56 protein-coding genes and 1 riboswitch (2 of these 57 only partly in view) are annotated in these 56,481 nt (G+C 60.2%); of the genes, 28 read left to right on the plus strand and 28 right to left on the minus strand.

Annotated features, from left to right (window positions below; all coding sequences use genetic code 11):
* From QRN60_RS08875 to QRN60_RS08895, 5 genes are all read left to right on the plus strand, one after another.
* Window positions 1-176: the 3' end of an alpha/beta hydrolase gene (locus QRN60_RS08875; RefSeq protein WP_003507920.1), read on the plus strand. Its footprint begins 388 nt before the window's first position; only the last 176 of its 564 coding nucleotides appear in the window; its start codon lies beyond the left edge, outside the window; it ends in the stop codon at window positions 174-176.
* 203 nt (window positions 177-379) lie between these two features.
* The gene (purC, locus tag QRN60_RS08880) at window positions 380-1,144 is read left to right on the plus strand and encodes a phosphoribosylaminoimidazolesuccinocarboxamide synthase (protein WP_003507919.1); all 765 of its coding nucleotides are present in this window, start codon (window positions 380-382) and stop codon (window positions 1,142-1,144) included.
* Between the two features lie 36 nt (window positions 1,145-1,180).
* A complete protein-coding gene (purS, locus tag QRN60_RS08885; protein WP_003507918.1) occupies window positions 1,181-1,423 on the plus strand; it encodes a phosphoribosylformylglycinamidine synthase subunit PurS in 243 nt (80 codons plus the stop codon).
* 20 nt (window positions 1,424-1,443) lie between these two features.
* Window positions 1,444-2,115 (plus strand): phosphoribosylformylglycinamidine synthase subunit PurQ, encoded by a 672-nt coding sequence (purQ, locus tag QRN60_RS08890; RefSeq protein ID WP_003507917.1) that lies wholly within the window; start codon window positions 1,444-1,446, stop codon window positions 2,113-2,115.
* A 33-nt stretch (window positions 2,116-2,148) separates the two neighbouring features.
* Complete coding sequence (locus tag QRN60_RS08895) at window positions 2,149-2,598, plus strand: hypothetical protein (RefSeq protein ID WP_376903711.1); 450 nt, start codon at window positions 2,149-2,151, stop codon at window positions 2,596-2,598.
* Window positions 2,599-2,956: 358 nt separating this feature from the next.
* Here QRN60_RS08895 and QRN60_RS08900 read toward each other — a convergent pair whose 3' ends face one another.
* The gene (locus QRN60_RS08900) at window positions 2,957-3,262 is read right to left on the minus strand and encodes a DUF1127 domain-containing protein (RefSeq protein WP_020012848.1); all 306 of its coding nucleotides are present in this window, start codon (window positions 3,260-3,262) and stop codon (window positions 2,957-2,959) included.
* 93 nt (window positions 3,263-3,355) lie between these two features.
* Between QRN60_RS08900 and QRN60_RS08905 the strand changes: the two genes are divergently transcribed.
* From QRN60_RS08905 to QRN60_RS08915, 3 genes are all read left to right on the plus strand, one after another.
* Window positions 3,356-4,774 (plus strand): aminotransferase-like domain-containing protein, encoded by a 1,419-nt coding sequence (locus QRN60_RS08905; RefSeq protein WP_003507913.1) that lies wholly within the window; start codon window positions 3,356-3,358, stop codon window positions 4,772-4,774.
* Between the two features lie 154 nt (window positions 4,775-4,928).
* Window positions 4,929-7,163, plus strand: coding sequence for a phosphoribosylformylglycinamidine synthase subunit PurL (gene purL / locus QRN60_RS08910; protein ID WP_129564999.1), 2,235 nt, complete (start codon window positions 4,929-4,931; stop codon window positions 7,161-7,163).
* Between the two features lie 16 nt (window positions 7,164-7,179).
* Entirely contained in the window at window positions 7,180-7,413 is a 234-nt protein-coding gene (locus tag QRN60_RS08915) for a BolA/IbaG family iron-sulfur metabolism protein (RefSeq protein WP_003507909.1), read from the plus strand.
* A 138-nt stretch (window positions 7,414-7,551) separates the two neighbouring features.
* Here QRN60_RS08915 and QRN60_RS08920 read toward each other — a convergent pair whose 3' ends face one another.
* Complete coding sequence (locus QRN60_RS08920) at window positions 7,552-8,700, minus strand: hypothetical protein (RefSeq protein WP_129565000.1); 1,149 nt, start codon at window positions 8,698-8,700, stop codon at window positions 7,552-7,554.
* 110 nt (window positions 8,701-8,810) lie between these two features.
* Here QRN60_RS08920 and QRN60_RS08925 point away from each other — a divergent pair, with 110 nt between their 5' ends.
* The 4 genes from QRN60_RS08925 to QRN60_RS08940 all read left to right on the plus strand — a co-directional run bounded on the left by QRN60_RS08925 (window position 8,811) and on the right by QRN60_RS08940 (window position 11,323).
* Window positions 8,811-9,059, plus strand: a complete 249-nt coding sequence (locus QRN60_RS08925; RefSeq protein WP_129565001.1) for a hypothetical protein — start codon at window positions 8,811-8,813, stop codon at window positions 9,057-9,059.
* Complete coding sequence (locus tag QRN60_RS08930) at window positions 9,056-9,487, plus strand: hypothetical protein (RefSeq protein WP_003507905.1); 432 nt, start codon at window positions 9,056-9,058, stop codon at window positions 9,485-9,487. Before QRN60_RS08925 ends, QRN60_RS08930 begins: the two co-directional genes overlap by 4 nt.
* A gap of 154 nt (window positions 9,488-9,641) precedes the next feature.
* Window positions 9,642-9,977 (plus strand): Grx4 family monothiol glutaredoxin, encoded by a 336-nt coding sequence (gene grxD / locus QRN60_RS08935; RefSeq protein WP_060723270.1) that lies wholly within the window; start codon window positions 9,642-9,644, stop codon window positions 9,975-9,977.
* 137 nt (window positions 9,978-10,114) lie between these two features.
* Window positions 10,115-11,323, plus strand: coding sequence for a multidrug effflux MFS transporter (locus QRN60_RS08940; protein WP_031234083.1), 1,209 nt, complete (start codon window positions 10,115-10,117; stop codon window positions 11,321-11,323).
* A gap of 234 nt (window positions 11,324-11,557) precedes the next feature.
* On the opposite strand, the gene QRN60_RS08945 is transcribed toward QRN60_RS08940, so the two are convergent.
* From QRN60_RS08945 to rpsD, 5 genes are all read right to left on the minus strand, one after another.
* Window positions 11,558-12,382: an inositol monophosphatase family protein gene (locus QRN60_RS08945; RefSeq protein ID WP_129565002.1), complete on the minus strand. Its 825-nt coding sequence runs from the start codon at window positions 12,380-12,382 to the stop codon at window positions 11,558-11,560.
* Between the two features lie 30 nt (window positions 12,383-12,412).
* On the minus strand, window positions 12,413-13,240 hold the full coding sequence (locus QRN60_RS08950; RefSeq protein ID WP_099085251.1) for an inositol monophosphatase family protein: 828 nt from the start codon (window positions 13,238-13,240) through the stop codon (window positions 12,413-12,415).
* A gap of 16 nt (window positions 13,241-13,256) precedes the next feature.
* Window positions 13,257-14,183, minus strand: a complete 927-nt coding sequence (ttcA, locus tag QRN60_RS08955) for a tRNA 2-thiocytidine(32) synthetase TtcA (RefSeq protein ID WP_003507898.1) — start codon at window positions 14,181-14,183, stop codon at window positions 13,257-13,259.
* A 61-nt stretch (window positions 14,184-14,244) separates the two neighbouring features.
* On the minus strand, window positions 14,245-15,174 hold the full coding sequence (locus QRN60_RS08960; protein WP_003507897.1) for a glutaminase: 930 nt from the start codon (window positions 15,172-15,174) through the stop codon (window positions 14,245-14,247).
* Window positions 15,175-15,244: 70 nt separating this feature from the next.
* Entirely contained in the window at window positions 15,245-15,862 is a 618-nt protein-coding gene (rpsD, locus tag QRN60_RS08965) for a 30S ribosomal protein S4 (protein WP_003516040.1), read from the minus strand.
* A gap of 452 nt (window positions 15,863-16,314) precedes the next feature.
* On the opposite strand from rpsD, the gene QRN60_RS08970 reads away from it, so the two are divergent.
* Window positions 16,315-17,298 (plus strand): TerC family protein, encoded by a 984-nt coding sequence (locus QRN60_RS08970; RefSeq protein ID WP_129565003.1) that lies wholly within the window; start codon window positions 16,315-16,317, stop codon window positions 17,296-17,298.
* A gap of 231 nt (window positions 17,299-17,529) precedes the next feature.
* On the opposite strand, the gene QRN60_RS08975 is transcribed toward QRN60_RS08970, so the two are convergent.
* The 7 genes from QRN60_RS08975 to QRN60_RS09005 form a co-directional block, all read right to left on the minus strand.
* Window positions 17,530-19,047: a helicase HerA domain-containing protein gene (locus QRN60_RS08975; protein ID WP_165000598.1), complete on the minus strand. Its 1,518-nt coding sequence runs from the start codon at window positions 19,045-19,047 to the stop codon at window positions 17,530-17,532.
* Window positions 19,048-19,173: 126 nt separating this feature from the next.
* A complete protein-coding gene (locus QRN60_RS08980; protein ID WP_080816717.1) occupies window positions 19,174-20,061 on the minus strand; it encodes an EamA family transporter in 888 nt (295 codons plus the stop codon).
* A 37-nt stretch (window positions 20,062-20,098) separates the two neighbouring features.
* The gene (locus QRN60_RS08985; RefSeq protein ID WP_003507888.1) at window positions 20,099-20,737 is read right to left on the minus strand and encodes a LysE family translocator; all 639 of its coding nucleotides are present in this window, start codon (window positions 20,735-20,737) and stop codon (window positions 20,099-20,101) included.
* 186 nt (window positions 20,738-20,923) lie between these two features.
* Window positions 20,924-21,163, minus strand: coding sequence for a hypothetical protein (locus QRN60_RS08990; protein WP_003507887.1), 240 nt, complete (start codon window positions 21,161-21,163; stop codon window positions 20,924-20,926).
* Between the two features lie 392 nt (window positions 21,164-21,555).
* The gene (gene murI / locus QRN60_RS08995) at window positions 21,556-22,377 is read right to left on the minus strand and encodes a glutamate racemase (RefSeq protein ID WP_129565005.1); all 822 of its coding nucleotides are present in this window, start codon (window positions 22,375-22,377) and stop codon (window positions 21,556-21,558) included.
* Window positions 22,361-23,203, minus strand: coding sequence for an RNA methyltransferase (locus QRN60_RS09000; protein ID WP_003507883.1), 843 nt, complete (start codon window positions 23,201-23,203; stop codon window positions 22,361-22,363). The genes murI and QRN60_RS09000 overlap by 17 nt, the downstream gene beginning before the upstream one ends.
* Before the next feature lie 116 nt (window positions 23,204-23,319).
* The gene (locus QRN60_RS09005) at window positions 23,320-23,850 is read right to left on the minus strand and encodes a hypothetical protein (protein WP_020012867.1); all 531 of its coding nucleotides are present in this window, start codon (window positions 23,848-23,850) and stop codon (window positions 23,320-23,322) included.
* 215 nt (window positions 23,851-24,065) lie between these two features.
* On the opposite strand from QRN60_RS09005, the gene QRN60_RS09010 reads away from it, so the two are divergent.
* Window positions 24,066-25,280: an NADP-dependent isocitrate dehydrogenase gene (locus QRN60_RS09010; protein WP_129565006.1), complete on the plus strand. Its 1,215-nt coding sequence runs from the start codon at window positions 24,066-24,068 to the stop codon at window positions 25,278-25,280.
* 350 nt (window positions 25,281-25,630) lie between these two features.
* The gene (locus QRN60_RS09015) at window positions 25,631-26,257 is read left to right on the plus strand and encodes a glutathione S-transferase family protein (protein ID WP_003507880.1); all 627 of its coding nucleotides are present in this window, start codon (window positions 25,631-25,633) and stop codon (window positions 26,255-26,257) included.
* Between the two features lie 88 nt (window positions 26,258-26,345).
* Here the strand turns inward: QRN60_RS09015 and alaS are convergent, their stop codons facing one another.
* Both alaS and recA read right to left on the minus strand, forming a co-directional pair.
* A complete protein-coding gene (alaS, locus tag QRN60_RS09020; RefSeq protein ID WP_129565007.1) occupies window positions 26,346-29,009 on the minus strand; it encodes an alanine--tRNA ligase in 2,664 nt (887 codons plus the stop codon).
* 233 nt (window positions 29,010-29,242) lie between these two features.
* Complete coding sequence (recA, locus tag QRN60_RS09025; RefSeq protein ID WP_020012874.1) at window positions 29,243-30,334, minus strand: recombinase RecA; 1,092 nt, start codon at window positions 30,332-30,334, stop codon at window positions 29,243-29,245.
* Window positions 30,335-30,580: 246 nt separating this feature from the next.
* Here recA and QRN60_RS09030 point away from each other — a divergent pair, with 246 nt between their 5' ends.
* Both QRN60_RS09030 and QRN60_RS09035 read left to right on the plus strand, forming a co-directional pair.
* Complete coding sequence (locus QRN60_RS09030) at window positions 30,581-31,522, plus strand: carbohydrate kinase family protein (RefSeq protein ID WP_003507876.1); 942 nt, start codon at window positions 30,581-30,583, stop codon at window positions 31,520-31,522.
* 29 nt (window positions 31,523-31,551) lie between these two features.
* A complete protein-coding gene (locus tag QRN60_RS09035; protein WP_060723296.1) occupies window positions 31,552-32,475 on the plus strand; it encodes a pseudouridine-5'-phosphate glycosidase in 924 nt (307 codons plus the stop codon).
* 184 nt (window positions 32,476-32,659) lie between these two features.
* Here the strand turns inward: QRN60_RS09035 and QRN60_RS09040 are convergent, their stop codons facing one another.
* A complete protein-coding gene (locus tag QRN60_RS09040) occupies window positions 32,660-34,939 on the minus strand; it encodes an OmpA family protein (RefSeq protein ID WP_129565008.1) in 2,280 nt (759 codons plus the stop codon).
* Between the two features lie 341 nt (window positions 34,940-35,280).
* Here QRN60_RS09040 and QRN60_RS09045 point away from each other — a divergent pair, with 341 nt between their 5' ends.
* The 5 genes from QRN60_RS09045 (at window position 35,281) to QRN60_RS09065 (ending at window position 39,142) form a co-directional block, all read left to right on the plus strand.
* Window positions 35,281-36,054: an ABC transporter substrate-binding protein gene (locus tag QRN60_RS09045; RefSeq protein ID WP_003507867.1), complete on the plus strand. Its 774-nt coding sequence runs from the start codon at window positions 35,281-35,283 to the stop codon at window positions 36,052-36,054.
* A gap of 112 nt (window positions 36,055-36,166) precedes the next feature.
* Window positions 36,167-36,970: an ABC transporter permease gene (locus tag QRN60_RS09050; RefSeq protein WP_003507866.1), complete on the plus strand. Its 804-nt coding sequence runs from the start codon at window positions 36,167-36,169 to the stop codon at window positions 36,968-36,970.
* Window positions 36,967-37,797 carry an ABC transporter permease gene (locus QRN60_RS09055; RefSeq protein ID WP_003507864.1) on the plus strand — a complete coding sequence of 277 codons (831 nt, stop codon included), beginning with the start codon at window positions 36,967-36,969 and terminating at the stop codon, window positions 37,795-37,797. The genes QRN60_RS09050 and QRN60_RS09055 overlap by 4 nt, the downstream gene beginning before the upstream one ends.
* A gap of 169 nt (window positions 37,798-37,966) precedes the next feature.
* Window positions 37,967-38,233 carry an usg protein gene (locus QRN60_RS09060; protein ID WP_060723297.1) on the plus strand — a complete coding sequence of 89 codons (267 nt, stop codon included), beginning with the start codon at window positions 37,967-37,969 and terminating at the stop codon, window positions 38,231-38,233.
* An 84-nt stretch (window positions 38,234-38,317) separates the two neighbouring features.
* Window positions 38,318-39,142, plus strand: coding sequence for a class I SAM-dependent methyltransferase (locus QRN60_RS09065; protein ID WP_060723280.1), 825 nt, complete (start codon window positions 38,318-38,320; stop codon window positions 39,140-39,142).
* Between the two features lie 172 nt (window positions 39,143-39,314).
* Here the strand turns inward: QRN60_RS09065 and QRN60_RS09070 are convergent, their stop codons facing one another.
* From QRN60_RS09070 to QRN60_RS09085, 4 genes are all read right to left on the minus strand, one after another.
* The gene (locus QRN60_RS09070) at window positions 39,315-40,280 is read right to left on the minus strand and encodes an aliphatic sulfonate ABC transporter substrate-binding protein (RefSeq protein WP_111781116.1); all 966 of its coding nucleotides are present in this window, start codon (window positions 40,278-40,280) and stop codon (window positions 39,315-39,317) included.
* 277 nt (window positions 40,281-40,557) lie between these two features.
* The gene (locus QRN60_RS09075) at window positions 40,558-41,046 is read right to left on the minus strand and encodes an Lrp/AsnC family transcriptional regulator (protein WP_003507846.1); all 489 of its coding nucleotides are present in this window, start codon (window positions 41,044-41,046) and stop codon (window positions 40,558-40,560) included.
* A 70-nt stretch (window positions 41,047-41,116) separates the two neighbouring features.
* Window positions 41,117-41,761, minus strand: coding sequence for a uracil-DNA glycosylase family protein (locus QRN60_RS09080; protein WP_165000595.1), 645 nt, complete (start codon window positions 41,759-41,761; stop codon window positions 41,117-41,119).
* The gene (locus tag QRN60_RS09085) at window positions 41,754-42,347 is read right to left on the minus strand and encodes a thermonuclease family protein (RefSeq protein ID WP_003507843.1); all 594 of its coding nucleotides are present in this window, start codon (window positions 42,345-42,347) and stop codon (window positions 41,754-41,756) included. The genes QRN60_RS09080 and QRN60_RS09085 overlap by 8 nt, the downstream gene beginning before the upstream one ends.
* A gap of 107 nt (window positions 42,348-42,454) precedes the next feature.
* On the opposite strand from QRN60_RS09085, the gene pdhS2 reads away from it, so the two are divergent.
* Window positions 42,455-43,990 carry a two-component system sensor histidine kinase PdhS2 gene (gene pdhS2 / locus QRN60_RS09090; RefSeq protein ID WP_080866256.1) on the plus strand — a complete coding sequence of 512 codons (1,536 nt, stop codon included), beginning with the start codon at window positions 42,455-42,457 and terminating at the stop codon, window positions 43,988-43,990.
* Between the two features lie 39 nt (window positions 43,991-44,029).
* Here pdhS2 and QRN60_RS09095 read toward each other — a convergent pair whose 3' ends face one another.
* Both QRN60_RS09095 and cobT read right to left on the minus strand, forming a co-directional pair.
* A complete protein-coding gene (locus QRN60_RS09095) occupies window positions 44,030-44,434 on the minus strand; it encodes a diacylglycerol kinase (protein WP_003507839.1) in 405 nt (134 codons plus the stop codon).
* An 8-nt stretch (window positions 44,435-44,442) separates the two neighbouring features.
* Entirely contained in the window at window positions 44,443-45,477 is a 1,035-nt protein-coding gene (cobT, locus tag QRN60_RS09100; RefSeq protein WP_129565009.1) for a nicotinate-nucleotide--dimethylbenzimidazole phosphoribosyltransferase, read from the minus strand.
* Window positions 45,478-45,629: 152 nt separating this feature from the next.
* Between cobT and QRN60_RS09105 the strand changes: the two genes are divergently transcribed.
* The 5 genes from QRN60_RS09105 (at window position 45,630) to QRN60_RS09125 (ending at window position 50,056) form a co-directional block, all read left to right on the plus strand.
* Window positions 45,630-46,415 carry an adenosylcobinamide-GDP ribazoletransferase gene (locus tag QRN60_RS09105; protein WP_129565010.1) on the plus strand — a complete coding sequence of 262 codons (786 nt, stop codon included), beginning with the start codon at window positions 45,630-45,632 and terminating at the stop codon, window positions 46,413-46,415.
* A 19-nt stretch (window positions 46,416-46,434) separates the two neighbouring features.
* Window positions 46,435-46,626, plus strand: a complete 192-nt coding sequence (locus QRN60_RS09110) for a DUF1289 domain-containing protein (RefSeq protein WP_003507833.1) — start codon at window positions 46,435-46,437, stop codon at window positions 46,624-46,626.
* Window positions 46,623-47,330 carry a TIGR02281 family clan AA aspartic protease gene (locus QRN60_RS09115; protein ID WP_060726348.1) on the plus strand — a complete coding sequence of 236 codons (708 nt, stop codon included), beginning with the start codon at window positions 46,623-46,625 and terminating at the stop codon, window positions 47,328-47,330. The genes QRN60_RS09110 and QRN60_RS09115 overlap by 4 nt, the downstream gene beginning before the upstream one ends.
* A 159-nt stretch (window positions 47,331-47,489) precedes the next feature.
* Window positions 47,490-47,640, plus strand: a riboswitch (FMN riboswitch).
* A gap of 120 nt (window positions 47,641-47,760) precedes the next feature.
* Entirely contained in the window at window positions 47,761-48,402 is a 642-nt protein-coding gene (gene ribB, locus QRN60_RS09120) for a 3,4-dihydroxy-2-butanone-4-phosphate synthase (RefSeq protein ID WP_060726349.1), read from the plus strand.
* A 292-nt stretch (window positions 48,403-48,694) separates the two neighbouring features.
* Window positions 48,695-50,056 (plus strand): IS110 family RNA-guided transposase, encoded by a 1,362-nt coding sequence (locus QRN60_RS09125; RefSeq protein WP_034498021.1) that lies wholly within the window; start codon window positions 48,695-48,697, stop codon window positions 50,054-50,056.
* Window positions 50,057-50,070: 14 nt separating this feature from the next.
* Here the strand turns inward: QRN60_RS09125 and QRN60_RS09130 are convergent, their stop codons facing one another.
* The 5 genes from QRN60_RS09130 to QRN60_RS09150 all read right to left on the minus strand — a co-directional run.
* Window positions 50,071-50,832, minus strand: coding sequence for an ABC transporter permease (locus QRN60_RS09130; protein WP_003507827.1), 762 nt, complete (start codon window positions 50,830-50,832; stop codon window positions 50,071-50,073).
* Window positions 50,829-51,755 (minus strand): ABC transporter ATP-binding protein, encoded by a 927-nt coding sequence (locus QRN60_RS09135; protein WP_060726423.1) that lies wholly within the window; start codon window positions 51,753-51,755, stop codon window positions 50,829-50,831. The genes QRN60_RS09130 and QRN60_RS09135 overlap by 4 nt, the downstream gene beginning before the upstream one ends.
* A gap of 105 nt (window positions 51,756-51,860) precedes the next feature.
* A complete protein-coding gene (locus QRN60_RS09140; RefSeq protein ID WP_060726350.1) occupies window positions 51,861-52,682 on the minus strand; it encodes a sulfite exporter TauE/SafE family protein in 822 nt (273 codons plus the stop codon).
* A gap of 479 nt (window positions 52,683-53,161) precedes the next feature.
* Window positions 53,162-54,445 carry an extensin-like domain-containing protein gene (locus QRN60_RS09145; RefSeq protein ID WP_060723299.1) on the minus strand — a complete coding sequence of 428 codons (1,284 nt, stop codon included), beginning with the start codon at window positions 54,443-54,445 and terminating at the stop codon, window positions 53,162-53,164.
* A 339-nt stretch (window positions 54,446-54,784) separates the two neighbouring features.
* Window positions 54,785-56,481, minus strand: the 3' portion of a protein-coding gene (locus QRN60_RS09150) for a methyl-accepting chemotaxis protein (protein ID WP_111785085.1). It continues 118 nt past the right edge of the window; 1,697 of the gene's 1,815 nt are visible here — the last part of the coding sequence; its start codon lies off the right edge, out of view — the gene reads right to left on this strand; it ends in the stop codon at window positions 54,785-54,787.

A 56,481-nucleotide genomic window follows, 5' to 3' on the forward strand; every position in this document is an offset into this window, starting at 1 on the left:
ACGATCCTTTCGGCTCCTATGAACACGCCGATGACATTGCCGCCGCCTGGGGTTCGCTGCTGATCGACGCCGGCATGTCCGGCCATATCAACAGCGAGTCCGGCCATGGTCCGTGGCCGGAAGGCGGCATGGTGTTCGCCCAGTTCCTGAGCAGGCTGAAGGCTGTCGAGCCCTGACGGCGGCGGCCGTGCGGGCCGCCTCCCCTTCGATCTACCCCGGAAGCCTATTTTCCGGGTGCCGCGGTTTCTCCGGCCTGTCACAAGAATTGAAGGGAAATATGCGAGCCGCATTGTAGAATGCACTCTTTTCCTTTATGGGACCGCTTCAAAGACCAAACGCAACGCCACCAGAATCGGCGTCAACCAAGAGACCTGCAATTATGAACCGTCGCCGCCGTATTTACGAAGGCAAGGCCAAGATCCTCTACGAAGGTCCGGAGCCAGGCACGCTTATCCAGTTCTTCAAGGACGATGCGACCGCCTTCAACAAGAAGAAGCATGAAGTCATCGACGGCAAGGGTGTGCTGAACAACCGTATCTGCGAATATGTCTTCACGCATCTGAACAAGATCGGCATTCCCACCCACTTCATCCGCCGCCTCAACATGCGCGAGCAGCTGATCAAGGAAGTGGAGATGATCCCGCTTGAGATCGTCGTGCGCAATGTCGCCGCCGGCTCGCTCTCCAAGCGCCTCGGCATCGAGGAAGGCGTGGTGCTGCCGCGCTCGATCATCGAGTTCTATTACAAGTCGGATGAGCTGGAAGACCCGATGGTCTCCGAAGAGCACATCACGGCCTTCGGCTGGGCCAACCCCGCCGAGCTTGATGACATCATGGCGCTCGCCATCCGCGTCAACGACTTCCTCTCCGGCCTGTTCCTCGGCGTCGGCATCCAGCTCGTCGACTTCAAGATCGAATGCGGCCGCCTGTTCGAAGGCGACATGATGCGCATCATCCTCGCCGACGAGATTTCGCCAGACAGCTGCCGCCTGTGGGACATCGAGACCCAGAAAAAGATGGACAAGGACCTGTTCCGCCGCGACATGGGCGGACTTGTGGAAGCCTATTCCGAAGTGGCACGCCGTCTCGGCATCATCAATGAAAACGAACCGATCCGCGGCACTGGTCCGGTCCTCGTAAAGTAATATTGGCCTCGTAGGGTAAAATCAGGAGAAGATCAGGTGATCAAGGCACGGGTGACTGTTACGCTGAAGAACGGCGTTCTCGATCCGCAGGGCAAGGCAATCGAAGGCGCGCTCGGCAGCCTCGGTTTCGGTGGCGTCGGCCATGTCCGTCAGGGCAAGGTCTTCGACCTGGAGCTGGAAGGCGCCGACAAGGCCAAGGCCGAGACCGACCTGAAGGCGATGTGCGAAAAGCTCCTGGCCAACACGGTCATCGAAAACTACGCTATCGCCATCCTCTGAAGCCGCAGGAGCCGCCGTCCATGAAATCCGCTGTCGTCCAACTTCCCGGCCTCAACCGCGACCGCGACATGATCGCGGCGCTGACGAAAATTTCCGGAAGCGCGCCCGTCACCATCTGGCAGACGGAAACGGATATTCCCGATGTCGATCTCATCGTCATTCCGGGCGGCTTCTCCTATGGTGACTACCTGCGTTGCGGCGCCATCGCCGCGCGCATGCCGGTCATGCAGGCCATCCGCGAAAAGGCCGAAAAAGGCGTCAAGGTTCTCGGCGTCTGCAACGGCTTCCAGATTCTGGTCGAAGCAGGCATGCTGCCCGGTGCGCTGATGCGCAACGCCTCGCTGAAATTCGTCTGCCGTGAAGTGAAGCTCGAAGTCGCCAACAACGACACCGATTTCACACGCGCTTACGACAAGGGCCAGATCCTGCGCTGCCCAGTCGCCCATCATGACGGCAACTATTTCGTCGAAGCCGAAGAGCTGAAGGCGCTGGAAGGCAACGGCCAGGTGGTGTTCCGTTATGCCGAGGACACCAACCCCAACGGCTCGCTGAACGACATTGCCGGCGTCATCAACGCCAAGGGCAATGTTCTCGGCATGATGCCGCATCCGGAAAACCTCATCGAAGCCGCCCATGGCGGCAATGACGGCCGCGGCCTCTTCGCTTCGGCGCTCGGCGTCATCGCAGCCTGATAGACCGGGCGGGCTTCAGGCCCGCCTTTTTTGATGCCGGCTTTCGGCGCCGTTTCGGCCTTTCTTCTGGATGACCTGATGCCCCGTCTTCTTCGACACAATGCCCATAAAGCCGCCGGATTGATCCTCGCTGCCGCCGCACTTGCCGCCTGCCAGCCGAAACCGCAGCCGGCTGCCTCCGTCTCCCGCGCGGCCCTGCCGACCATGGAACGGATCGCGCTTGGCGCGAATGCCTGCTGGTTCAAGTCGGGCGATGCGGCCTTCAAGGCCTATCGTCTGGCCCCTGAACTCAACTCCTTCTCCGGCCGCCCGCGCATCCTGCTCGTGCCGCGCAACAGCCCGGAATCGCGCCCCATGCTGGTGGTTCAGGCCGAAGGCAATCCGGCAAAGCTCGACGCTTTCGGACCCGTGATGAACGAAGCCATTTCCGGCCGCATCGCAACCGACGTCAAGCGCTGGGCGAACGGCGGCAAGGGCTGCTGATCGACAAGCGCGGAAACGGTCCGCGGCGGGCGCATCGGTTAGTTCTTAGCTTGGGATGCATCGTTTCTATCCTCATCCCTGTGCTTGTCACAGGGATCCAGCCAGCCCAAGTCCCTGGGCTGAGGGGAGTCCTTCCGCCGCGCAGACGCGCATCGGCTGGATTCCTGTGACAAGCACAGGAATGAGGGACACGGATGTGCCCGGCGCAAGAAATCCCTGTAACGTACTTGTCGATTTGGCAAAGAGGCTCTCGGCAATCCAATAAAAAAACCCGCCAGCGCCGGTTGGGAGTGGCGTGGCGGGCTGCCGAATGGCTTGATGGCGCCGGGGAAAGAAGGCACCGCTCTCCGACAAAAAATCAAAGCGACCGGGAGGGCCAGGAGAGAAGCCGCGATTTTGCGGCCTCGTTGAGTGCTTCATCCCGCGTAACGCCGATATCCTCCAGAAGATCGTCGGACAATTCCCGCAAAGCGAGCCGTCCCTGCCGTTTCCGGTGCCAATTGAACATGCCCGCAATCAGGCGACCAATAAGCGTGTGGGCGATCTTGGCCGGAAAGGGCGCCGGTGCGACCATGTCGCCGGCATCGCGGAACACGCGTTCCCGTTCGTAGCCATCAGGATAGAGTGTATCCGCTGTCGAAAGGTATTGATCCATCTTGCGCATATTGCACCTATTGTCTCCGTTCGTTGATCCTCAATTAATGCAGACAATAAATACAATTGACTTCCCGATAGATACAATGCATAAATTGTCACCATGACAAATTGGCTTCCCGACATCACCGAGGGCGACGGCCCGATTTATCTTCGCCTCGCCGACAGTATTGAAGGCGCGATTTCCGACGGCACCCTGCAGGCAGGCTCGAAACTGCCGCCCCAGCGCAATCTTGCTTACGATCTCGGTGTGACAATCGGTACAATCAGCCGGGCCTATGCGCTCATCCACGAACGTGGCCTCGTCAGCGGTGAGGTCGGACGCGGCACCTATGTCAATGAGCGCAAGACCCCTGCCCCCTCATTGCCCCTGGAACCGGCAGCGGCGGCCTTCGGCAGCACACGCCACGCCATCGACAGCAGCGCCGAATTCAGGCTGAACACGACGGCTGCACCGGATGTCGGCCAGAGCGGGCTGATCGCCCGGCACATCGAGGCCGTCACCCGTGAGCATGCCTACGACATCACCAATTACGCCCGCTCCTTCCCCGACAGCTGGTGCATGGCGGGCGTTCGCTGGCTTTCCCAGAACGGCTGGTCGCCGAAACCGGAAAACATCGTCTCGACGCTTGGCGCCCATGCGGCGGTGATGAGTGTGGTGACGGCGATGACCGCGCCGGGCGACCGTATCGTCTTCGAACCCGTCACCTATTCCCACATCAGCCGCAGCGCCGCCCTTGCCGGTCGGCGGGTGACGCTCGTGGAAGCGGATGAGAACGGCATTGTCCCTGATGATTTCGAGCGCGTCTGCGCCCAGCAGCATCCGAAGATGATCTTCCTGATGTCGGCCGGCCAGAACCCGACCTGCGCCACCCTGCCGGAAGAGCGCCGCCGCGCGATTGCCGATATCGCCCGCCGTTACGGCGTGTGGATCATCGAGGACAATCTCTACGGCGCGATGACCCGCGAGGCGATCCCGCTGATCGCCGAATTTGCGCCCGATATCACCTTCGTGGTCGGCGGCCTGTCGAAATCCGTCGCCGCCGGCGTGCGCGGCGGCTGGGTCGCCTGCCCGGCGCAATATTCCTCTCGTATCCGCATTTCCCACTCGATGCTGACGGGCGGCCTACCCTTCATGCTGGCCGAATTGAACGCGCGCCTCGTCAATAGCGGTGACGCCGATGATATTCGCAAGGACTGCATCGCCGAAATCAATCAACGCGAAGCGATTGCCCGCCGCGCCTTTGCCGGACTGGATTTCAATTCGCTGCCGGATATCGCCTTCCTGTGGCTGAGACTGCCCGAACCCTGGCTTTCCGGCACCTTCCGCAATGCGGCGATGAAGGAAGGCGTGCTGATAGACGACGAGGACGAGTTCAAGGCCGGACGGACGGACAAGGTTTTCCACCGCGTCCGCATCAGCTTTTCAGGCCCCTCCACCCGCGAGGAACTGACGCATGCCTTCGGCGTCCTCCGCCACCTGCTCGATAATGGCTCCGCCGGATATGAGAGCGTGGCATGACCCGATGTGCGTTGGCGCGCAGACCATGCGCCGCCAGCGAATAACGGCATAAACCGCCAATTAACCGGCAAAACAGCGCATTTTCCTGTCGCGCCATTGAGCCTCTTGCGCTAAAGAACCGGAAACTTTCCTCGGCTCGAACCGCGTGAGACCTATGTCGATTCCAAACTCCATCAAGATCACCCCGGAACTCGTTGCATCCCACGGGCTGAAGCCCGACGAATACCAGCGTATCCTCGACCTGATCGGACGGGAGCCCAGCTTTACCGAGCTTGGCATCTTCTCGGCCATGTGGAACGAGCACTGCTCCTACAAGTCTTCCAAGAAGTGGCTGAAGACCCTGCCGACAACAGGTCCGCGCGTCATTCAGGGCCCCGGCGAAAACGCCGGCGTGGTTGACATCGACGATGGCGACTGCGTCGTCTTCAAGATGGAGAGCCACAACCACCCGTCCTATATCGAGCCCTATCAGGGTGCGGCGACCGGCGTCGGCGGCATCCTGCGTGACGTCTTCACCATGGGCGCACGCCCGATCGCCGCCATGAATGCGCTGCGTTTCGGCGCGCCTGACCATCCGAAGACCCGCCACCTCGTGGCTGGCGTCGTCGCCGGTGTCGGCGGTTACGGCAATTCCTTCGGCGTGCCGACGGTTGGCGGCGAAGTGGAATTCGATCCGCGCTACAACGGCAACATCCTCGTCAACGCCTTTGCTGCTGGCCTTGCCAAGTCCGACGCGATCTTCCTTTCGGAAGCCAAGGGCGTCGGCCTGCCGGTGGTATATCTCGGTGCAAAGACCGGCCGTGACGGTGTCGGCGGCGCGACCATGGCGTCTGCCGAATTCGACGAGTCGATCGAAGAAAAGCGCCCGACCGTTCAGGTCGGCGACCCCTTCACCGAAAAGTGCCTGCTGGAAGCCTGCCTCGAACTGATGAAGACCGGCGCGGTCATCGCCATTCAGGACATGGGTGCCGCCGGCCTCACCTGCTCGGCCGTCGAAATGGGCGCCAAGGGCGACCTCGGCATCGAACTCGATCTCAACGCCGTGCCAGTGCGCGAAGAGCGCATGACGGCTTACGAAATGATGCTGTCGGAAAGCCAGGAGCGCATGCTCATGGTTCTCGAGCCCTCCAAGGAAGAGGTCGCCAAGGCGATCTTCGTTAAATGGGGTCTGGACTTCGCCATCGTCGGCAAGACCACCGACGACCTGCGCTTCCGCGTGCTGCACAATGGCGAGGAAGTCGCCAACCTGCCGATCAAGGATCTCGGCGATCAGGCTCCGGAATATGACCGCCCGTGGACGCCCGCCAAGGTTCAGGCGCCGCTTTCGGAAAACGACATTCCTTCGGCCGATATTGCCGATGCGCTGGTTTCGCTGGTCGGTTCGGCCAACAACTCCTCGCGCCGCTGGGTGTACGAACAGTACGATACGCTGATCCAGGGCAACTCCCTGCAGCTTCCGGGCGGCGATGCCGGCGTCGTCCGCGTCGAAGGCCATGACAAGAAGGCGCTCGCTTTCTCCTCCGACGTGACGCCGCGTTATGTCGAGGCAGATGCCTTCGAAGGCGGCAAGCAGGCCGTGGCCGAATGCTGGCGCAACATCACCGCAACCGGCGCCCTGCCGCTGGCGGCTACCGACAACCTCAATTTCGGCAATCCGGAAAAGCCTGAGATCATGAGCCAGCTCGTGCATGCCATCAAGGGCATCGGCGAAGCCTGCCGCGTGCTGGAATTCCCGATCGTTTCCGGCAATGTCTCGCTCTACAACGAGACCAACGGTCAGGCGATCCTGCCCACCCCCACCATCGGCGGCGTCGGCCTCCTGAAGGATTGGGGCCGCATGGCGCGCATCCGCTTTGCCGCCGCTGACGAAGTGGTGCTCTTGGTCGGCGCGCCTGCCGGTCTCGGCACGCACATCGCCCAGTCGGTTTATATGCGCGACATCCATAACCGCATTGATGGCCCGGCACCGCATGTCGATCTGCCTGCCGAGAAGAAAAACGGCGATTTCGTCCGCACGCTCATCACCGATGGTCTTACGACAGCCGTTCACGATTGCTCTTCGGGCGGTCTGGCACTTGCGGTTGCCGAAATGGCGATTTCGTCGGGCATCGGCGCGACGATCGATGCGGTCGAAGGCCACAATCCGGTCCTCACCTTCTATGGCGAAGACCAGGGCCGTTACGTCCTGACAGTCAAGAAGGGTGATCTCGACAAGGTGCAGGCGGCTGCCAAGGCGGCAGGCGTTTCTTGCCCGGCAATCGGCGTTACCGGCGGTGCAAGCGTAAAGCTGGGCACGGCGCGGGCTGTCGAGATTAAAGAATTGCACTTGGCCTATGAATCGTGGTTCCCTCAATTCATGGACGGCGAAACTTTGCTCGCCGCAGAATGAATTAAGGAGAAACACCATGCCCATGAAACCCGGCGACATTGAAGACATGATTAAGGCGGGAATTCCCGGGGCAAAGGTCACGATCCGCGATCTGGCCGGTGACGGCGATCACTACGCGGCGGAAGTCGTTGCGGAAGCATTCAAGGGCAAGACCCGCGTGCAACAGCACCAGATGGTCTATGATGCGCTGAAGGGCAATATGGGCGGCGTTCTGCATGCCCTTGCCCTGCAGACTTCGGCTCCCGAATGATTGCGCCCGTGAAAGCGGTGTCGGCAACAGCACGTCTCTGTCCGATCTGCGGCAGAGCGTGAAGACTGCGGATTAAATCAAAGGCCCGCGTGCTCTCACGCGGGCCTTTTCATATTGGGCAGAATGCACGAACGCCGCTTACAAAGCGGGCGGGCTCTGCGAATCCAGATCGGCGAAGGATGCGGCCGGCAAAGGCCCCGCCGTCAGCAGGGTAAAATCGTAACCGGATTTGCGATCCGGCCCCAGAACATATTGCCGGTGCATGCGCAGGAAGTTGCGCTTGTTCTTTTTATAGCGTTCCGATGACAGCGAATGCTTGAAACGGATCGGTACGATTTTCGGCTGCGGCGCATCCTTATGGCCGGTCAGCGCAACCGTGTTGCAGCGGTAGAGGTGGATCGGATCGGTCAGGCACTGGATATCGAACCATGTCACCTCAGGGTGACGTGCAATCACGCCGACGCTCTCACGCAGCCTGTCCGCACTCGACAGGAACGCACATTGCAGCGCTGCGCCGCCCAGCGTTGCAAAGGACAGCTTCCGGCCATCCAGCGCATCCGGCCTGAGTTCCAGCACGCGGCCGATCACGGCGAGCGCAAGACTGGCGCCCATGCTGTGCGAAATGACCAGAACCTCGTCCGAGGGCTGCTCAAGCGCCGTCAGAACAAGTGCGGCCCTCTCTTCGATCCAGTCACGGGCAATCGCTTCATCGCGGCCGACAGCGAGCGCGAAGCGCCAGTCCGCATAAAGATGCAGGGTGTGAAACCGCTCCGCAAAAGGCAGAAACGCCTTCACGAAAAACAGGGCGGCGGCGGGAAGGCTGATTGCGAAGAGCCAGAGAGGCAAACCGAGCAGCGAAGGCGAGAGCGCAATAGCCGCAGCAACAGCACCGCCGACCAGCATCAGCAGGAACGGGAAGATGAAGAACAGACCAAAACGCCAGGCATGGCGGAAGTAGCGCGCCGCACCGCCCTCGGCGATAATGCCTGCACCGGCTTTGAAACCAAGCCAGATCTGCTGCCGGACCGGCGCATCCCGTAACTGCGATATCACCGCATTATGATCGTAAACGAAAATGTCGGAGCGCGTCCGCCAGTCGCCCGCCGAAGCCTCCACCGTGAATGTTTCACCCGCCGGCGTGTTCGTGAGCGGTCCCACCGCATAGTCGACATCCCAAGTCTTGCCGGCCAGCGCCGCCGCCCGCTGGTAACGCAGATGATGGGCCGACGCATCGAGCGGATCGAAACCGGGGAAATAAAGAACAAGTCGTGACTTGACGCTCGGCATGCATAAACCTTCGGGCTGGAGACACCCGAAAGGATCGCTTGATACAGTGGGCGATGCACGTATAGTAAAAATCGCGACGGAAATATGATTTATTTATTGGCGAGGGAAAATTGTCTGGCATCGTCGATCAGCTGCTCAACGGCGTCGTCAAGAGCGCTCTGGCCGAAGTGCTGACCAAGACCGGTATCCGCAAGACCCGAAGAGCCCGCCGGACGAAAAGCGCCGGTTCCCTTGCCGGCGGCATCGTCGGCTCGGTCCTGGAAGCCGCGATCAACGCAGCCGTCAAACCCAAGCCAGCCAAGAAGCAGGTGAGCAAAAGACGCACGGCCGCTGCGCGCAGCCGACAGAGATATCGATGATCCGCAACGAGCGGCTTTGCCTGTTTTTTGCCTGCGCCCTCCTGTTTCTTTCCGCAACACGCATGGGCTTCACCGACGACAGAAGTAACAAAGAGATCAAAATCGGCTTCGCCGTGCTGCTTCATGATGCTGATCCGATAGCCGGCACCGCGCTTTGCAAAATTGGTCAAACCTGCCGTCTGCTTAAACAGGAAGAGCCTAAATTAATTGTCGATCTCAAAATCGACCACCAAAACGACCGACTGGTGAGTGAAATGCAGGTGGATTGCGAACGAGATTGTTCGCTAGCGACCGGCCGCTCAGTGATGACACTCCAGAACCAGAAAGAACTCGATCTTTTCGCTGACGAGACAGGCATATTAGTCCCGCTCGTCTCCAGACCGCGAAAGACGATCGGCAAAATACTTCTGGTCTATCCCGACACCTGACCCGCTGCGACGTGGACGCGAAATTTCGATCCCTCTCCAATGATGCCACACCCGCAGTTTTTTACGCTTCCCGGGTGGAAATCGCGCCGCGACATGTTATCTAGGAACAAACGGAAAGCAGCGGCCTTGAACCGCATGTGAAAGGAATAGGCCTATGAGCGGCATTAACGACATGATCGACAGCGAAGTGAAGAGCAACGACATCGTTCTTTTCATGAAGGGCACCCCGCAATTTCCGCAGTGCGGTTTTTCCGGACAGGTGGTACAGATCCTCGATTATCTCGGCGTCGACTACAAGGGCGTCAATGTGCTTGCCGATGCCGACATCCGTCAGGGCATCAAGGACTATTCCAACTGGCCGACAATCCCGCAGCTCTACGTCAAGGGCGAATTCGTCGGCGGCTGTGACATCGTAAGAGAGATGTTCCAGTCCGGCGAACTGCAAAGCCACTTCCAAGAACAGGGTATCAGCGTCCGCGGCGCGGCCTGATTTCGGCCGGTTCATCCGGCCCACCCTGATTGTCAGAAAACTATGCCAGGCGTTGCTTCATGCAACGCCTTTGCCGTTCTTTTTGGGGCAATCCTGTGACAGAACTTTCACAATCCACCGCTTCGCGCGCAGGCTCGATGGGGCGCACGGAATTCATCGCGCTTGCCGCGATGCTGATGGCGCTGAACGCGCTTGCCATCGACATCATGCTGCCGGGTCTTCAGGAAATCGGCGCATCGCTTGGCGTCGTCAATGAAAACCACCGCCAATATGTCATTTCCACCTATCTTCTGGGCTTCGGCGTCGCGCAGCTTCTGTACGGTCCGATCTCGGACCGTTTCGGACGCCGCAAGCCGATGCTCGTCGGACTTGCGATCTATATCGTTTCAGCCCTCGCCGTAGTCTTCGTACCGTCATTCTCCGGCCTGCTGATCCTGCGCTTCATTCAGGGCATCGGCTCGGCGGCGACACGCGTCATTACCATCTCGATCGTGCGTGACATCTATGGCGGCCGCCAGATGGCGGAAGTCATGTCGCTGATCATGATGGTGTTCATGGTCGTTCCGGTCATCGCACCCGGCACCGGTCAGATCGTGCTGTTTTTCGGTAACTGGCATCTGATCTTCGCCTTCATGGCGGGAATTGCCGCCGTCGTGACGGCCTGGATGTATTTCCGCCTGCCGGAAACCCTGCATCCGGACGATGTCCGCCCCTTCACCGCCCGTTCTATCCTTGGCGGCTTCAAGATCGTGCTCACCAACCGCATTGCGCTTTGTTACACGCTCTCCAGCACCTTTATCTTCGGTGCGCTGTTCGGCTTCATCAATTCGGCCGAACAGGTCTACAAGGGCATTTATGGGCTGGGTGCATGGTTCGCAGCGGCCTTTGCGGGCGTGGCGCTGTTCATGGCCTTCTCGTCCTTCATCAATGCAAGGCTTGTCGGCCGGTTCGGCATGCGCAAGCTGTCGCACGGATCCCTGCTGGGCTTCATCGCCATCACCTTCATCTGGCTGGTGGTGCAGGTGCTTGGCCCGGAACCGATGCCCTTTGCGATCTTCATCGTGTTCTTCGCGCTCGCCATGTTCCAGTTCGGCTGGATCGGCTCAAACTTCAACTCGCTCGCCATGGAACCGCTCGGCCACGTCGCCGGCACGGCCTCGTCCGTTATCGGTTTCATGGGAACGGTCGGCGGCTCGCTGATTGGTGCCGCCATCGGCCAGGCTTTCGACGGCACCGCACTGCCCATGGTGGCCGGCTTCTTCGTCGTCTCCATCATCGGTCTGATCTTCGTGCTGATCGGGGAAAAGGGCGTGTTGTTTCAGGCCCACAACAAGCCGACACGGTAAGGGCCGTTAGAAAAATGAAAGGGCGCGGAATTCTGTTCCGCGCCCTTTTTGTTGATTACGAGTTCACGTCATCCGCAGCCCGTCACCCCGGACTAGATCCGGGGTCTAGCCAGCCCAAGTCTTTGGGCTGAGAAGACTCTTTCCACCGCGCAGACGCACGGCTACTGGATGCCGGATCAAGTCCGGCATGACGGGAGAAAGCCTTCCTGCCCAGCCCCACATTAATTCGCCGCCTCAAACCGTAAAAATCTTCTCGCGCAGCAATTCCCACGTCTCCTGATTGGGTGCCAGCAACAGCCCGCCATCCACATGCCGCGGCAGATAGGGCGAGCCGTTGAGACGCGCCGCATAGGCGCCCGCTTCCTGCGAAAGCAGCGTGCCGGCCAGATGGTCCCAGGGCATCAGCTTGTTATACATCAGGAAATGCATGTGGCCGCCGCAGAACAGGCGGTATTCATGCGCCGCGCAGCGATAGCTGGTGAACAGCCGCACATCGGCGAGGTTCGTCAGAATCTTGCGCCGTGTCTCAACGTCGAAATAGCCGGTATTGGCGATGCCCACCATCTGCGACAGTTCAGGCGCCGGCACGACCGACATCTCGGTCTGCGAACCATCAGCACTGCAAAGCCAGGCGCCGGAACCCTTTTCGGCAATCGCCCAGTCATTGCCCATCGGATCAAAGATCAGGCCGGCAACGGTCTCGCCCTTCGAGATAACGCTCATCATCACGCCGAAGAGCGGCAGGCCGGAGGCGAAATTATAGGTGCCGTCGATCGGATCGACCACCACGGCAAGATCGGCATCGGCAAGCTTGCCGAGCAGCGAGGCGTCCGCCGCCACCGCTTCTTCGCCGATGAACAGCGCATCAGGCATGATTTCCTGTACACGGGCGCGGATAAGCCGCTCCGCAGCCTCGTCGGCCTCGGTCACAAGGTCGATCGCCTCGCTCTTTATCCGAACATCGCCCTCGCCCAGATTGCGGAACCGCGGCAGGATTTCCACTGCCGCCGCCTCCTGAAGCGCGTTGGCAAGAGAGGCGATGTCGAGTTCGAGAGCCATGGGCGATATCCTTCTTTCTGAGCGTAACGACTATAAAGCGACGATTTCCCGTCGCAGCATCTTCCAGCTTTCCTTGTCGGGAGCGGACAGGATGCCACCCTCCGTTTGTCCCGGCCGATAGGGCGTATTGTCGAAACGGGCCGTATAACCACCCGCCTCCTGATGAACAAGCACGCCGGCGAGATGATCCCACGGCATCAGCTTCTCATGGCCGATGAAATGCAGCTTGCCGGCCGAGGCGAGCCAGTATTCATGTGCCGAGCAATTGATTGAAAGCGCCATCTTTATCTTCGCCATATTGGCGGCGATCACCGGACGGCGATCCTGATGGCTGTGGCCCCAGGAGAAAATGCCGACCATTTCGGACAATGGCACGGGATCGGCGACCTTGAGCTTCGCCTGCGAACCGTTCCTGCGGTTGAGAAACGCGCCCTCGCCTTTCAGGGCGACGATGGTGTCACCCATGACAGGATCATGAATGAAACCCGCCACCGTCTCGCCCTTGACGGTGACCGCAAGCAGCGTGCCGAAAGCGGGAAAACCGGAAGCATAATTGAAAGTGCCGTCGATGGGATCGATCACGAAAGCAAGCGGCGCATCGGCAAGCGCCGGAATGACGGATTGGTCCGCCTCATACGTCTCTTCGCCGACTATATGGGCCTTCGGGAACCGCTGGAGCAGAGCGGCTGTTATTGCTTTTTCAGCGAGAACATCCGCCTCGGTAACGAGATCAACGGCGGAGGTCTTTTCCGAGATAGCGCCGGCGCTCAGGTTTCGGAAGCGGGGAAGAATTTCGTTCACGCCGGCAGCGGCAACGGTGGAAATGAGAAAGTCGATATCTTTATCGGAAAGGGTCATCGGGCGGGGCACTTCTTCATAAGGGGGAGTTGGCCTCCCTACGCTCTTCAGGTGACGCCCCGGTGACAGAAAGCGCCGAGAAATCAAAAAGCTTCGGATCGAGCAGGTGCGACGGATTGACGTGGGCAAGCGCCCGCAGCATCACGTCCTTGCGGCCGGGCATACGCCTTTCGATGTCTGCCAGCATCTCCTTCATGGCATTGCGCTGAAGCCCGTCCTGAGAACCGCAGAGGTCGCAGGGAATGATCGGGAATTCCATCGCCGCCGCGAATTTCGCCATATCATCTTCGGCGCAATAGGCGAGCGGGCGCAGCACCATCAGGTCACCCTCGTCATTCATCAGCTTTGCCGGCATGCCTGCAAGGCGACCACCATGGAAGAAGTTCATGAAGAAGGTTTCGAGAATATCCTCGCGGTGATGGCCGAGCAGCAATGCGTCGCAACCCTCTTCCCGCGCGATGCGGTAAAGATTGCCGCGCCGGAGCCGCGAACAGAGGGAGCAATAAGTCCCGCCCGAGGGCACCTTCTCCTTCACCACCGAATAGGTGTCGCGATATTCGATGCGATGGGCAACGCCGATTTTCGCCAGATATTCCGGCAGCACATGCTTCGGGAAATTCGGCTGGCCCTGATCGAGATTGCAGGCGATCAGCTCTACCGGCAGCAGACCGCGCCATTTGAGATCAAGCAGCAGCGCCAGAAGACCATAGCTGTCCTTGCCGCCGGAAAGGCCGACAAGCCAACGCTTCTGGCCCTTCAGCATGCCGAAATCTTCAAAGGCCTGACGGACATTGCGCAGAAGCCGCTTGCGCAGCTTGTTGAACGAGACTGAGCGCGGTGCATTGTCGAACAGGGGATGCGAGCTGCCGTTTTCTTCGGACGGGTCCTGATCTGCCCCGACCCTGTCAGCGATGTCATCGATCTTGGTGAGAATGTTCATCATCAGCTCGCTCCGGCACGACTGCCGTTCTTAGTGCAGGCAATGCCCCCATCCGCCGGCAATATCAAGCCCCGAATACGGACCAGCCGGTTTTCGTCGCCAGCATTTCCAGCGCCTGTGACCCGAGTGCTGAATTGCCCACCTTGTTGAGACCCGGCGACCAGACCGCAATCGACGCCTTGCCAGGTGCCACCGCCATGATGCCGCCGCCGACGCCGCTCTTGCCCGGCAGGCCGACATGATAGGCGAAATCGCCCGATCCGTCATAATGGCCGCAGGTCAGCATCAGCGCATTGATACGCCGCGCCCGCCGGTCCGAAACGACCGTGTGGCCGGTGAGCGGATTGCGGCCGCGATTGGCAAGGAACAGCCCGGCGCGAGAGAGCTGCGCGCAGGTCATGGACAGCGCACATTGGTGAAAATAAACGCCCAGCGTATATTCGACGGGGTGATGCAGATTGCCGAAGGAGCGCATGAAATTGGCGAGTGCGAAATTACGGAAACCCGTCGCCTGCTCGGATTTCGCCACCGTGTCGTCAATGCTGATCGTGTCATCGTCAGCGAGATAACGCACGAAGCGCAAGAGTTCGCCGATCGCCTCACGCGGCTGGTGGCCGGAAAGAACGATATCCGTCACCACGATAGCGCCGGCATTCACGAAGGGATTGCGCGGAATGCCGTGCTCATGCTCCAACTGGACGATGGAGTTGAAGGAAGACCCTGAAGGCTCTCGCCCCACCCGGTTCCACACGGTCTCTCCCGCCTTGCCGAGCGCCAGCGTCAGCATGAAGACCTTGGAGATGCTCTGGATCGAAAACGGCGTGAGCGCATTGCCGGCCGTATAGGTGGTTCCATCGACGGTAGTGATGGCGATGCCGAACTGGTTCGGATCGACCTTGGCGAGCTCGGGAATATAGTCCGCAACTTTGCCCTCGCCCAGGCGCGGCACCATGCTGTCGTAAATGGAATCGACGATCGCCTGAATATCCTGCATGCAAAGCCTTCCCCAGCAAACAAAAAAAGCCGCCCCGAGGGGCGGCTTTCTCAATACTGAAACGCGTCGATTAACGCGAGTAGAATTCGACGACCAGATGCGGTTCCATGACGACCGGGTACGGAACGTCAGACAGAGCCGGGATGCGAGCATAGGTCGCAACCATCTTGTTGTGATCGACTTCGATGTAATCAGGAACGTCGCGTTCTGCGAGCTGAACGGCTTCGAGAACGGTCACCAGCTGCTTGGACTTCTGACGAACTTCGATAACGTCGCCCGGCTTGCAACGGTAAGAACCGATGTTGACGCGAACGCCGTTAACCGTGACGTGGCCATGGTTGATGAACTGACGCGATGCGAAAACGGTCGGAACGAACTTGGCGCGGTAGACGATGGCGTCCAGACGCGACTCGAGCAGGCCGATCAGGTTCTCGGAGGTATCGCCCTTGCGACGGTTTGCTTCGTCGTAGGTGGCGCGGAACTGCTTTTCGCGCAGTTCGCCGTAGTAGCCCTTGAGCTTCTGCTTGGCGCGCAGCTGCGTGCCGAAGTCGCTCATCTTGCCCTTGCGGCGCTGGCCGTGCTGGCCCGGGCCGTATTCGCGGCGGTTTACCGGGGACTTCGGACGGCCCCAGATGTTTTCGCCCATGCGGCGGTCAATTTTGTACTTAGCCGATTCGCGCTTGCTCATCGTATTTCCTTCTCAAAAGGTTATGCCGGCCTGTTGCCAAACCGGTTTAAGGAAACACGCCCTCCTCTGAAGCCCGTTTCAGGGCCTCTGACAGGCTTCTCACATGCAAATGGAGAAACCACGGGACATGTCGGTGATATTGACCGCCGAACGTCAGTTATTAAACTGCAGGGCAGTCAACAAAACACACCGGACATCACTGCCCGGCGTTGGGGCGGCTTCTAAACATGTTTTACAAATTTGTCAAACAACACCCGCCGCTTTTTTTCTCAATCCTGCCCTTGAAAAGCCCGAGCGCCCACCCATCTCTCCGTCGTGATCAGAACTCGGGCCCCTCTGGCGTGTTACCGGACAACACGTGATGTCGAGTTTCTTTAGGTTGGGGCCCAAGCATATTCTTCACGCACGTTCCCCATCCGCAAAGCCAACCTCGTCCGGCTAAAGGTTGACTGATGGAGTTCCTCCTCAACGATTTTCTCGGTACCCCCACATGGATGTGGGCGGTCTTCATTTCTCTCGTCCTTGGCCTCCTGGCGCTCGATCTTGGCGTATTGCACAAGAACTCCAAGGAAATCGGCATCCGTGAAAGCCTGCTGATGTCAGGCTTCTATATCGCCATCGGCTTGGCCTTCGGCGGATGGATCTGGTACCAGTCCGGTGAACAGTCAGCGATGGAATATGTCACCGGCTTCGTGGTCGAAAAAAGCCTCGCGATGGACAATATCTTCATCATCGCGATGATCTTCTCCTATTTCGCCATTCCCCGCCAATATCAGCACCGCGTGCTGCTATGGGGCATCCTCGGCGTGATCGTTCTGCGCGGCATCATGATTGCCGGCGGCGCCGCCATTGTCGAAAACTTCCACTGGGTGCTTTATCTCTTTGCGGCCTTCCTCGTCTTCACGGGCCTCAAGATGCTGTTCTCGTCAGACCATGACGAATCGGACATCGGCAACAACCGCATCCTGAAATTCCTGCGCAGCCGCCTTCCGGTGACGGAGAAGCTGCATGGCGAGAAGTTCTTCGTCAAGGAAACGGATGCGACCACCGGCAAGCTGAAGACCTTCGTGACGCCGCTCTTCCTGGCGCTCATCATGGTCGAAATCGCCGACCTTATCTTCGCGGTCGATTCGATCCCGGCAATCTTCGCGATCACCACCGATCCGTTTATCGTCTATACCTCGAACATCTTCGCGATCCTCGGCCTGCGCGCCCTTTACTTCGCGCTTGCCGCCCTGATCCACCGATTTGCCTATCTGAAATATGCGCTGGCTGCGGTTCTGGTTTTCGTTGGTTCGAAGATTTTCGTGGCCGACATGCTCGGCATCGCCAAGATCCCGCCGGCAGTCTCGCTCGGCGTCACCGTCGCCATCCTCGCAACCGGCATCATCGGTTCGCTGATCGCGACACGCAAGGAAGCAAAGGCCGTAGAATAAGAATATGCAACGAGGAGGCGGAAACGCCTCCTCAAAGGAACTTCCGCAGACAGATGCGCGTGGTTTCGGAGCATCATACACACGCCGTCACCCCGGACCCGATCCGGGGTCCAGCGTGATCAAGTCCTTGATCACAATAGACTCTTCTCACGGCGCAGACGCGCCGTGGCTGGATGCCGGATCAAGTCCGGCAGGACGGAGAGGTATGCCTACACAAGCAGCCCGCCAACCTCACTCCGCCGCCAGTCTCGCATCATCCTCAGCCGCATCCGCGTCGCCGGGTGCGGTTTTTGCATCGAGGTCGGGAAACGCCACGATGCGCTTGCCGGAGAAATCGGCATGCACCACCACAAGCTCCTTCTCCTCGAAATAACCGAGCAGCCTCCGGGCGCGGCGGGCGGAATGGGTGCCATAGGCGCGGGCAATACGGGCATCCGACGGGCAAGGTTCCTCGCCAAGTGCAGCCTTGACCAGAAGCAGGAAAACGCCCTGCAGGTCATCGGAAACAGACATCGACAGTTCCAGCGCCTTTTCCCAGCCTTCGCTTGCCGCCATCGCCGCATCCACGCCTGAACGGGCAATCGCCACCTGCCGGCGGAATTCCGCCAGCGTCATCGGCGTGCCGGGAATGCGGCGCATGCGGGCGCGCACCAGAAAATCCTGATAAAGCACGGCGTCGGTGCGATAGGCCGATTGCGGATCGTCGAGAATTTCGACCAGCACAGCGGCGATCTTCTCCTCTCGCTCCTCCGGCGTCAGCTCCGGCTGACCTGCACGCGGCGATGGCTCCGGCGAAGGACCGACGGCGGCGGGCGTTGAACGGGAGAGCTCGGCGAGAATATCGGTCGTCGGACGTGGTGCTGGCGGCGTACGGCGCACGACAGCGCGCGTGAACTCTTCCGGATCAGGCGTGAAGATCAGGTCTTCCACATCCTGGGGCGCATCCGGCAGCGGCATCAGCTTCGGCGAGGACGAGCGCGCCGAGGTTTCCACGGCACCGATAACGATCGGCAGCGGGCGGCGCGATAGCGCAGGCCCAAGCGCCACGAAATTGCCGCGCTGCAGATCGCGGAACATTTCCGCCTGTCGCCGGTCCATGCCGAGCAGGTCGGCGGCGCGCGCCATGTCGATATCGAGGAAGGTGCGGCCCATCAGGAAGTTCGAGGCTTCCGCCGCCACGTTCTTGGCGAGCTTGGCAAGCCGCTGCGTGGCGATGACGCCGGCAAGCCCGCGTTTACGGCCGCGGCACATCAGATTGGTCATCGCGCCGAGCGACGCCTTGCGCGCATCCTCGGTCACCTCACCGCCGACGGAGGGTGCAAACATCTGCGCCTCATCCACCACGACCAGCACCGGATACCAATATTCGCGATCCGCATCGAACATGCCGTTGAGGAAAGCGGCTGCGGCACGCATCTGCTGCTCGATATCAAGGCCTTCGAGCGTCAGCACGCAGGAGACGCGGTGCTGGCGAATGCGGTTGGCGATGCCGGCCAGCTCCGCTTCGGTGCGCTCGCCATCCACCACCACGTGTCCGAACTTATCGGAAAGAGTGACGAAATCGCCCTCGGGATCGATGATGACCTGCTGCACCCATTGCGCCGATTGCTCCAGCAGCCGGCGCAGGAGATGCGACTTGCCGGAACCGGAATTGCCCTGCACCAGCAAACGTGTCGCAAGCAATTCTTCAATATCGAGCTTGGCCTGTTGCCCGCCCGATAGGGTTCCCATGTCGATGCCGACCTGCAATGTTCCATTCCTCGTGCTGCATGTCATCCGGCCGATTCCCTTGGCGGCGGCCGAACATGCTCTTTACCAAAAAATCGCCTGTTGCGTCTGCCCCATGCCGATAATGCACAGGCAATTACGCCGCATCTATGCGGTCCCGGACGAGACCCGCAAAAATGAAAGCCGCCTGCCGAACACATTCAGCATCAGGCCGATGATGACCAATGCGGCGCCGACCACTTCGAAGACGGTGATATGCTCCGCAAAAGCGAGATAGGCGCTGATGAAACCGACAATCGGCACCAGCAGCGAAAACGGCGCTACCGTTCCGGCCGGATAACGCAGAAGCAGGTAACTCCAGATGCCCGCGCCGACAATGGTCGCTCCATAGGCCATGTAGATCACCACGAAAGCCATCGTCGGCGTCGCATTGAGCAGGCCTTCCGCGATCGCATCGGGTCCTTCCACCACCAGCGAAAGCAGGATCAACGGCAGAACGGGTACAAGGCTCGTCCATGCAACGAAGGAAACCGCGTTCACCTGGCCGATACGGCGATTAACGATGTTGCCGCAGGCCCAGGCAATTGCCGAGCCGACCCCCATCAGGAGCGGTATCAGCGCTGCGGCCGTCATGCGCTCCACGCCGATGACCGCCAGCCCGCCAAAAGCGATGATCGCGCCGAGGATCTGTGAAGGCAACGGCCGCTCGCCGAGAAACACCACGGCAAGCGCCAGCGTGAAGAAGGCCTGCGACTGCATGACCAGCGAAGCAAGCCCCGCCGGCAGGCCGAGCTTGATGGCCGGATAAAGCAGGCCGAACTGCACGAAACCCATCGCCATGCCGTAAACGATCATATGCCGCCACGGCACATTGGGTTTTGGCAGGAAAAACACCAAAGGCACGGCCGCAAAGAGATAACGCACCCCCGTCAGAAACAAAGGCGGCATATCGGCGACGCCCACCTTGATGACGACGAAGTTGAAGCCCCACAAAAACACGGTGATCAGGGCGAGAAGAATATGCGGCAATGCCATTTTGTTATGTCCGAATTTCAGGTGATCGAGACGTGCTTTACGCCGAAACCGCCCGCTTCCAGCCAAAGGTGATAAGACCGGCGCCGATCAGGAGACCGCCACCCGTTCGGTTGACGATGCGCTGGACCTTCGGCTTGCGGATCGTATTGCGGGCGGCACTTGCCAGCAGTCCATAAAGCGCCGCATTGCAGGTGGCAAGCACCAGGAATGTCGCTTCGAAAATCAGCACCTGCGGCCAGAAGGGCAGCGTCGGCACCAGAAACTGCGGCAGGAAGGCCACGAAAAACACGATGCTCTTGGGGTTCAGCGCCGTGACGATATAGGCATGCAGGAAGATTTTGAGCGGCCTTTCACGGCCCGTCACGCCTGTCCCCTCGGCACCTTCTCCGCCAACCGGCGAACGCCACAGCTTGATGCCGAGATAGATGAGGTAAGCCGCACCGATCCATTTCAGACCAGTGAAAAGCGCCGCCGATGTTGCAAGCAGCGCCCCGAGCCCCAGCATCGAGGCCGTCATGGCGGTGAAATCCCCAAGCGCCACGCCCGTTACCGTCGCGGTGCTCGCCTTGCGGCCGTGGCCGAGTGCGTAAGAAATTACCAGCAGGATCGTCGGTCCCGGAATGGCAAGCATGATGGCGGATGCGGCCACGAAGGCCAGCCAATTCTCCAGTGGCATAATGAGTCTCCTTTATCCCGAGTCTTGAGCAAGCCACGGAAAATGTTTCGCTTCAAGCCGGATTTTACAAACCGTGCAGCTCTCTCGTAACAACCCGAAAAACGTCTGTGCAGGATTTTCTCCGCCATCGGCGGTCAAAGTTCGATACGGCCCCTCCCGCATGTCTGCGCGGGAGAGGCCATCACATCAAAACCGGGGCGCCCAGTGAGGAACCTCCCAATCCCGCCGCCGCTTTACGCGCGAGGGGTCAAGGCCGATGTCGACCAAAAGGCGCTCAGGCAGATCGGCAGGATCAGTCGGCGGCGCACGCGGCACCAGCGCGGCTGTGAGAACCGCTTTGAGAGTTTTCCAGACGCCGAATGTGACGAACAAGCGATCGACCGCATCCGGCAGCGCATATGCTACCAATGGTTGATTTTTCTGCATGGGAAATCCATCCCGGCGCGGCAAAGCGGCCAGGTCCTTTATCGATGGAAAACGACATGCCGAAACGGCGGGCGCAGCAGTCATGCCACGCGGACGCGCAAGTCACATGTCGGACGAAGTGAAAATGCCTAACGGCAGGGAAATCAGGCTTTAAGCCTTATCGGAGGGAGATGCCTCGCATCACATAACCACCGAAGACCATGCCGGAAAAGCCAGACATGCCGTTAAGGCGCATATTCATGTCATTGGTCATTCCACGCCTCCATTCATAGCGGTTACAGACGAGAAACATCTTACATAAGAAATCCGGCGCGACAAGAGGCCGCAATCTCGAATTGCAAAAGACGGGCAAAACAGATGCAAAAATACAACAGGCGGCTGGGCAGCGAAACTCAGGTCAACGAAACGGTGAGACCAAATCCCTGCATCAGCCGCCGGGTGGCAAAATCCGGCTTGCCTGACGTGAAGACGGCGAAGTCGAAACCATCGGGATGCTCCGCATCCTGCGGCAGCGGCACCAGATGGCGGGCGCGCCTTGCGATCGCCTCGGCCGGGTCCAGCCAGTCCACCGGCCAGGGCGCCAACCGGCGAAACACATTGGCCATGAAGGGATAATGGGTACAGGCAAGCACGATGATGTCTGTGCGCTTGCCGTCGCTATCAATGAAGCAGGGTTCTATTTCGGCCAGAACCGCCTCGTCCGGAACCGGCTCGCCCCTGATCCAGCTTTCCGCCATGCGTGCCAGATTTTCCGAGCCAACGAGACGGACATGGCATTGGGTGGCGAAGGACTGGATGAGATCGCGCGTATAAGCGCGCTTGACGGTGCCCGGTGTCGCCAGCACGGAAACCAGGCCCGAACGGGTGCGCTCCGCCGCCGGTTTGATGGCGGGCACGGTGCCGACAAAAGTCATCTGCGGAAAGCGGGCGCGAAGATCGGCACCCGCGAGCGTGAAGGCCGTGTTGCAGGCGATGATGCAGACTTCCGGGCTGTAATCCTGCAGCAGCGTTTCGAAGAGCGAGAGAATGCGCGCCTTCAGCGCCTCCTCCTCCCAGCCGCCATAGGGAAAACCCGCATCGTCGGCCACATAGATGAAACCGCGCTCAGGCATCAGCACGCGCGCCTCGCGCAGAACCGTCAGCCCGCCAATGCCGGAATCGAACACCAGCACCGGTTTCAGTACATCGGCGGCCGCCTCACTCGTCTTCAGCATGCTCCCCGGTTCCCTTCGCCAATATTCCCTCTGCCGTTCCCGCCCGGCCTGCCTGCTTGGGCCATTGCCGGGGAAAACGGTCGAGCGAATTGATCACGCCACGGAAAACACTGATTTCCTGCTCGGAAAAACCACGTCTCGACAGCACGGCGCGCAGATTGTCGACCATTTTCGGCTTTTTTTCGGGCGGATGGAAATAACCACGCGCGTCCAGCGCTTCCTCGATATGTTCGAACAGGCCGAAAACCTGTTCCTTGGTGGAGGGCCGCTGCTCGACGGACTGGAAAAGCGTTTCGCCCAGATCGTCCATGCCTGACTTCATCCACTCATAGGACATCAAAAGCACGGCCTGCGCGATGTTGAGCGAGGCAAAGGCGGGATTGACCGGGAAGGTCACAATCTCGTCGGCCAGCGCCACCTCTTCGTTGGTAAGGCCCCAGCGCTCGCGCCCGAACAGGATGCCGGTCCTTTCGCCCGTCTTGAATTTTGCACGCAATGTCTCGGCGGCGGTGACGGGCGCACGCACCGGCTTGAAACCGTAACGCTCGCGCGCGGTCGTGGCATAAACGAAGTTCAGGTCCTTGATCGCCTCTTCCAGCGTCTCGAACACCTTCGTTGCATCGATGACATGGTCGGCCTTGGAAGCGGCAGCGCGCGCTTTCTCGCTCGGCCAGCCGTCACGCGGATTGACCAGGCGCAATTCGGCGAGGCCGAAATTGGCCATCGCCCGCGCCACCATACCAATATTTTCGCCGAGCTGCGGTTCGACCAGAATGATCGCCGGGCCTTCCGCCACAAGTTCAAGCTCGCTGTTTGTGCCTGCCATCGTCTTTTGTCCGTTTTCTGAAGCGGCGCGTCGATTTTCGAACCGATACGCTAAAGCGCGCCTCACTGGCACAGATCGGCGCTAAAATCAAAGGCGGAGGGGTGTGAGCGTCCTCTTCACTCCCCCTTGATGATCGTCGCCATCTCTTCGCGCAGCGAATCCCTGCCCTCGTCGCCAACGCGATGAATATCGCTGATGACCGGCCGGCCATCCTCCTCGACGACGTCGAAATGCACTTCGTCAACCGTCGCCTTCATCTCCGCCTCGTCCATGCAGGCCCAGAGCTTGAATTTCGCCGTCACGTCAGTCACGCCGTCCTTCACCGCACCGGCCGTCACTGAAACTTCCTGCAGCGGGCAGCCATCCTGGGAGTTGGTCACGACATCGTAACCGAAGGGATCACCCTTCTCCCCGCTTTCTGCCTCGTAGGCCGGCTTCTTGGACGCTTCGTGATATTGTGCGACGAAATCCTTGCTGAACAGGCTGGTCAGCATGTCCTCATCAAAGATGTATTTCCAGTTTTCGGCGTCGCCGGACCAGTTCTTGACGGTGATATCCATCACCTTCTGGACGGGATCGGTGGGCCCGGCAGCAAGGGCGCTGTGGGAAAAGAGGACGGCGGCAGTCAGAAGCAGAATATTCCGCATGATGTGATCCCGGGGTAGGCCCGACAAGCGGGCGAAGCGATTCGCCTGACTGTATTCCGGCATTATGGTTTGGCAATGCGCAAAGCGTTATTGCGCTGCGCCAAAAAAGCGCCCCCCATGGCTTTGCCTCAGACGCTCGCAATGCTATAGCCGCACCGGATATTTTTCCGAATACCGGCGTTATCAGACGCCACAGCTTCGAAGGTGAGGAATTCATGGCAAAGATCAAGGTAGCCAATCCGGTCGTCGATCTCGACGGCGACGAAATGACCCGTATCATCTGGCAGCTCATCAAGGACAAGCTGATCCTGCCATACCTCGATCTCGACATCGAATATTACGATCTCTCGGTTGAACACCGCGACGCCACCAACGACCAGGTCACTGTCGACGCGGCGCACGCCATCAAGAAGCACGGCGTCGGCATCAAGTGCGCCACCATCACCCCGGATGAAGCCCGCGTCGAGGAATTCGGCCTGAAGCAGATGTGGAAGAGCCCTAACGGCACGATCCGCAACATTCTGGGCGGCGTCATCTTCCGCGAGCCGATCATCTGCAAGAACGTTCCGCGCCTCGTTCCCGGCTGGACCAAGCCGATCGTTGTCGGCCGTCACGCTTTCGGCGACCAGTACAAGGCAACCGATTTCAAGTTCCCCGGCAAGGGCAAGCTGACCATCAAGTTCGTCGGTGAAGACGGTCAGGTCATCGAAAAGGACGTCTTCGATGCCCCGAGCGCTGGCGTGGCTCTTGCCATGTACAACCTCGACGAATCCATCCGCGAATTCGCCCGCGCCTCCATGAATTATGGCCTGATGCGCAAGTGGCCGGTTTACCTCTCCACGAAGAACACCATCCTCAAGGCCTATGACGGCCGCTTCAAGGATATCTTCGAAGAAGTCTACCAGACCGAGTTCAAGGCGCAGTTCGACGAAGCCGGTATCACCTATGAGCACCGCCTGATCGACGACATGGTCGCTTCCGCGCTGAAGTGGTCCGGCGGCTACATCTGGGCCTGCAAGAACTATGACGGCGACGTGCAGTCCGACACGGTTGCGCAGGGCTTCGGCTCGCTCGGCCTGATGACCTCAGTTCTTCTGTCACCGGACGGCCGCACAGTCGAAGCCGAAGCTGCGCACGGCACGGTTACGCGCCACTACCGCCAGCACCAGAAGGGTCAGGAAACCTCGACCAACTCGATCGCCTCGATCTTCGCCTGGACACGTGGCCTCGCCCACCGCGCCAAGCTGGACGACAATGCCGAGCTCGCAAAGTTCGCAACGACGCTCGAAACCGTCTGCGTCGACACCGTTGAAAGCGGCTTCATGACCAAGGATCTGGCCCTCCTCATCGGTCCGGACCAGCCCTGGCTCTCCACCACCGCCTTCCTCGACAAGATCGACGAGAACCTCAAGAAGGCGATGGCGGCTTAAGCCTGCTTTCCCAGCGACTTCAAAACCCGGCCTCAGCGCCGGGTTTTTTATGTGTACCGTAGAGCTGAAACGTCTGGTTTCTTTTTTGTTCACAGTATCTTGATTAGCTGTTGTACTAGGCGCAGACTTCGATTCCGCGTGCTGCGGCCAGTACAACAATAAGACAAAACTTAAATAGCATCTACTTGCACATAACTTGCCCGGCACAGTCAAACGTTCATAGGAGCATCAGCGCGGTCTTAGGGAACACGCGAAGGATGCTGCGGACTTAAAAAAAGCGAAGCGCAGGCGCGAAATCCGCATCGGTTTTCCCGGGATGCTTCGAGGATTTTGCTTGGGGAGGCAAAAGCATGAGTGAATTGATCTTCTACACCAACCCTATGTCGCGCGGACGCATCGCGCGGTGGATGCTCGAGGAAGTGGGCGTTCCATACCGAACGGAAATACTGGGTTTCGAGACCTCGATGAAATCGCCCGCCTATCGGCTGATAAATCCGATGGCGAAGGTGCCCGCCATCAAACACGGCGATACGATCGTCACCGAGGCGGCAGCGATCTGCGCCTATCTCGCCGATGCCTTTCCCGGCGCGAACCTTGCGCCCACGCCCAAGGCACGTGGGCTTTATTATCGCTGGATGTTCTTTGCCGCAGGCCCGCTGGAAATGGCGGCAAGCATGAAGGCGATGGGTTTCGAAGTGCCGAAGGAGAAGCTGCGCATGGCCGGCTGCGGCAGCTATGCGGATGTGATGAATACGCTTGAACGGGCCGTCAGCGAAAACCGCTTTATCGCCGGTGATCTCTTTACCGCAGCGGATGTCTATGTCGGTGCCCATATCGGCTGGGGGCTGCATTTCGGCACGATCGAAAAACGCCCGGCCTTTCTCGATTACATGGCCCATCTCACCGAACGCCCGGCCTTCAAGCGGGCCGCCCAGCTCGATGAGGAAGCGGCAAAGGACTTGCAGGCGACGGGCTGAAAGACGGGAACCGCTGTTCTGCGCCGGAGGCTTGAACCAGAATCAAAAGGGCGGGGGTAAAACCCCGCCCTTTTTGAATTTGCTCTGACTAGGCCGCCAGGGCCGCCGCCACCGCTTCGATGGCATCCTGCGCCTTGGCGCCATCCGGGCCGCCGGCCTGCGCCATATCAGGGCGACCGCCGCCGCCCTTGCCGCCAAGGGCGGCAGACGCGGTGCGGACGATATCAACGGCGCTGAAACGGGCCGTCAGATCTTCCGTCACGGCCGCAACAGCGCTTGCTTTGCCATCTTCGGAAACGGCAATCAAAAGCACGACGCCCGAGCCGAGATTGGCCTTGGCCTCATCGGCAAGGCCCTTGAGGTCCTTGGCATCGATGCCGGAGAGGGATTTCGCCAGGAAATTGACGCCCGCGACCTGCTGGACGTCGTTTGCACCGGCATCCGACGAACCGCCGCCCATTGCGAGTTTCTTGCGGGCATCCGCAAGCTCGCGCTCCAGCTTCTTGCGCTCGTCGAGAAGTCCCTCGACACGCGACAGCACGTCGCCCGGCTGAACCTTCAGGGAAGAGGCCAGCGCCTTCACCCGCTCATCCTGCTCGGCGAGATAGGCAAGCGCGCCCTGCCCCGTTACGGCTTCGAGACGGCGCACGCCGGCACCAACAGCGCTTTCGCCGAGAATGCGGATGAGGCCGATCTGGCCTGTTGCCGCCACATGCGTGCCGCCGCAAAGCTCGACGGAATAGGGACGGTTGGCTTTCGCACCGTGAACGCCGGTGCCCATGGACACCACGCGAACCTCATCGCCATATTTTTCACCGAACAGCGCCATCGCACCCTCGGCAATGGCGTCGTCGACGCTCATCAGGCGGGTGACAACAGGCGAGTTCTGCAAGACGATTTCGTTCGCCATCTCCTCGACCACCTTCAGCTCCTCGGCCGACATCGGCTTCGGATGCGAAACGTCGAAGCGCAGGCGCTCGGGCGCGACCAGCGAACCCTTCTGGGCGACGTGCGTGCCGAGCACCTCGCGCAGCGCCTCGTGCAGCAGGTGGGTGGCGGAGTGGTTGGCGCGCAGACGCGAACGACGGTCATGATCGACCGTCAGCTGCACGGCTTCGTCGAGCTTCAATCCACCCTTGGAAACGGTGCCCAAATGCACGAACAGGCCTTCACCCTTTTTCTGGGTGTCGGAAACGGCAAACGCGCCATTGTCGCCGGAGATAACGCCCGTATCGCCCATCTGGCCACCGGACTCGCCATAAAACGGCGTCTGGTTGACGACGATCTGGACCGTCTCGCCCTCGGCGGCACTGTCCACCGACTTGCCGTCCTTGACGATCGCCTGAATGACGCCTTCGGCGGTTTCAGTATCGTAACCGAGGAATTCGGTCGCGCCGAACTTTTCCTTCAGTTCGAACCAGACGGTTTCGGTCGCCTTGTCGCCGGAGCCGGCCCAGTGCGAGCGGGCTTCCGCCTTCTGGCGCTGCATGGCGTCGGTGAAGCCGGAAATATCGACGCCGATCTCACGGGCGCGCAGCGCATCCTGCGTCAGATCGAGCGGGAAACCATAGGTGTCGTAAAGCTTGAAAGCCGTTTCGCCGTCCAGCATGTCGCCCTTGTGCAGGGTCGAGGTGGCGTCGGAGAGAAGCGACAGGCCGCGTTCCAGGGTCTTGCGGAAACGGGTTTCCTCCAGCTTCAGCGTTTCAGAAATCAGCGCCTCGGCGCGAACCAGTTCCGGATAGGCGCGGCCCATCTGCTGTACCAGCGCTGGCAGCAGCTTATAGATCAGCGGCTCGCGCGCGCCGAGAAGCTCGGCATGGCGCATGGCGCGACGCATGATGCGGCGCAGGACATAACCGCGGCCTTCATTGGACGGCAGGACGCCATCGGCGATCAGGAAAGCGGAAGAGCGCAGATGGTCGGCGATGACCCGGTGGCTGGCGCGCTTTTCACCTTCGGCCGGAACACCGGTCGCTTCCACGGAAGCAGCAATCAGCGCGCGGAACAGATCCGTATCGTAATTGTCGTGCTTGCCCTGCAGCAGCGCGGAAATACGCTCAAGACCCATGCCGGTGTCGATTGACGGGCGCGGCAGGTCGATGCGCTCTTCCTTCGTCAGCTGCTCATATTGCATGAAGACGAGGTTCCAGATTTCGATGAACCGGTCGCCATCCTCTTCCGGCGAGCCGGGAGGTCCGCCCCAGATGTGATCACCGTGGTCGTAGAAGATTTCCGAACAGGGACCGCAGGGGCCGGTATCGCCCATTGCCCAGAAATTGTCGCTGGTCGGGATGCGGATGATGCGGTCGTCGGAAAAACCGGCGATCTTCTTCCAGAGATTAAAGGCCTCGTCGTCGGTGTGATAGACAGTCACCAGCAGACGGTTGCGGTCGATGCCAAATTCCCTGGTGATCAGGTTCCAGGCATGGGTGATCGCTTCTTCCTTGAAATAATCGCCGAAGGAGAAATTGCCGAGCATTTCGAAGAAGGTGTGGTGGCGAGCGGTATAACCGACATTATCGAGGTCGTTATGCTTGCCGCCGGCGCGAACGCATTTCTGCGCCGAAGCGGCCGTGGAATAAGGACGGCTTTCAAGACCGGTGAAGACGTTCTTGAACTGCACCATGCCGGCATTGGTGAACATCAGTGTCGGATCGTTGCGCGGCACCAGCGGGCTGGAGGGCACGATCTCGTGTCCGTTCTTCTTGAAGTAGTCGAGAAAGGTCGACCGAATTTCATTCACACCGCTCATGCCCACACACCGCTCACAGCTGGAGTCCATCACCGCCACCGGAAATGATGGCTATATTGCAAAATCACTGGCTTTTATCGTCCGCATCCTGCCCTGTCCAGCCATGGAGGCGAAGCAAGACATATAGGCAAAGAAAAAGGGCCGCGCGAAGAAAAATCGCACGACCCTTTTTTGATCTATACAAGTTAAGGGAAGTCTGCGGGCGGCGATGCCCCAGACTTCACGGAAAGGCATCAGCCTTCGTCGCTGCCGTCGTCGCCTTCACCGGCATCCGGGCCGCCATTCTGCAGGAAGCGGTCGGCGATCAGACCGGCATTCTGGCGCAATGCCAGTTCGATCTCATTTGCCGTTTCCGGATTGTCACGCAGGAAGGTCTTGGCGTTTTCACGCCCCTGCCCCAGACGCTGGCTGTTATAGGAGAACCATGCACCGGATTTTTCGACGATACCGGCCTTTACGCCGAGGTCGACGAGTTCACCGGTCTTGGAAACACCCTCGCCATACATGATGTCGAATTCCACCTGCTTGAAGGGCGGAGCCATCTTGTTCTTGACGACCTTGACGCGGGTCTGGTTGCCGACAACCTCTTCGCGCTCCTTGACGGCGCCGATACGGCGGATGTCGAGGCGAACGGACGCATAGAACTTGAGAGCGTTACCGCCTGTCGTCGTTTCCGGCGAACCGAACATGACGCCGATCTTCATGCGGATCTGGTTGATGAAGATGACCATGCATTTCGACTTGGAGATCGAAGCGGTCAGCTTGCGCAGCGCCTGGCTCATCAGGCGGGCCTGAAGACCCGGCAGGCTGTCGCCCATCTCACCTTCGATTTCCGCCCGCGGCGTCAGCGCCGCAACGGAGTCGACCACCAGGACATCAACCGCACCGGAACGCACCAGCGTATCGGTGATCTCAAGCGCCTGCTCGCCCGTATCCGGCTGCGAGATAAGAAGGCCCTGCAAATCCACGCCAAGCTTGCGGGCATAGACCGGATCGAGCGCATGCTCGGCATCCACGAAGGCGCAGATGCCGCCCTTTTTCTGGGCTTCCGCAATCGTCTGCAGCGCCAGCGTCGTCTTACCCGAGCTTTCCGGGCCATAAATTTCAACGATGCGCCCCTTCGGCAAACCGCCGATGCCGAGCGCGATATCCAGGCTGAGAGAACCCGTCGAAACAGTCTCCACCTCAACCACATTTTCATTGGAACCGAGCTTCATAATCGATCCCTTGCCGAACGACCGTTCGATCTGGGAGAGCGCCGCTTCCAGTGCCTTGCTTTTATCCACCGATTTATCCTCTACGAGACGCAAAGAATTTTGTGCCATCCGAACCACCTTTAGGTTATTGAAGCCGCACAGGCAATGAAGCAGTATGGAAACGGTATGTACTCTATTTGTTCTCATTTCGCAAGGCTGAGCCAGCATATTGAAAACAAATAGCGATAAGTAGTTTGTTCTGCTTTCGTTTTTCCGTGCCCGGCCCATCGCCGCAAACCGGATGCGAGGTCAGGAAGACGTCAGTTTAGGCCGAATCGTCCGGTCTTTCCATCCGCCAAAGAGGGAAACGCAAGCGTGAAGAAAATACTCGTTCTGGGCGGCGCGCATATTGACCGGCGCGGCATGATCGAGACTGAGACGGCGCCCGGCGCGAGCAACCCCGGCTCCTGGATGGAAGAGGCGGGCGGCGGCGGTTTCAACGCCGCGCGCAATCTCTCCCGCCTCGGTTTTCAGGTCCGCATCATTGCTCCGCGCGGCGGTGACGTGACAGGCGAAGCGGTGGCGGAGGCTGCGAAGCAGGCGGGTGTTGAAGACACGCCCTTCACCTTCCTCGACCGCCGCACGCCGAGCTACACCGCCATTCTGGAGCGTGACGGCAACCTCGTCATCGCGCTTGCGGATATGGACCTCTACAAGCTCTTCACCCCGCGCCGCCTGAAGATACGCGCCGTGCGCGAAGCCATTACCGCCAGCGATATTCTGCTTTGCGACGCCAATCTGCCGGATGATACGCTGACGGCGCTCGGCCTCGTTGCCCGCGCCTGCGAAAAACCGCTGGCGGCCATTGCCATATCGCCCGCCAAGGCGGTGAAGCTGAAAGCGGCGCTCGGCGATATCGACATCCTCTTCATGAACGAGGCGGAAGCCCGCGCGCTGACCGGCGAGACGGCCGCCAATGTCCGGGACTGGCCGGATATTCTGCGCAAGGCCGGGCTTTGCGGCGGCGTCGTTACGCGCGGCGCAAGCGAAGTCGTTGCCTTCAATGGAACGGAAAAAGCAATCCTCCACCCGCCTCTCATCCGCGAGGTGAAGGATGTCACCGGTGCGGGCGACGCCATGGCCTCTGGTTATCTCGCCGCCATCGCCGAGGGAAAGACGATTGCGGAGGCCTTGCGACAGGGGGCGGCCGCGGCGGCCATCACCGTGCAGTCCCCCTTCGCCACCTCGCATGAACTATCAAAAGACAGTGTCGAAGCCATGTTGGGGCTTGTTCCCCAGGCTGAAATGCTGGCATGAACCCGCTTTTGAAAACTGGAACAGATGCCATGACCCGCCCCATCTCCCCGCTCCTGCCCATCGTCTATTCTCAGGAAGTCGCCGCAGCCAAGCAGCGCGGCGCGCCGATCGTGGCGCTTGAATCGACCATCATCACCCATGGCATGCCCTATCCCGGCAACATCGAGATGGCCGAAAGCGTCGAACAGATCATCCGCGATCAGGGTGCGGTTCCGGCCACCATCGCCGTCATTCACGGCACGCTGCATATCGGTCTTGAGAAGGACCAGCTTGAGGCGCTTGCCCAGACAACCGACGCCATGAAGGTCTCGCGCGCCGATATCGCCTTTGCCATCGCCGAGCGCCGCACGGGCGCGACCACGGTTGCAGCCACCATGATCGCCGCCGCCCGCGCCGACATCCGCGTTTTTGCGACAGGCGGTATCGGCGGCGTGCACAAGGGCGCGGAAGAGACCTTCGACATCTCCGCCGATCTGACCGAGCTTGCCAAGACCGGCGTGATCGTCGTCTGCGCCGGCGCGAAAGCCATTCTCGATATTCCGAAGACGCTGGAGGTTCTCGAAACCAACGGCGTGCCTGTCGTCACCTTCGGGTCGGAAGAATTCCCGGCCTTCTGGTCCCGCTCTTCCGGCCTGTCGAGCCCGCTTTCGCTCAATAGCCCGGCGGCGATTGCCAATTTCCAGGCAACCCGCGAACAGCTGGGCATCGACGGCGGCATGCTGGTGGCCAATCCCGTGCCGGAAGCAGACGAAATTCCGCGCGAGGAGATGGAAATCTACATCAACCGCGCCATCTCGCACGCCGAGCGCGACGAAGTCACCGGCAAGGAAGTCACCCCCTACCTGCTCGGCGATATTTTCCGCCTCACAGATGGCCGCAGCCTGGAGACCAATATTGCGCTGGTGCGCAACAATGCGCAGCTTGCTGCTGAGATCGCCGTGGCGCTGAACTGAAGAAAAAATCGTCTTCTCAGTCATCCTCAGGCTTGATCCGAGGATCCACGATGCGCTCGCAGGAATGGATCCTCGCCTCAAGGGCGAGGATGACGGTGTGAAAGCAGAAGGCCTCGCAACCAACAAAAAAGGCCCGGAAAGCTTGCGCTTTCCGGGCCTTTTTCTTTTCAGTTCCTGAACCTGATCAGTTCTGGGCGACCGGCTTCACCAGCGGCGTCACGCGGCGGATGGTGACGCGGCGGTTCTGCTGTTCCGGGCCAAGTGTCTGAACCTTCAGGTAACGCTCGCCATAGCCTTGAGTCGCGAGGTTTTCCGGCGGAATACCGTAAACATCGGTCAGCACATTGGCGACGGAAGCGGCGCGCTCGTCCGAGAGAACGAGGTTGCTTTCATCCGAACCGACGGCATCGGTATGGCCTTCGATCAGGAAGGTTTCCCCCGGGTTCTTGTTGAGCGCCTTGTTGATGGCATCAGCCACCTTGCGCAGGGAGCGTGCCTGCGCCATCGGAATTTCCGCGCTGCCTGTGGCGAAGGTAATCGTATCGAGGTCGATACGGCGCACCTTGTCGCGGATACGGGCCGAATAACGCACTTCATCCAGCGAATAGACCCGCTCCACCGGTTCGACGGGCGGCTGTTCCAGGAAGCGATAATAATCGCGGTCCGGATCGCTCGACGTGTCGATGATGTAATCGGTCACGGGAATGCGCAGGCGCATCGGTGGCAGGTCGAGGCCGGGATCGCGATAGACATAATCACGGTCCGGATCTTCCATCAGCTCCGGTGCATAGAACAGCACATATTCGCGGCCGCGATCGTCGATGCGCGAGCGCTGGATCACGTCGCCATAACGGTTGCGGATCGTAACCACCTGCGTTCCATCGCGGCGCTCCACGGTTTCGCGGACACGGCCGCCGCCCAAGCGCTCGTAGTAGGGCTCACCACCATCGCGGATGAAGCGCTGGTTATCATCGCCGCGCACCACGACACGGTCGCCGAATTGCAGGATGATCGGCGCATCGCCGTCACGATCCCGATCGCGCGGGCGGCCTTCGCGCGGCTGCCATTCGCGCACACCTTCCGGCCGCTCATATTGCGGACGACGATCGACACGTTCGCCCTGCTGGGAGGTGATCGCCTCCATCTTGACGGGCGGTGGCGGAGCCTTGCCTTCGGCGGCGCCGGCGCGCTGCGCTTCGGCGTCCGATGTCGGAACCTTCACGTCGCCGGCCTGCTCGCGTTCACGACGGCGCTCCTCGCGGGTCTGGCGGTTGCCGGAGCGTTCCACTTCCTTGTCGCTGTCGAGAACGGCGGCACCCTTGTCGACCGGCAGAATGACGGTATCGGCGGTCTTGGACGGGTCCTTGGCAATGGCCTTGGCCTTGTCCAGCTCTTCCTTCGTCATCGGCGGCGCTTCCGTCTGCGGAACAGCGACCTGATTGGGCACGGGTTCGCCGGCCGGCGCCTGTCCGGTCGTCGTACCGCTCGGCGGCGGAGGCGTCGGCGCGCCTGGCAGCGGGGCTGCAGGTTCAGTTCTACCCTGGCCCTCTACCGGCGGCTGTTCGGAAGGCTGACGACCCGGTGCGGGATTGGGCTGGGCCTCGGGCGCCGGCGGACGTGCGGGCGTCGGGGCTTCGGTTGGAACCGGTGCTTCCTTCACTGCCGGCTCCGGGGCGGCAGGCTTTTTCTCCGGAACGGCTTTTTCAGCCGGTTCGGCTTTCTGTTCCGGGGCCTTTTCCTCTACCTGCGGCTTTTTGGAAGGCGCCGGCTCGCGAGGCTTGGTCGGCTGCTCGGCATTTTCAGGGCGTGCTGCGGGCTCCTGTTCGGCTGCGGGTTCTTTCGCGCGCTCCTTACGGGGACGCTGCTGCTCACCCTCACCTGCGGGCTGCTCGGCCCGTTCGGGCTTGCGCGGACGTTCCTTCGGCTGCTCCTCGGCAGGTGCGGCTTCGGGTGCCGCCTCGCGCTGGCGTGCCGGGCGCTGTTCGCCCTCGCCCTGCGGCTCCTGTGCGCGTTCTGGTTTGCGGGGACGCTCCTGCGGCTGTTCGGCCGGCGCGGGCTCCGGGCGGGCCTCGCGCTGCTGCTGCGGTTCCCGCTGGGGTTCGGGCTGCGGCTCACGCTGGGGTTCCCTCTGGGGCTCCCTCTGCGGTTCTGGGCGTGGCTCGGCGGGCGCGGCTTCGCGTTTGGACTCCGGCTCACGCGGCGGTTCCGGTGCGCGCTCCTGGCGTTGCGGCTCGGCCTGCGGCTGCGCCTCTTCGGCCTGCTTGCGCCGCTTGCGCAGTTCCTCTTCCGGGTTCGGCTCTTCCGGCTGCGCCTGCGCCAGAATCACCTGACCGGTCGTCGCCTGTCCGGGAAGCGCCTGCGCCCGCGCGGCACCGGCAAAACCGGCCGCGGCCGGCTCCACCGCAATCGCCAGCGACATGAGGGGGAAAACCACCCCCGTCAGCAATGTGTTCTTCTTCAGCATCGGTGTTTCCTCATCTGCCATTATTGGTCGCCAGTCTTGCGACATCGTGATTCCGGCTGCGCGTGCAGGCGCTGGTCAACGCCCGGCACACACTTCGGTTCCCATGATGAACAAAGCGTTCTGTACCGGAAATGAACAGATCAAGGCCTTTTCGTGGAGGCTCTGCGGCACAAACGCGATGGCTAATATTGCAGTTGCATTTTTTGACCAACCGGATGAATAATTGCATCCGCGCTGAAGGCCACAGGCGGTATCCTCCGTCCTGCCGCGCCCAGCGCCCATGGCGTCCGCACTGAAAACAACAACAGACTGCGGATGAACGACCAAAAGAGAGGATCGAAATGCCTATTTCCACCCGTCTGCTCGCAGCCGTATCGATTGCCGCCATCTCGCTGTTGTCGGGCGCAGCCCTCGCGCAGGACAAGATCGTCATCGGCACCGAAGGCGCCTATCCGCCCTTCAACAATCTCGAAGCCGACGGCACGCTGACCGGCTTCGACATCGACATCGCCAAGGCGCTGTGCGAACAAATGAAGGCCGAGTGCACCTTCGTCACCAATGACTGGGACGGCATCATCCCCGCCCTGCAGGCCAAGAAGTTCGACGCCATCATCGCGTCCATGTCGATCACGCCGGAACGTCTCCAGAAGGTCGACTTCTCCAAGAAATATTACAACACCCCGCCGGCTATCGCCGTACCGAAGGATTCGCCGATCAAGTCCCTCGATGATCTCAAGGGCAAGTCGCTCGGCGCGCAGGGTTCCACCACCCACTCCAACTATGCCGAAAAGCATTTCCCGGATGCCGACGTGAAGATGTATCCGACCGCCGACGAATATAAGCTCGACATCGCCAATGGCCGCATCGACGCCGTCATCGACGACATCGTCGTGCTTTCGGAATGGCTGAAGACGGATGCCGGCGCCTGCTGCAAGATCCTGACGCCGCTCAAGGTCGACGTCGAGATCAACGGCAATGGCGCGGGCGTTGCCGTGCGCAAGGGTGACACGGCGCTCGCCGACAAGTTCACCGCCGCCATCGCCGGCATCCGCGCCAGCGGCAAGTATCAGGAGATCAACAAAAAATACTTCGATTTCGACGTTTACGGCGAGTAAGCCTGTTCGATCTGTTGAAATCTCGTGGCGGAAGGCTTGCCCTTCCGCCATTTTTGTTTGAAAACGTCACGATAACAATCACGGCGGCTTAAGACCGCAGGGGAAAACTGGCATGAGCGGAGCATTTTCCGCCATAGGTGCGTTCTGGACCTATGTCTCGACACTTCTCGATCCCTTCTGCGGGCCGGTCGGTCTCTTCTCGCTTTTCGGAAACGGCACCCTGGTCGCCTGCGGCGATGCTGGCTGGGGCGATGAGATCGCTTTCGGCGTCAAGGTCACGATCTCGCTGGCGCTTGCCACCCTGCCCGTCGGACTGCTGATCGGTTTTCTCATCGCGCTCGCTGCACAATCGGAAGAAAAATCGCTGCGGCTGGCGACCGGTATCTACACCACCATCTTCCGCGGTCTGCCGGAACTCCTGACGCTCTTCATCGTCTATTACGGCATCCAGATGCTGCTGCAATCGGTGGCCGGTTATATCGGCATCACCGGCCCGGTCGAGATCAACGCTTTCGTGGCGGGCATGGTGGCGCTGTCGGTGGTGTTCTCGTCCTATGCTTCCGAAGTGTTGCTCTCCGCCTTCAAGGCCATACCCAGGGGGCAATATGAGGCAGGTGCCGCACTTGGTCTTTCCCGCGGCCGCACCATGGTGCTCATCATCATTCCGCAACTCGTCCGCATCGCCCTGCCCGGCATGACCAATCTCTGGGTCATTCTGCTGAAAGACACGTCCTACGTCTCGATCATCGGCCTTGCCGATATCATCCGCCAGACCGGCATCGCCGCCCGCGTCAGCAAGGAAGCCTTCTTCTTTTACAGCATCGCCTGCCTGCTCTATCTCATTCTCGCGCTGCTTTCGTCCATCGGCATCGGTTTCATCGATCGCTGGTCGCGCAAGTCGGAGGTAAGCCGATGAGCCATGTTCAGGAACTCATTCCCGCGCGCCCTGCCCCGGCGGTAGCGGACAAGCCGCTCAATATTTCCCGCATCGTCGGCATCGCCGTCATCACGCTCTGGCTGCTGCTCGCCGCCGGGCTGATCTTCGCCATGATCGAAGGCTGGGACTGGGATAAATTCGGGCGTTACGGGCCGCGTTACATCGATGGTCTCATCACCACCATCACGCTGGTCGGCAGCTCGATCATTCTCGGCGCCATTCTTTCCGTGCCGATCGCCTTCGGCCGCATGTCGGAAAACCGCGTCATCGGCGCACTCGCCTATGCCTATGTCTATGTCTTTCGCAGCACACCGCTTCTGGCGCAGCTTTTCCTGATCTATTACGGCCTCGGCAGCTTCCGCCAGGGGCTGGAGACCGTCGGCCTGTGGTGGTTCTTCCGCGAGGCCTGGTATTGCGGCCTCCTGTCGCTCACTCTCAACACCGCCGCCTATCAGGCCGAAATCCTGCGCGGCGCGATCCGCAGCGTGCCGCGCGGCCAGCACGAGGGGGCCGCCTCGCTCGGCCTGTCGAAACTCATCACCTTCCGCAAGGTCATCCTGCCGCAGGCGCTCATCGTGGCGCTGCGTCCCTATGGCAACGAGATCATCCTGATGATCAAGGGTTCGGCGGTGGTCTCCATCGTCACGGTCTTCGACCTGATGGGGCAGACGCGTTACGCCTTTTCCCGCACCTTCGATTATCAGGCCTATCTCTGGGCGGCGATCTTCTACCTGACGATCGTCGAAACGCTGAGACATGTCTGGGCATGGCTGGAGGCCCGCCTGACGCGCCATCTCAAGCGCTAAGCGGAAAAGTTGGCAGCACTCATCAAGGAAGGCTGCTAACATTTTGAAAAATATAACTATTTTATGACAATCCATGTCCCTGGCAAGCTTGGATTAACCATGTCGTGTTCCCATATTCGATACAGCGGCAATGCTGTGATCGGCAATCATGGAAACGGGAACCGCCGTCATGAACAAGGACATGGAAATGATGCTGAGAGGCTACGGCCTCACCACCGCCCAGATTTTTTATCGCCTGCCGGACCATCCGCTGGTTCTCCAGACCTATGTCTGGCAGGACTATGATCTGGCCCCTGATTTCCCCGAAATGCACGGGTTCCTCAAATTCTGGCAGGAAAAGCTCGACGGGCCTTTGCACTCCGTCCGCTACGTGCACCGGCAGGTGATCTCGGCGCAGGAGTGGCGCGCGCTCAAAGGGGAGTTCATCCTCCACTGAGCCATCGCGCCACATAAACATTGCGCCCGTCCCCGATGCGGCTTACAGCAAACTTCAACTGAAGACGCTGACGGATAAGGCACGATGACGAAGAACCAGAAAATCGACGAAGAGGCGCTTGCCGAGGCCTATAACCGCGCACTCGCGCTTGAAAAATCAGGCGATGTGGATGCGGCCGTGAAGGCCTATGAGGAAGTTCTCGCCATCGATCCGGACGATCACGGCGGCGCGGCCGTTCGCATCGCCGCCATGGGCCGGGGCGAACAGCCATCGAAAGCACCTGATGCCTATGTCGAAACCCTGTTCGACCAGCATGCCGAAGCTTTCGAGGATATTCTTGTCGAGCAGCTCGGTTACGCCGTGCCGATGATGGTGCGCCAGCGGCTGCAGACGCTGAACCTCGGCCCCTTCAAGCGCCTGCTCGATCTCGGCTGCGGCACCGGCCTCACCGGCGAAGCGCTGCGCGATATGGCCGACGATATCACCGGCATTGATATTTCCGAAAACATGGTCGAGATCGCCCATGAGAAGGACCTTTACGAGACGCTCTATGTCGCCGAAGCAGAGGATTTTCTCGAGGATAATGACGACGAGCCCTTCGACATCATCACCGCCACCGACGTGCTGCCCTATCTCGGCGCGCTGGAGCCACTGTTTTTCGGCGCTGCCGAAAACCTCAATGCCGGCGGCCTGCTGATCTTCTCGTCGGAAACTCTGCCCGAAGCGACGCTCGCCGGACGCCCCTATATGGTCGGCCCGCACCAGCGTTTCGCCCATGCGGAAACTTATGTCCGCGAAAGACTGGCCGCGACCGGTTTCGAGGTTCTCGAAGTGACCGACATCAACGTGCGCATGCAGGACGGCAATCCGACGCCCGGTCATCTGGTGATTGCGAAGCTCAAGGGCTGATGCGACATCGGAGGCTTATGCCCCCGACATCTCGGCACCTTTCTTCTCCCCGGCGGGGAGAAGAAACAAGCAGCACGCGCTCGCCCTATATATGGCGAACACGGCTCCTGCCTGAATCAAGCTCTCAGCAACATCCGCCAGCGGGTTGAAGAGACTCAATTTTCCCGCCCTCTCAACTCGCCTTCGGACGCCAGACGATATCCGCCACCTTGAGTTTCTTCGGCACGATCTTCAGATCATAGAATTCGTCTGCAAGTGCCTGCTGATAGGCAATGGCTTCATCCGGAACCAGCGAGACCCGTCCGAGATCGGCTCCCGGCCGTGTCAGCGAGACCTTGGTGACATCCTCGGGAACGCCGGTGATCGACGCCAGCGATTTTGCCGTTGCATCGATATTGGCCTGCGCCTTCGCACCCACATTCGCCAGTTCCTTGAGGATCAGCGGCACGAGATCGGGATTGGTCTCGACGAAATCGCCGTTGGCGAGGAAGTAGCTCCACGGATCGACGATGCCTTCGGCGGTCGAGAGAACCCGTGTTGTCGGCTCTTTTTCCGCCACCGCGAAATAGGGATCCCAGATCGACCAGGCGTCGATGCTGCCGCTGCGGAAGGCGGCGGCCGCATCCGGCGGCGCAAGATCGACTGGGGTAATGTCGTTCAAGGTCAATCCGGCCTTTCGCAGCGCCTTGACCGTGACGTTGTGGGCGCTGGAGCCGCGCTTGAAGGCAACCTTCTTGCCTTTCAGGTCTTCGAGCGCCTTCAGCGGCGAATCCTTCTGCACGAGGATAGCCGATCCGCCGGCCGCCGCCTTGTAGGTGCCGACGTAACGCAGATTGCCGCCGGCGGCCTGCGCGAAAAGCGGCGGCACATCGCCAGTCGGGCCGATATCCAGCGCGCCTGCGCCAAGCGCTTCGAGAAGCGGCGGCCCGGAGGAGAATTCCGACCATTTGACCTCGATGCCGCGATCTTTCAGCAGCGCTTCGAGCGCGCCCTGGCTTTTCGCAAGCGCTATCACGCCATTCTTCTGCCAACCAATCCGCAATGTGGTGGTTGCGGCGCTTGCCCGCCGGATATGCGGCAGAAACGCCGCCCCGGTCGCACCTGCAATCAGTCCCAATGTTCCGCGTCGTGTGAGCATATGGATATCCCTCGCTATTCCATCCTTCGACAGTAAAAGCGTAGATATTCGAGAGATTTTATCAAAATCCCAGTTTGCGCGTAGACAGTGCCGAGAGAATTGAATGTGCGAATTTGCCGTTATGGGCGGAATAAGATTGTCGTGGCCGGGCGGCCGCTATCGGATGGCCCTTCCGGCAGGATCAACCCCTGGCAGGGCAGGAAAGGCAACCCGCCAATAAAAATGCCCTCCCCGGCAGCCGGAAAGGGCATTGATCAAAAACCCAGCCAGCGGCGGATCACTCCTCGCCGGATTTCGGATTATCCAGCAGCATGTAATCGAGCGGCAGTTCGGTCGTATATTTGATCTGCTCCATCGCAAACGCGGAGGACACGTCGCGAATTTCGATCTTGGCGATCATGCGCTTGTAGAAAGCGTCATAGGCGGCAATGTCAGGCACGACGACGCGCAGCAGATAATCGACGTCACCGCTCATGCGGTAAAATTCGACGACTTCCGGAAACTCGGAAACCACCTCGGAGAAACGCTTCAGCCATTCGATGGAATGGGAGGCGGTGCGGATGGAGACGAAAACCGTGACCTTGGTGTTGACCTTGACCGGATCGAGCAGCGCCACGCGCCGGCGGATGACGCCGTCTTCTTCCATCTTCTGGATACGCCGCCAACAGGGCGTCGTGGAAAGGCCGACCTTTTTCGCCAGATCGGCAACGGCCAGCGTGGAATCCTCTTGCAGAATGCGCAAAATCTTACGGTCTAGGCGATCCAATGCGTCTTTCCTCCTGAATTAATTTCCTTTCAATACACTAATTTTCGCAGAAAAACAGAAAATTGTTTCACTAAAGCCGCATTTCCACATGTTGTCGCAGAACCGGTAGCAGTTCCTCCGCGAACCATGGGTTCTTTTTCAGCCAGCCGGTGTTGCGCCAGCTCGGATGCGGCAGGGGGAAAATGGCGGGACCGGAATTGGCATGAAGATAGCTGCGCCAGTTTTGCACCGTTTCAGTCATGGTTTTGCGCCGCTTCCCACCCAGGTGAAAGGCCTGCGCATATTGGCCAATGGCGAGGATCAGCTCCACCTGCGGCATGGCCATTATTACCCGCTCACGCCATTGCGGCGCACATTCGCGCCGGGGCGGCAGGTCGCCGCCCTTGTCGTCATAACCGGGAAAACAGAAGCCCATGGGCACGATGGCGAAACGATCCGGGTCGTAGAAAGTCTGCCGATCGACATCAAGCCACTGGCGCAGCCTGTCACCCGAGGCATCGTTGAAGGGCAACCCCGTTTCGTGCACACGAAGCCCCGGCGCCTGCCCGGCAATCAGGATACGCGCCTTGGTCGACATGACGACCACCGGCCGGGGTTCGTGCGGCAGGCGATCAGCCATTCCGTTGATCGGCATATCGCGACAGAGACGACAGCGGGCGATTTCGCCGCGCAACCCGTCCAGCCCATCATCACGCACCAGCGCTAGCTCAACCATGGTCCCATCCCAGAAGATGGCGGATAATGGTGAGGAAACCCGCCGGCGGCGTTTCCAGATCCGCGGCACGGTGTTCCCGCCGCCATTGCGATGGTTTCTCGAATTCTCCCGCCCAGATGCCGCGCGCCTCCCTGCGCGCCGCCGACTGCTCGCTTGAGAACTGGAAATAACCTGATGCGACCGCAAAACCCGCCGACACCATTTCCGATGAGACATCCCTGCCGTCTGCGGAACAATAGACGAGCAGCCGCCCGTAACGGTCTCTGGAACTGCCGGAACAGGAAAAATCCGCCGGCTGGGCCAGCCGTTGCAGGACACGGCGCGCCTCCTCGCCGCACGGCCAGCTTTCGCTGCCGCGCAGACATGTCTGCGCAAGCTCCGGCGCATCGATACCGAGCAGCCGGAAACGTTCCTCACCCTTTGACAGCGTATCGCCATCGATCACGAAGAAGCGGCCGCTATAGGTTTCGCTGTTGATCTGATCGAGCTTGGCCGCGATCAGAATACCGAGAAAAACCGTGGCGAGAAAAAGCCCGCCATCGCGAAATGCCGAAAAACGCCTGCTTTTGCCTCCATTTCGTCTCATGTAACAACAAACCCTTGTCAGAAATGGCAAACAAATCCTTTAACGGCAGCATCTTCTTAAGATTTTGCGCGTAGTCTGCAAGGGTTCATGTCACCCGCGTTGTAACAATGAGTAAAAGCGTCAGCACGTCCACCGACAAGATCATCGTCGACCGGTCGAAAAAGCATCGCAACAAGGCGGTCTTCGACACGGTGAAGACGACACGTGAACGCCTGCAACAGGGTGCTGGCGGAACCGAAGCCTATGAACGCGAAATGCTGACCATGCACATCGCCGAAACCCTTCAGGGCGCGATGTTCATGCCGCTTTTCATCGTGCTCGCCTCCGTCATCGGTCTTTATATCACCCGCGACATCGGGCTGATCATCTGGTCGCTGATTGCGCTCAGCTTCCACGCCATCGCTCTGGTGCTGGCCAAGAAAGCGGCGAAACAGGAGATCACCGCCGAAAACCTCCAGCACTGGAAAAATCTGTTCCTCGGCATGCAGATCCTCATCGGCTGCGCATGGGCCATGTTCGCACTGGCCGAACCGGTGCGCAACGACCCGACGCTTGTTCTCTTCTTCAAGGGCGCAACGCTGCTGATCGCGCTTTCGCTGACCGCCATGGCCAATTTCATGCTGCGGCGGGCGACTTTCATGACATTCCTGCCGGTTATGGCGGCGCTGTGCGTCACCTCGGCCATCTCTCGTGATCCATTCGATGTCGGCCTTGCATTGATGTTCGGCATGGCGATCCTCTTTTGTCATCGCATCACCAGCCGGCTCTACCAGACCAGCGTCAAGCTCCTGTCGTCCCAGACGGAAAAGGACGACCTTATCGCCGAGCTCGAAGTCGCCAACTCGGTTTCGGATGAGGCGCGACGCCGCGCCGAAGAGGCCAATCTGGCCAAATCACGTTTTCTCGCTTCCATGTCGCATGAGCTGCGCACCCCGCTCAACGCCATTCTCGGCTTCTCCGAGGTCATGGCGTCAGAAGTGCTCGGCCCGCTCAACAACCCGCTCTACAAGGAATATTCCGGCGATATCCACCGCTCCGGCCAGCACCTGCTCGATCTCATCAACGAAATCCTCGACCTCTCGCGCATCGAGGCCGGCCGCTATGACCTCAACGAAGAAGCGATCTCGATGCTGGAAATCGCCGAGGATTGCATCGGCATGATCCAGCTTCGCGCCCGCGCCAAGAATATCAGGATTTCCCAGCAGTTCGAAAACAGCCTGCCGCAGGTCTGGGCCGATGAAAAATCCATTCGCCAGGTCATCCTCAACCTGCTTTCCAACGCCGTGAAATTCACGCCGCAGGGCGGCGAAATCCTCGTGAAAGCCGGCTGGACCGCGGGCGGCGGCCAATATGTGTCGATCAGGGATAATGGCCCCGGCATACCCGAAGATGAAATTCCCGTGGTGCTGTCGGCCTTCGGTCAGGGCTCGATCGCGATCAAGAGCGCCGAACAGGGAACCGGTCTTGGCCTGCCCATCGTTCAGGCCATTCTCGCCAAGCATGACGGCCAGTTCATCCTGAAATCGAAACTGCGCGAGGGCACCGAAGGCATCGCCATCCTGCCGGCAAAACGCGTGCTGCAGAGCCTGCCGGCCGTGGAGGAAACCCACGCCATCCAGCCGCGCCGGCGGTCCTTCGCCTGAAAACCCTGAGCATTAGCCAAAAAAGCGGAGGCGCTCCGCTTAGAGGAACAGCGTCGTCACCAGCGAATACAGCACGAAAAATCCGTTCGCCATCAACAGGCAGAAGACGGCAAAGGAACCGAGGTCCTTGGCATGCCGCCCGACCGAGGAGATTTCCGGCGAAATGCGATCCACCAACTCTTCGATGGCGGTATTCAGCGCCTCCACCGAGAAAAGAAGCAGCATCAGCACCGTAAAGACGAGAAGATGCGCAAACGGCGCGCCCACGACCAGAAGCAGGGCGAGCCCGACGCCGAAGGCAAGAACCTCATGCCGGAACGCTGCTTCCTGCCACAGCCGGCCAAGCCCCTGCACGGAATAGCGGGCGGCGGCCAAAAGATGCCGCCAGCCTTTTTCCTTGCGAAAGACGGGTTCCGGTTGCTTCTTTTGCGGCGTCACGTCCATCTTCAGCCTCAATGATCGGTGCGGGAACTGATGCGGGTGTCCACACCCGCCGCTTCGAACGTCGCCATGCCGGAATGGCAGGCGGCAGCGGCCTTGACGATGCCGGCGGCAAGTGCTGCCCCCGTCCCTTCGCCAAGCCGCATGCCAAGCGCCAGCAGCGGCGTCTTGCCGAGCTTTTCAATGGCGGCCAGATGACCGGGCTCGGCCGAGACATGGCCGATCAGGCAATGATCGAGCGCCGAAGGATTGGCGGCCTTGAGAAGAGCGGCAGCGGCCGTCGCCACATAACCGTCAATCAGCACGGGAATACGCTGCACGCGGGCGGCGAGGATGGCGCCGGCAATCGCCGCGATCTCGCGTCCGCCAAGACGGCGCATGATTTCCAGCGGATCGGACAGGTGGTCCTTGTGGAATTCCACGGCAGCTTTCACCGCCGCGATCTTGCGGGCCATGACCTCACCTTCCGAGCCGGTGCCCGGACCGGTCCACTCTTCTGCCGTGCCGCCATAAAGCGCGAGATTGATCGCCGCCGCAATGGTGGTGTTGCCGATGCCCATTTCGCCGACGCAGAGAAGATCGGTGCCGCCGGCAATCGCCTCCATACCGAAGGCCATGGTCGCGGCGCAGTCGCGCTCCGAGAGCGCAGGTTCGCAGGTAATGTCGCCGGTCGGGTAATCGAGCGCCAGATCGAAGATTTTCAGGCCAAGATCATTGGCGACACAGATCTGGTTGATCGCCGCACCGCCTGCCGCGAAATTTTCCACCATCTGCTGGGTCACGGATGTCGGATAAGGCGTAACGCCGTGCCGGGTAACACCGTGATTGCCGGCGAAGATCGCCACCAGCGGACGGGTGACGGCCGGAGAACGGCCGGACCAGGCAGCCAGCCACATGGCGATTTCTTCGAGACGTCCGAGCGAACCGGCAGGCTTGGTCAGCTGCGCATTGCGCTCCTTGGCCGCCACAAGCGCGTGCGTGTCCGGGCCGGGAAGCTCGCGCAGCAGCGCGCGGAAATCGTCGAAGGGCAATCCGCTCATGCTCATGATATCTGTCTTTCTCGTCGTCGGGTTGGCTGTCGCATCGGCTCATGCGTCCGGAACTTGTGTTTTCCGGCAAATCGGTCTTTGTTGCGCCTCTCATAATCGCGGATGCGCCGCGGAACAACCGGAAATGCAGCAACTGCAACGGAGAGAGCATGAAGGCCGGGGATTTTATAACAGATGTCATGCATTCCCTCGCCTTTCTGAGCCGCCTGCCCGTTCCCTCGCGTTTTTTTGATGATGCCGACAGTGTGTCGATGCGCCGCACTGCCCGCGCCTTTCCCGCCGCCGGTCTGCTGATCGCCCTGCCCGCCGCTTTCCTCGTTGTGGTTTTTGCGGCCTTCGACGCCTCTCCCCAGCTCACCGGCTGGCTTGTCATCGGCTTGACGGCGCTCGTGACAGGGGCGCTGCACGAAGACGGCCTGGCCGACATGGCCGACGGTTTCGGCAGCGGCAAGGACAAGGCGCGAATGCTTGAGATCATGAAGGACAGCCGCATCGGCAGCTATGGCGCCATCGCCATGATCCTGTCCTTTGCGCTTCGCGCCACCGCGCTCGCCTCGCTCATTGAGACGCTGCCGGCAAAAACCGCCGCCGCCGCCCTGATCGCTGTGCTTGTCATGAGCCGCGCCCTGATGGTTTGGCACTGGCAGTCCCTGCCCGCCGCCAAAACCTCCGGCATCGCCGCCAGCGCCGGTCAGCCGGGCACAAGCGAGCGCAACATCGCGCTTGTGATCGGGTTGCTGCTTTTCATACTATTTACGCTGCACGCCCTGCCGCTCCTGTCGATTGCCCTTGTGCTGGCGGCAGCCTTTCTGGCGGCCATGCTTTTCGGCAGGCTCTGCGACAGGAAGATCGGCGGCCATACCGGCGACACCATCGGCGCCTGCCAGCAGATCACGGAGATCGTGATTCTTGTCGCCCTTGCCCTTGCAGCATGACGGCCTGATATAAATCATCATGGAAACACCCTGCATCCACATCTGTCGCCTCGATGAAACCAGCAGCCTCTGCATCGGCTGTGGGCGAATGCTGGATGAAATTGGCGGCTGGGCAGGGTATAGCGACGAGAAGCGCCGCGAGATCATGCGGTTGCTGCCGCAAAGACTGGCAAACCTGCCCAAGACCGCCAAGGAGACGCATACCGCATGAACAGGCTGACCATCGTTCTCCTTCTGCTGGCCGTCGGCCTTGGCCTGCTGCTCATCAATCATGACGGTGGGCGAACGCTCGGCATCGATAATGATCAATTCGCCCATGTTCTCTATCTTCTGCCCATTGCCGCTCTCCTGTCCGCCGGCATATTGGCCGGAAGCCGCGGCAGTTTCGGCACCGTCATCCGCCAGCTCGCCGTCTGGCTGGTCATCATTCTCGGCCTCGTCTCGCTTTATCTCTATCGCTACGATCTGCAATCCTTCGGCGATCGACTGCTGGGCGGCCTGATACCCGGCCGCGCCGTGGTGGTCACCACATCGGGCGGCGAGCAGGAAATCGTGCTGCATAAATCGATGAGCGGCCATTTCGAGGCGAATGTCGGTCTCGAAGGCAAGACGATCCACATGCTGGTCGATACCGGCGCAAGCTCGGTGGTGCTCGCCAATGCAGATGCCGCCGCAATCGGCATCGACACCACAAACCTCCGCTATACCGTACCGGTCATGACTGCGAATGGCCGCACGGCGGCAGCTCCCGTCACCCTGTCGGAAATCAGCATTGGCCCGATCGTGCGGCGCAACATCCCGGCCCTCGTCGCCCAGGATGGCCAATTGGGCCAGAGCCTGCTCGGCATGAGCTTCCTGTCGACGCTCGGTTCGCTGCAGATGCAGACCGATGAACTGCGGCTGCGCGACCGGTAACCCCCTGCCCTTTGCGGTTCATTCTGCGGTTTTCCCGAGCCATTGGCCCCGGAAAGGAAATACCCCAATGCGACCGCAACGGGGATATTCTTTTCGCGCATAGGGGCAATGGGCGGGCCATTGCCCCTTGATTACTTCCCATTTGATAATTTATGTTGGCCTTGTTCTCAGGGCGGGGTGCAATTCCCCACCGGCGGTATCGGGATTTTTCCCGGAGCCCGCGAGCGCTTCCGGTCTCCAAAGCCGGAAGGTCAGCAGATCCGGTGAGAGGCCGGAGCCGACGGTATAGTCCGGATGGAAGAGGACAAGGCATAGGACGCTGGCGCGTGAGCTGGCTTCGCATTGCATTGTTCGCCCAAGGGATATTTGGCGCTTCTCGAAGCGCGAAAATGCCGCAAAACGGCATAACCCTTGAAAGGCTTGAAAGAAAATGACCATTGCTAGAATTGAAGACGCCATCGAAGCCATTTCCCGTGGCGAGATGGTGATTGTCGTTGACGACGAAGACCGCGAAAACGAAGGCGATGTCATCGCCGCCTCCGACAGCATTACCCCGCAGCAGATCGCCTTCATGATGAACCATGCGCGCGGGCTGATTTGCGTCGCCATGCCGGGCGAGCGACTGGATGCCCTCGACATTCCCTTGATGGTGTCGCGCAATACCGAATCCCTCAAGACAGCGTTCACCGTCTCGGTGGACTATATTCCGGGCACCACGACAGGCATTTCCGCCGCCGACCGGGCAAAGACCGTACGCGCGCTGGTATCGGAGGATTCACGCCCCGAAGACTTCGCCCGCCCCGGCCATATCTTCCCGCTGCGCGCCAACCCGCAAGGCGTTCTCGGCCGCACCGGCCATACCGAAGCGGCCGTCGATCTTTGCCGTCTTGCGGGCAAATTCCCCTGCGGCACCATCTGCGAAGTCGCCAATGACGACGGCACCATGGCCCGCCTGCCCCAGCTCGAAGTCTTTGCCGAACGCCACGGCCTGCTCGTCGTGACGATCAAGGATCTCGTTTCTTACCTCAAGGGCGAGGTTGTCGAGGACGTAGTGCAGAAGCAGGTCGCCTGATCTGCGCTTCTTTGTTGTGAATACGAAAACGCCCGGTGCAAACCGGGCGTTAAATTTTAAAAAACGATCACGGGCTTTGGTCCGCCTGTGCGCTGTAGAAACAGGTCGTGCTAAGCTTCCGGCCGGAGGGGAGTTGCCGACTGCTTATTGGAGGCTTTCGACCCCGTTAAAAAACGTGGCACATGGGCTGTTGCGAACTTGAGAGTGGTGACGCGGCTTCGACGGCGATCCCGGTTAGGAAAATGACGAACTTGCACAGGCCAGCCCCTCCTGAACCGAAGGAGGAGAAGCCATGCCCAAGACAAAATCATCCGCGCCGCAGAACCTCACCCGTATGAACCCCGGCGCAGCTGCTATCGACATCGGGTCCACGATGCACATGGCGGCCGTCAATCCGAACAGCGACGATATGCCAATCCGAGCCTTTGGCACCTTCACCCATGACCTGCATGATCTCGCCGCCTGGTTCAGATCCTGTGGCGTCACAAGCGTGGCGATGGAATCGACCGGCGTCTACTGGATACCGGCATTCGAGATCCTGGAGCAGCACGGCTTTGAGGTGATCCTGGTCAATGCACGCTACGCGAAGAACGTCCCGGGGCGGAAGACCGACGTCAATGATGCGGCATGGCTGCGCCAGCTGCATTCTTATGGCCTGCTGCGCGGAAGCTTTCGGCCGAATGCCCAGATCGCAACGCTGCGTGCCTATCTGCGTCAGCGAGAACGGCTGGTCGAGTATGCGGCCGCCCATATCCAGCATATGCAGAAGGCCTTGATGGAGATGAACCTGCAGCTCCATCATGTCGTCTCCGACATCACCGGCGTAACAGGCATGAAGATCATACGGGCGATTGTCGCCGGCGAGCGCGATCCCGACGTCCTGGCATCATTGCGCGATGTTCGCTGCCACTCCTCTGTCGACACGATCAGAGCATCGCTGATCGGTAACGATCGTGATGAGCATGTTTTTGCGCTTTCCCAATCGCTGCAGCTTTACGACTTCTATCAGCTAAAGATGATTGAATGCGACCGCAAGCTGGAGGCATCGATTGCTTCCATGACCGCCGAGCCTGAAGCCCCGCTTGCGCCGCTGCCAAAAATCCGGACGAAGACCAAGCAGACGAATGCGCCGTCCTTCGATGTCCGAGCCGCACTATACGGCCTTACGGGAGCAGATTTGACCCAGATTCACGGCCTCGGCTCTTCGCTCGCACTCAAGCTCATCGGCGAGTGCGGAACGGATTTGCGGGCATGGCCAACCGCCAAGCACTTTACATCATGGCTCTGCCTCGCCCCGGGCAACAAGATCTCGGGAGGCAAAGTTCTATCATCGCGAACACGTCGGTCGTCCAGTCGAGCGGCGGCACTGTTGCGATTGGCCGCAACCACGATCGGGCGAAGTGACACTGCCCTCGGTGCGTTTTACCGCCGGTTGGCCGGGCGTATCGGAAAGCAGAAAGCGGTGACAGCGACGGCACGCAAGATTGCAGTCCTGTTCTATAATGCACTGCGGTTTCGAGTGATATACCGCGATCCAGGCGCTGCGGCCTATGACGAGCGACACCGAGGCCGCGTCATTGCCAACCTCCAGCGCCGCGCCCGGTCTCTGGGCTATCAACTCGAACCCATGATTGCTGCAGAATGTGTTTCTTAGGAAAGCTTTTCCGATCAGTTCCGCAACCGATACCCCGTCTTGAACATCCAGCTGACAACACCGAGGCAGAGCGCCAGAAACAGCGTGATCATCGCCAGACTGATGATCGGATTGACGTCGGCGATCTCATAGAAGCTCCAGCGGAAACCGCTGATGAGATAAAGCACCGGATTGAAGTGGCTGACCGTCTGCCAGAAGGGCGGCAGCATGTCGATGGAATAGAAGCTGCCGCCAAGGAAGGTCAAAGGCGGCACCACCAGCATGGGGATGAGGTTCAGCTGCTCGAAATTCGTCGCCCATATGCCGATGATGAAGCCGAACAGGCTGAAACTGACAGCCGTCAGCACGAAGAACAGCACCATCATGAACGGATGAGCGATGGTGATATCCACGAAGAAGGTGGCTGTTATCAGGATGATCGTCCCGATCATCAGGCCCTTGGTCGCCGCCGCCCCGACATAGCCGGCGACAATTTCCGTCATCGATACGGGCGCGGACAATATCTCATAGACCGTGCCGGTGAATTTCGGAAAATAAATGCCGAAGGAGCCGTTGCCGATACATTGCGTCAGCAGCGTCAGCATGATGAGGCCGGGCGTTATGAACGCGCCGTAGGAAACCCCGCCAACCTCCTGAATCCGCGAACCGATCGCGGTTCCGAAGACGATGAAATAAAGCGAGGTGGAGATGACTGGCGAGACCACGCTCTGCAGCAGGGTGCGCCGCGTGCGTGCCATTTCGAACAGATAGATGGCCTTGATGGCTTCGAAATTCATTTCTGGCCTCCCACCAGCGAAACGAAGATATCCTCAAGCGAGCTCTGTCGCGTTGAAATATCCTTGAAATGGATGTTGGCGGCGGAAAGGGCGCTCAGAACATCGGCAATACGGCCCTGCTCGCCATTATCCTCGATTTCATAGGTGACAGTGCAACCGTCTTCGGAAAGCGTCAGACCAAAGGACGCGAGGCTTTCGGGCAATTGCTCCACCGGCTGGGCGAGTTCTAGGAAAAGCTGCTTGCGGCCGAGTTTCTTCATCAGCGCCGTCTTTTCTTCCACCAGCAGCAATTCGCCGCCATTGATGACGCCCACGCGGTCGGCGATTTCTTCCGCCTCCTCGATGTAATGCGTGGTGAGGATGATGGTGACGCCCTTGGCCCGCAGCTCGGACACGACGTTCCACATGTCACGGCGGAGCGCCACATCAACGCCGGCGGTCGGCTCGTCGAGGAACAGAACCTTCGGCTCATGCGCCAGCGCCTTGGCGATCAGCACACGCCGCTTCATGCCGCCGGAAAGCTCGCGCAGCATATTGTCCTTCTTGTTCCAGAGCGACAGGGATTTCAGGATGCGCTCGATCAGTTCCGGGTTCTTCTTCTGCCCGTGCAGGCCGCGCGAGAAGCTGACGGTGTTCCACACCGTCTCGAACTGGTCGGTCGTCAATTCCTGCGGCACAAGTCCGATCAGGGCGCGGGTCTGGCGAAAATCCTTCACCACATCATGCCCGCCGACAAGCACCGAACCTTCACCCGGATTGACGAGGCCGCAGACAATCGAGATCAGCGTCGTCTTGCCGGCGCCGTTCGGGCCGAGAAGGGCAAGGATTTCCCCCTCCCTGATATCGAGGCTGACACCTTTGAGCGCCTGAAAGCCGTTTGCGTAGGATTTTGTCAGATTCCGTATCGAAACAATGGCATTCATGGCGAATTCTTTCGAAAAACCGAGTAAGATGAACGCCATATAGACCGCAGAGGTTGCAAATGCCACCCCAGCGGACCGAACACTGCGTTCGGCAGAGACGGAAAATCAGCCGTAGACGCTATAGAAAAACTGCGCTGCGACGAAGACCAGAAACACCCCGAAGGCCCGCTCCAGCTGCTTCTTGCTGAGCGCATGGGCGAGCCGAGCGCCATAGGGCGCAACGACAAGCGTGATGGGGATCAGCAGCACCACGGCGATCCAGTTGATGAAGCCGGTGGAAAACGGCGGCAGGCCCGCATCGCCCCAGCCGGCCCAGATGTAACCCAGAAGCCCCGGCAGAGAAATCAACACGCCGACACCGGAAGAGGTGGCCACCGCCTGATGGATCGTGCGTCCATAGAGCGTCATGAAGGTGTTGTTCATCACCCCGCCGCCCACGCCCATCAGGCCGGAAAAGAGCCCGATGCCGGTGCCAACAAGAAAGCGGCCCGGGTTTTGCGGCAGGTCGGAACCGAGATGCCAGCTCGCCCGGTTGAAGATCATCCGGAAGGCGAGCGCGAGCGCGATGAAAGCGAAGATCAGCCGCAGTGCAACGCTGGAGGCATAGGCGGCAACCACGGATGCGAGGATGGTGCCGAGCGGTACGGCAACGATCCAGCCCTTCAGCAGATCGATATCAACAGCGCCTTTCTGACGATGCGTGAGAAACGAACGGATGGAGGTGGGCACGATGATGGCAAGCGACGTGCCGAGCGAGAGATGCATGCGCACCGCCTCCGGCACATCCAGAAGCCCGAAGACCTGGTAGAAGACGGGCACCAGCACCGCGCCGCCGCCGATGCCGAACAGGCCGGCCAGAAGACCGGCGACCACACCCGCTACCGCAAGCGCCGCCGCAAAGACCATCAGCTCTGAAACAGGGGGCATAAAGGCAGGCTCCCGAAGGCCGTTGTCACAAACATGTGACCCTCATAGCGTATCAGAAGAGCGCGGCAAGCCATGTTGGCCGCAGGTCAGTACGGCGCGATGTCTTTTGCCGCATATCCGCGCCGGATGGACCACTCCATGGGATCGTTTTCCCATTGCATGCCCTTGCAAAGACGCCGATATCCCCCCGATAAGGCTGTCTTCTTCAACCGGCCTTCGGGCCGGTCTTTTTTTGTGGGAATGTGACAGAAGAGTTGGAATTCCGGAAAGTGAATCCACACTTCCGTCATTCCGACATTGAGCCGGAATCCGGCCAACGCGCGTCGGCGCGGCGGCAAGGCTCCTTTCAGCTCAAGGACTTCAGCTGGCTGAATTCCGGCTCAAGGCCGGAATGGCGGAAGTTGCAAACATGACGCATTATAGCGAGCGTCTAAAAGCGGCCCGACTATCGCCCCGCCCAATCACGCCTTTCGCGTCTCCTAGTCACAATGCCTGTAACCTGACTTGCGCGTGCGCAGGTCGAAGTGAAAATGGTTCCAGTGGTTGGGATCGCTGCCCGGTCCGAGAACGGTCGAGAAATATTTGCAGCTGTCGGACCTCACCGCCTTCAGCAGCGCTTTTTCGCGGAAGGCGAAGAAGCTCTTGCTGCGCACGTCGATTTCCTTGCCGTTCTTCAGCGTGATGGTGCCGATGTCGATGGCGTTGCCGCGCGCATGTTCCGACCAGGGATTGCTGGAACGCGAATTCATCTTGCGGCAGGAATAACCGCCCATCGGCGTGATGCGACCAACGCCGGAGAGATAACGGAAGCGCGAGGATGGCACGAGTTCGAACTTCACCCATTTGGCAAAGGCAAGCGTGACCTGGCAATTGAGCTTCACGGCCGGGCGGATGGCGACGCCGCTGGCGAGACCGCTGAGTTCGATCGGATAATCGATACCGCAGGTCGGACCATCGGCAATGCGCGCAACGTCCCGGAAAGCAACGCCGAGGCGGCGCAGTTCGGAGCGGCAGGCAACTTCGGAAGATGGCATGACGCCTGGTGGCATCGAGCGGTTGCTTTGCGGCCCACCGCCCGCCATCGGATTATCAGGCATGAGCATGGCGACTTCCTCCACCGGCTGGCGGCGCGAGGAGGAGCCGAGCGGCGGCGGCGGGATGAGCCGCGACTGGCTGGCCCGTTGCGGCTGGCGGGCCGGAGGCACGGCCATGGGATTATCCGTGCCGATGCCATCCACCACCGGCTGCGCGGAAGCACCCTCGGCAATCTCCGCATCCTGTTCTTCGGCAAGTCCGCGGACCGGCTCCACACCCAGCATGGAATCCATGTTCACGCCGCCTTCGCCTTCAGCGATCTGGTTGCCGGTCATCTGCTGCGCGGGCATGGTCTGGCTCTGCATGGTCTGCGCCGGCACAGTGGTATGGCCGCTGGCCGCCATGCGCGCCTGATGCTGGGAATCGAGTGTCGAATAACCCTGCCCGCCCTGCGGCGATTGCAGCAGGGGATCCTGCGAGGCGTAAGGTTCCGGCATCGGCTGAGAAATGGCCGCGGGATAGTCACCGCCCTGCCCGACCCGCTCCGCCTGATACACGGCACCCGCCGGCGCGCTGTAACCCTGCTGCCGCGAGGAGCGGATAGCGCTGACGCGCGTGGTGCCGTCCACTTCCGCCGGTGGCACGAGGCCCTCCGCCGAACACGACACCATGACCGTGGAAATCATCAGCAACGTCACAAGACGACGCGGAAGGGAAACATACGCCATACGAGAACCTGTACCTTCAGCGGCCGCTATTCGCGGCAATACAGGATAAATTTTAAAGAAATGAGGTAAACGAAACCTTATTGGTTACGGGAAATAACGAACCTGGTTGTTGCATGACGCTGCAAATGAAGAAGGCACGACCGAAATCGCGTCGAAGGTCACGACATAAACGCTGAAACCTCTCCTCCGACATCCTCGGGCTTGACCCGAGGATCAAGAGCCGCACGAGGAATGAATCCTCGGGTCAAGCCCGAGAATGACGTCGAGTGCTGGAAAAGCTTCTCATTCATCTAAGGGCGCAGCCATGGCCGCGCCCTCCACTTTACCCAAACGCATATGTCACGCGGCCCGTGAAACCTCGCGCGCAACCCCATTTCCAAGTTCGAAACGCGACAGCAGCGAGCGCAGCTGGCGGCTTTCCTCGGCGAGCGTCTGGCTGGCCGCCGTCGTTTCTTCCACCATGGCGGCGTTCTGCTGGGTCATCTGGTCCATGTGGTTGACGGAGGTGTTGATCTCCTGCAGGCCGGTCGCCTGTTCGCGCGCGGCCGTGGCGATGGAGTTGACATGGCCATCGACACGGTTGACCAGCGCCACGATCTCCTCCAGCGCATCACCTGTCGAGCGCACGAGTGCGACGCCGCCGCCGACCTCCTCCGCCGAACGGTTGATGAGGGTCTTGATCTCCTTGGCTGCATTGGCAGAACGTTGCGCCAGTTCGCGAACTTCCTGCGCCACCACGGCAAAACCACGCCCGGCCTCGCCCGCACGCGCCGCTTCCACACCGGCATTCAGCGCCAGAAGATTGGTCTGGAAAGCGATCTCGTCGATAACAGAGATGATCTGCCCGATGCGCTTGGAAGAGTCCTCGATGCGGCCCATGGCGTCGACGGCATTACGCACGATCTCGCCCGAGCGGCCGGCGCTGGTTTTCGTGTCCTGCACCATCTGCCGGGCCTCGTTGGCCCGCTCGGAAGCGGTGCGCACCGTGGCGGTGATTTCGTCGAGAGCGGCTGCCGTCTCCTCCAGCGCCGCCGCCTGCTGTTCGGTCCGGCGGGAAAGATTGCCGGTCGCGCCGCTGATATCAGAGGCACTGTCATTGACGACATGGCCGGTCCTGGCAATGGCCTCGATCGCACCGTGCAATGCGCCGACGGCACGGTTGAAGTCCATGCGCAGCTTTTCATAGTCCGTGCCGATATCGGTAAGCGAAACGGTCAGATCGCCATTGGCAAGCGCTTCGAGCGCATTGCCCAGTTGCTCCATGGCATGGGCCTGCCGCTCGGATGCGGAACGAAGCACCATCTCGTTGCCGTGCCGCGCTTCTTCCAGCGCCCGTTGCTGGTCGGCCTCGCGGGCCTGCAGCGCGCTGCGCTCATTGACGCTGTCGCGCAGTACCAGCAGCGTCTTGGCAATCGCGCCGATTTCATTGCGACGGTCAGCGAACTGGATATCCGCCGCGCCGTCACCATCGGCGATGCGCCGCATGCTCTGGCGGATGAGATCGATCGGCCGGGTCACGCTGCGCACGACGGCTGCGGCCACGCCGACAACCAGAAGGCCGGCCACGACACAAAGACCGCCATTAAAATAGACGTCGCGCCAGAACACCGCTTCAAGATCGTCAACATAAACACCGGTGCCGACAATCCATCCCCAGGGGGCGAAACCGGCGACATGGGAGAATTTCTCGACCGGCTCCGGCGCACCGGGCTTCGGCCAGTAATAATCGACAAAGCCCTTGCCGCCTGCCTTGACCGTATTCACGAACTCGACGAACAGCGCCTTGCCGTTCGGGTCCTTGTTGGCGGTAAGGTCGGTGCCGTTCATCTCGGGCTTGATCGGATGCATCACCATTTTCGGATGCATGTCGTTGATCCAGAAATAGCCGCTGCCATTGCCGTAGCGCATTGCCGCAATGGTCGTCTTGGCCTGCTGTTGCGCCGCCTCCCGCGTCAGGCTTCCGCCCTGCTCCAGCCGGTAATATTGATCGAGAATGGCAACAGCGGTTTCGTTCATTGCCGCAAGCCCGGCTTTCC

It is taken from the genome of Agrobacterium sp. CFBP2214 (assembly GCF_030209895.1).
In the GTDB taxonomy this organism is placed as follows: Bacteria; Pseudomonadota; Alphaproteobacteria; order Rhizobiales; family Rhizobiaceae; genus Agrobacterium; species Agrobacterium radiobacter.

Coding starts and splice junctions, on each gene's coding strand:
- QRN60_RS08895 (WP_376903711.1), top strand. CDS start 2,149: ATGCCGGCTTTCGGCGCCGTTTCGGCCTTTCTTCTGGATGACCTGATG.
- QRN60_RS08920 (WP_129565000.1), bottom strand. CDS start 8,700: ATGCCGAGCGTCAAGTCACGACTTGTTCTTTATTTCCCCGGTTTCGAT.
- grxD (WP_060723270.1), top strand. CDS start 9,642: ATGAGCGGCATTAACGACATGATCGACAGCGAAGTGAAGAGCAACGAC.
- QRN60_RS08940 (WP_031234083.1), top strand. CDS start 10,115: ATGGGGCGCACGGAATTCATCGCGCTTGCCGCGATGCTGATGGCGCTG.
- QRN60_RS08970 (WP_129565003.1), top strand. CDS start 16,315: ATGGAGTTCCTCCTCAACGATTTTCTCGGTACCCCCACATGGATGTGG.
- QRN60_RS09055 (WP_003507864.1), top strand. CDS start 36,967: ATGAGCCATGTTCAGGAACTCATTCCCGCGCGCCCTGCCCCGGCGGTA.
- cobT (WP_129565009.1), bottom strand. CDS start 45,477: ATGAGCATGAGCGGATTGCCCTTCGACGATTTCCGCGCGCTGCTGCGC.
- QRN60_RS09005 (WP_020012867.1), bottom strand. CDS start 23,850: ATGCGGAATATTCTGCTTCTGACTGCCGCCGTCCTCTTTTCCCACAGC.
- purL (WP_129564999.1), top strand. CDS start 4,929: ATGTCGATTCCAAACTCCATCAAGATCACCCCGGAACTCGTTGCATCC.
- QRN60_RS09125 (WP_034498021.1), top strand. CDS start 48,695: ATGCCCAAGACAAAATCATCCGCGCCGCAGAACCTCACCCGTATGAAC.
- pdhS2 (WP_080866256.1), top strand. CDS start 42,455: ATGAGTAAAAGCGTCAGCACGTCCACCGACAAGATCATCGTCGACCGG.
- QRN60_RS09040 (WP_129565008.1), bottom strand. CDS start 34,939: ATGCTGAAGAAGAACACATTGCTGACGGGGGTGGTTTTCCCCCTCATG.
- murI (WP_129565005.1), bottom strand. CDS start 22,377: ATGCTGAAGACGAGTGAGGCGGCCGCCGATGTACTGAAACCGGTGCTG.
- QRN60_RS08930 (WP_003507905.1), top strand. CDS start 9,056: ATGATCCGCAACGAGCGGCTTTGCCTGTTTTTTGCCTGCGCCCTCCTG.
- QRN60_RS08990 (WP_003507887.1), bottom strand. CDS start 21,163: ATGCAGAAAAATCAACCATTGGTAGCATATGCGCTGCCGGATGCGGTC.
- ribB (WP_060726349.1), top strand. CDS start 47,761: ATGACCATTGCTAGAATTGAAGACGCCATCGAAGCCATTTCCCGTGGC.
- QRN60_RS09140 (WP_060726350.1), bottom strand. CDS start 52,682: ATGCCCCCTGTTTCAGAGCTGATGGTCTTTGCGGCGGCGCTTGCGGTA.
- QRN60_RS09000 (WP_003507883.1), bottom strand. CDS start 23,203: ATGGCAGGCACAAACAGCGAGCTTGAACTTGTGGCGGAAGGCCCGGCG.
- purQ (WP_003507917.1), top strand. CDS start 1,444: ATGAAATCCGCTGTCGTCCAACTTCCCGGCCTCAACCGCGACCGCGAC.
- QRN60_RS09035 (WP_060723296.1), top strand. CDS start 31,552: ATGACCCGCCCCATCTCCCCGCTCCTGCCCATCGTCTATTCTCAGGAA.
- QRN60_RS09130 (WP_003507827.1), bottom strand. CDS start 50,832: ATGAATTTCGAAGCCATCAAGGCCATCTATCTGTTCGAAATGGCACGC.
- QRN60_RS09115 (WP_060726348.1), top strand. CDS start 46,623: ATGAACAGGCTGACCATCGTTCTCCTTCTGCTGGCCGTCGGCCTTGGC.
- ttcA (WP_003507898.1), bottom strand. CDS start 14,183: ATGATGAACATTCTCACCAAGATCGATGACATCGCTGACAGGGTCGGG.
- QRN60_RS09015 (WP_003507880.1), top strand. CDS start 25,631: ATGAGTGAATTGATCTTCTACACCAACCCTATGTCGCGCGGACGCATC.
- QRN60_RS08950 (WP_099085251.1), bottom strand. CDS start 13,240: ATGACCCTTTCCGATAAAGATATCGACTTTCTCATTTCCACCGTTGCC.
- QRN60_RS09010 (WP_129565006.1), top strand. CDS start 24,066: ATGGCAAAGATCAAGGTAGCCAATCCGGTCGTCGATCTCGACGGCGAC.
- QRN60_RS08985 (WP_003507888.1), bottom strand. CDS start 20,737: ATGCCACTGGAGAATTGGCTGGCCTTCGTGGCCGCATCCGCCATCATG.
- QRN60_RS08905 (WP_003507913.1), top strand. CDS start 3,356: ATGACAAATTGGCTTCCCGACATCACCGAGGGCGACGGCCCGATTTAT.
- QRN60_RS09070 (WP_111781116.1), bottom strand. CDS start 40,280: ATGCTCACACGACGCGGAACATTGGGACTGATTGCAGGTGCGACCGGG.
- QRN60_RS09135 (WP_060726423.1), bottom strand. CDS start 51,755: ATGAATGCCATTGTTTCGATACGGAATCTGACAAAATCCTACGCAAAC.
- recA (WP_020012874.1), bottom strand. CDS start 30,334: ATGGCACAAAATTCTTTGCGTCTCGTAGAGGATAAATCGGTGGATAAA.
- purC (WP_003507919.1), top strand. CDS start 380: ATGAACCGTCGCCGCCGTATTTACGAAGGCAAGGCCAAGATCCTCTAC.
- QRN60_RS08980 (WP_080816717.1), bottom strand. CDS start 20,061: ATGGCATTGCCGCATATTCTTCTCGCCCTGATCACCGTGTTTTTGTGG.
- QRN60_RS09105 (WP_129565010.1), top strand. CDS start 45,630: ATGAAGGCCGGGGATTTTATAACAGATGTCATGCATTCCCTCGCCTTT.
- QRN60_RS08915 (WP_003507909.1), top strand. CDS start 7,180: ATGCCCATGAAACCCGGCGACATTGAAGACATGATTAAGGCGGGAATT.
- QRN60_RS09095 (WP_003507839.1), bottom strand. CDS start 44,434: ATGGACGTGACGCCGCAAAAGAAGCAACCGGAACCCGTCTTTCGCAAG.
- QRN60_RS08945 (WP_129565002.1), bottom strand. CDS start 12,382: ATGGCTCTCGAACTCGACATCGCCTCTCTTGCCAACGCGCTTCAGGAG.
- QRN60_RS09110 (WP_003507833.1), top strand. CDS start 46,435: ATGGAAACACCCTGCATCCACATCTGTCGCCTCGATGAAACCAGCAGC.
- QRN60_RS09050 (WP_003507866.1), top strand. CDS start 36,167: ATGAGCGGAGCATTTTCCGCCATAGGTGCGTTCTGGACCTATGTCTCG.
- rpsD (WP_003516040.1), bottom strand. CDS start 15,862: ATGAGCAAGCGCGAATCGGCTAAGTACAAAATTGACCGCCGCATGGGC.
- QRN60_RS08960 (WP_003507897.1), bottom strand. CDS start 15,174: ATGCAGGATATTCAGGCGATCGTCGATTCCATTTACGACAGCATGGTG.
- QRN60_RS09065 (WP_060723280.1), top strand. CDS start 38,318: ATGACGAAGAACCAGAAAATCGACGAAGAGGCGCTTGCCGAGGCCTAT.
- alaS (WP_129565007.1), bottom strand. CDS start 29,009: ATGAGCGGTGTGAATGAAATTCGGTCGACCTTTCTCGACTACTTCAAG.
- QRN60_RS09085 (WP_003507843.1), bottom strand. CDS start 42,347: ATGAGACGAAATGGAGGCAAAAGCAGGCGTTTTTCGGCATTTCGCGAT.
- QRN60_RS09060 (WP_060723297.1), top strand. CDS start 37,967: ATGAACAAGGACATGGAAATGATGCTGAGAGGCTACGGCCTCACCACC.
- QRN60_RS09045 (WP_003507867.1), top strand. CDS start 35,281: ATGCCTATTTCCACCCGTCTGCTCGCAGCCGTATCGATTGCCGCCATC.
- QRN60_RS09145 (WP_060723299.1), bottom strand. CDS start 54,445: ATGGCGTATGTTTCCCTTCCGCGTCGTCTTGTGACGTTGCTGATGATT.
- QRN60_RS09080 (WP_165000595.1), bottom strand. CDS start 41,761: ATGGTTGAGCTAGCGCTGGTGCGTGATGATGGGCTGGACGGGTTGCGC.
- QRN60_RS08900 (WP_020012848.1), bottom strand. CDS start 3,262: ATGCGCAAGATGGATCAATACCTTTCGACAGCGGATACACTCTATCCT.